Annotated in this window: 49 protein-coding genes and 1 pseudogene (2 of these 50 cut by a window edge); 27 read left to right on the forward strand and 23 right to left on the reverse strand. The window is 63.1% G+C overall.

Annotated elements, in window-relative coordinates; genetic code table 11:
* On the forward strand, nt 1–283 hold the 3' portion of the coding sequence (locus C3F42_RS26390; protein WP_023630235.1) for a hypothetical protein. The gene continues 56 nt to the left of window position 1, outside the view; only the last 283 of its 339 coding nucleotides appear in the window; its start codon lies beyond the left edge, outside the window; its stop codon occupies nt 281–283.
* Here C3F42_RS26390 and cynR read toward each other — a convergent pair.
* The gene (gene cynR, locus C3F42_RS26395; RefSeq protein ID WP_094012061.1) at nt 271–1,188 is read right to left on the reverse strand and encodes a transcriptional regulator CynR; all 918 of its coding nucleotides are present in this window, start codon (nt 1,186–1,188) and stop codon (nt 271–273) included. The genes C3F42_RS26390 and cynR overlap by 13 nt on opposite strands.
* Before the next feature lie 111 nt (nt 1,189–1,299).
* On the opposite strand from cynR, the gene C3F42_RS26400 reads away from it, so the two are divergent.
* From C3F42_RS26400 to C3F42_RS26410, 3 genes are all read left to right on the forward strand, one after another.
* Nucleotides 1,300–1,959, forward strand: coding sequence for a carbonic anhydrase (locus tag C3F42_RS26400; protein ID WP_023630237.1), 660 nt, complete (start codon nt 1,300–1,302; stop codon nt 1,957–1,959).
* 28 nt (nt 1,960–1,987) lie between these two features.
* Nucleotides 1,988–2,458 (forward strand): cyanase, encoded by a 471-nt coding sequence (cynS, locus tag C3F42_RS26405; protein WP_094012063.1) that lies wholly within the window; start codon nt 1,988–1,990, stop codon nt 2,456–2,458.
* Nucleotides 2,459–2,543: 85 nt separating this feature from the next.
* Nucleotides 2,544–3,767 (forward strand): amidohydrolase family protein, encoded by a 1,224-nt coding sequence (locus tag C3F42_RS26410; RefSeq protein ID WP_104445105.1) that lies wholly within the window; start codon nt 2,544–2,546, stop codon nt 3,765–3,767.
* Nucleotides 3,768–3,776: 9 nt separating this feature from the next.
* Here C3F42_RS26410 and C3F42_RS26415 read toward each other — a convergent pair whose 3' ends face one another.
* From C3F42_RS26415 to C3F42_RS26425, 3 genes are all read right to left on the reverse strand, one after another.
* Complete coding sequence (locus C3F42_RS26415; RefSeq protein ID WP_094012064.1) at nt 3,777–5,030, reverse strand: arsenic transporter; 1,254 nt, start codon at nt 5,028–5,030, stop codon at nt 3,777–3,779.
* Between the two features lie 8 nt (nt 5,031–5,038).
* The gene (locus C3F42_RS26420; protein ID WP_094012065.1) at nt 5,039–6,292 is read right to left on the reverse strand and encodes an MFS transporter; all 1,254 of its coding nucleotides are present in this window, start codon (nt 6,290–6,292) and stop codon (nt 5,039–5,041) included.
* A gap of 132 nt (nt 6,293–6,424) precedes the next feature.
* Nucleotides 6,425–7,318, reverse strand: a complete 894-nt coding sequence (locus C3F42_RS26425; protein WP_104445106.1) for a LysR family transcriptional regulator — start codon at nt 7,316–7,318, stop codon at nt 6,425–6,427.
* Between the two features lie 146 nt (nt 7,319–7,464).
* Between C3F42_RS26425 and C3F42_RS26430 the strand changes: the two genes are divergently transcribed.
* The 6 genes from C3F42_RS26430 (at nt 7,465) to C3F42_RS26455 (ending at nt 14,758) form a co-directional block, all read left to right on the forward strand.
* The gene (locus tag C3F42_RS26430; RefSeq protein WP_023629244.1) at nt 7,465–8,544 is read left to right on the forward strand and encodes a 4-oxalomesaconate tautomerase; all 1,080 of its coding nucleotides are present in this window, start codon (nt 7,465–7,467) and stop codon (nt 8,542–8,544) included.
* Nucleotides 8,545–8,618: 74 nt separating this feature from the next.
* Nucleotides 8,619–9,932, forward strand: a complete 1,314-nt coding sequence (locus C3F42_RS26435) for a dicarboxylate/amino acid:cation symporter (protein ID WP_094012066.1) — start codon at nt 8,619–8,621, stop codon at nt 9,930–9,932.
* Between the two features lie 123 nt (nt 9,933–10,055).
* Nucleotides 10,056–11,360 (forward strand): CitMHS family transporter, encoded by a 1,305-nt coding sequence (locus tag C3F42_RS26440; protein WP_023629242.1) that lies wholly within the window; start codon nt 10,056–10,058, stop codon nt 11,358–11,360.
* A 63-nt stretch (nt 11,361–11,423) separates the two neighbouring features.
* Nucleotides 11,424–12,677 carry an OprD family porin gene (locus C3F42_RS26445; RefSeq protein ID WP_094012067.1) on the forward strand — a complete coding sequence of 418 codons (1,254 nt, stop codon included), beginning with the start codon at nt 11,424–11,426 and terminating at the stop codon, nt 12,675–12,677.
* Nucleotides 12,678–12,856: 179 nt separating this feature from the next.
* The gene (locus tag C3F42_RS26450) at nt 12,857–14,209 is read left to right on the forward strand and encodes an MFS transporter (protein ID WP_094012068.1); all 1,353 of its coding nucleotides are present in this window, start codon (nt 12,857–12,859) and stop codon (nt 14,207–14,209) included.
* Nucleotides 14,210–14,308: 99 nt separating this feature from the next.
* Complete coding sequence (locus C3F42_RS26455) at nt 14,309–14,758, forward strand: hypothetical protein (protein ID WP_084942532.1); 450 nt, start codon at nt 14,309–14,311, stop codon at nt 14,756–14,758.
* Between the two features lie 85 nt (nt 14,759–14,843).
* On the opposite strand, the gene C3F42_RS26460 is transcribed toward C3F42_RS26455, so the two are convergent.
* Nucleotides 14,844–15,665 (reverse strand): helix-turn-helix domain-containing protein, encoded by an 822-nt coding sequence (locus tag C3F42_RS26460; RefSeq protein WP_232888256.1) that lies wholly within the window; start codon nt 15,663–15,665, stop codon nt 14,844–14,846.
* A 111-nt stretch (nt 15,666–15,776) separates the two neighbouring features.
* Here C3F42_RS26460 and C3F42_RS26465 point away from each other — a divergent pair, with 111 nt between their 5' ends.
* Both C3F42_RS26465 and C3F42_RS26470 read left to right on the forward strand, forming a co-directional pair.
* Nucleotides 15,777–16,091 (forward strand): DUF2834 domain-containing protein, encoded by a 315-nt coding sequence (locus C3F42_RS26465; RefSeq protein ID WP_094012070.1) that lies wholly within the window; start codon nt 15,777–15,779, stop codon nt 16,089–16,091.
* Nucleotides 16,088–16,519, forward strand: a complete 432-nt coding sequence (locus C3F42_RS26470; protein WP_094012071.1) for an MAPEG family protein — start codon at nt 16,088–16,090, stop codon at nt 16,517–16,519. The genes C3F42_RS26465 and C3F42_RS26470 overlap by 4 nt, the downstream gene beginning before the upstream one ends.
* A 47-nt stretch (nt 16,520–16,566) precedes the next feature.
* On the opposite strand, the gene C3F42_RS26475 is transcribed toward C3F42_RS26470, so the two are convergent.
* Nucleotides 16,567–17,358: a LuxR C-terminal-related transcriptional regulator gene (locus C3F42_RS26475; protein ID WP_094012072.1), complete on the reverse strand. Its 792-nt coding sequence runs from the start codon at nt 17,356–17,358 to the stop codon at nt 16,567–16,569.
* A gap of 138 nt (nt 17,359–17,496) precedes the next feature.
* Between C3F42_RS26475 and C3F42_RS26480 the strand changes: the two genes are divergently transcribed.
* The 3 genes from C3F42_RS26480 to C3F42_RS26490 all read left to right on the forward strand — a co-directional run bounded on the left by C3F42_RS26480 (nt 17,497) and on the right by C3F42_RS26490 (nt 20,320).
* Nucleotides 17,497–18,600 carry a polyamine ABC transporter substrate-binding protein gene (locus C3F42_RS26480; protein WP_094012073.1) on the forward strand — a complete coding sequence of 368 codons (1,104 nt, stop codon included), beginning with the start codon at nt 17,497–17,499 and terminating at the stop codon, nt 18,598–18,600.
* A gap of 185 nt (nt 18,601–18,785) precedes the next feature.
* Complete coding sequence (locus C3F42_RS26485) at nt 18,786–19,658, forward strand: contractile injection system protein, VgrG/Pvc8 family (RefSeq protein ID WP_094012074.1); 873 nt, start codon at nt 18,786–18,788, stop codon at nt 19,656–19,658.
* A gap of 119 nt (nt 19,659–19,777) precedes the next feature.
* Nucleotides 19,778–20,320: a hypothetical protein gene (locus C3F42_RS26490; RefSeq protein WP_028690511.1), complete on the forward strand. Its 543-nt coding sequence runs from the start codon at nt 19,778–19,780 to the stop codon at nt 20,318–20,320.
* A 13-nt stretch (nt 20,321–20,333) separates the two neighbouring features.
* Here C3F42_RS26490 and C3F42_RS26495 read toward each other — a convergent pair whose 3' ends face one another.
* From C3F42_RS26495 to C3F42_RS26505, 3 genes are all read right to left on the reverse strand, one after another.
* Nucleotides 20,334–20,720: a hypothetical protein gene (locus tag C3F42_RS26495; protein WP_028690512.1), complete on the reverse strand. Its 387-nt coding sequence runs from the start codon at nt 20,718–20,720 to the stop codon at nt 20,334–20,336.
* Nucleotides 20,710–21,369 carry a hypothetical protein gene (locus C3F42_RS26500; protein ID WP_104445107.1) on the reverse strand — a complete coding sequence of 220 codons (660 nt, stop codon included), beginning with the start codon at nt 21,367–21,369 and terminating at the stop codon, nt 20,710–20,712. The genes C3F42_RS26495 and C3F42_RS26500 overlap by 11 nt, the downstream gene beginning before the upstream one ends.
* 124 nt (nt 21,370–21,493) lie before the next feature.
* Complete coding sequence (locus C3F42_RS26505; protein ID WP_094012077.1) at nt 21,494–22,309, reverse strand: carbon-nitrogen hydrolase family protein; 816 nt, start codon at nt 22,307–22,309, stop codon at nt 21,494–21,496.
* A 123-nt stretch (nt 22,310–22,432) separates the two neighbouring features.
* Between C3F42_RS26505 and C3F42_RS26510 the strand changes: the two genes are divergently transcribed.
* Both C3F42_RS26510 and C3F42_RS26515 read left to right on the forward strand, forming a co-directional pair.
* Nucleotides 22,433–23,245: a LuxR C-terminal-related transcriptional regulator gene (locus tag C3F42_RS26510; RefSeq protein WP_038706483.1), complete on the forward strand. Its 813-nt coding sequence runs from the start codon at nt 22,433–22,435 to the stop codon at nt 23,243–23,245.
* A gap of 279 nt (nt 23,246–23,524) precedes the next feature.
* Entirely contained in the window at nt 23,525–24,841 is a 1,317-nt protein-coding gene (locus tag C3F42_RS26515) for an APC family permease (RefSeq protein WP_104445108.1), read from the forward strand.
* 357 nt (nt 24,842–25,198) lie between these two features.
* Here the strand turns inward: C3F42_RS26515 and C3F42_RS26520 are convergent.
* From C3F42_RS26520 to C3F42_RS26530, 3 genes and pseudogenes are all read right to left on the reverse strand, one after another.
* Nucleotides 25,199–25,639: pseudogene (locus C3F42_RS26520) on the reverse strand (GNAT family N-acetyltransferase); the annotation flags it as partial.
* Nucleotides 25,640–25,701: 62 nt separating this feature from the next.
* Entirely contained in the window at nt 25,702–25,971 is a 270-nt protein-coding gene (locus C3F42_RS26525; RefSeq protein WP_046854813.1) for a DUF3077 domain-containing protein, read from the reverse strand.
* A gap of 154 nt (nt 25,972–26,125) precedes the next feature.
* Nucleotides 26,126–26,371, reverse strand: coding sequence for a hypothetical protein (locus tag C3F42_RS26530; RefSeq protein ID WP_011534689.1), 246 nt, complete (start codon nt 26,369–26,371; stop codon nt 26,126–26,128).
* Nucleotides 26,372–26,776: 405 nt separating this feature from the next.
* On the opposite strand from C3F42_RS26530, the gene C3F42_RS26535 reads away from it, so the two are divergent.
* Nucleotides 26,777–27,805: an IS30 family transposase gene (locus tag C3F42_RS26535; RefSeq protein ID WP_100774681.1), complete on the forward strand. Its 1,029-nt coding sequence runs from the start codon at nt 26,777–26,779 to the stop codon at nt 27,803–27,805.
* A gap of 155 nt (nt 27,806–27,960) precedes the next feature.
* On the opposite strand, the gene C3F42_RS26540 is transcribed toward C3F42_RS26535, so the two are convergent.
* The 8 genes from C3F42_RS26540 to gloB form a co-directional block, all read right to left on the reverse strand.
* A complete protein-coding gene (locus tag C3F42_RS26540; RefSeq protein ID WP_094012080.1) occupies nt 27,961–28,344 on the reverse strand; it encodes a c-type cytochrome in 384 nt (127 codons plus the stop codon).
* Between the two features lie 192 nt (nt 28,345–28,536).
* The gene (locus C3F42_RS26545; RefSeq protein ID WP_094012081.1) at nt 28,537–30,147 is read right to left on the reverse strand and encodes an ABC transporter ATP-binding protein; all 1,611 of its coding nucleotides are present in this window, start codon (nt 30,145–30,147) and stop codon (nt 28,537–28,539) included.
* A 1-nt stretch (nt 30,148) separates the two neighbouring features.
* The gene (locus C3F42_RS26550; protein ID WP_104445109.1) at nt 30,149–31,168 is read right to left on the reverse strand and encodes an ABC transporter permease; all 1,020 of its coding nucleotides are present in this window, start codon (nt 31,166–31,168) and stop codon (nt 30,149–30,151) included.
* 1 nt (nt 31,169) lies between these two features.
* The gene (locus tag C3F42_RS26555) at nt 31,170–32,243 is read right to left on the reverse strand and encodes a microcin C ABC transporter permease YejB (RefSeq protein WP_038706480.1); all 1,074 of its coding nucleotides are present in this window, start codon (nt 32,241–32,243) and stop codon (nt 31,170–31,172) included.
* A gap of 1 nt (nt 32,244) precedes the next feature.
* Entirely contained in the window at nt 32,245–34,077 is a 1,833-nt protein-coding gene (locus C3F42_RS26560) for an extracellular solute-binding protein (RefSeq protein WP_038706479.1), read from the reverse strand.
* Complete coding sequence (locus tag C3F42_RS26565) at nt 34,074–35,849, reverse strand: extracellular solute-binding protein (RefSeq protein ID WP_104445343.1); 1,776 nt, start codon at nt 35,847–35,849, stop codon at nt 34,074–34,076. The genes C3F42_RS26560 and C3F42_RS26565 overlap by 4 nt, the downstream gene beginning before the upstream one ends.
* Before the next feature lie 234 nt (nt 35,850–36,083).
* Entirely contained in the window at nt 36,084–37,514 is a 1,431-nt protein-coding gene (locus C3F42_RS26570; protein ID WP_094012082.1) for a lytic transglycosylase domain-containing protein, read from the reverse strand.
* A gap of 100 nt (nt 37,515–37,614) precedes the next feature.
* Nucleotides 37,615–38,394 carry a hydroxyacylglutathione hydrolase gene (gene gloB, locus C3F42_RS26575; RefSeq protein WP_094012083.1) on the reverse strand — a complete coding sequence of 260 codons (780 nt, stop codon included), beginning with the start codon at nt 38,392–38,394 and terminating at the stop codon, nt 37,615–37,617.
* Between the two features lie 84 nt (nt 38,395–38,478).
* Between gloB and C3F42_RS26580 the strand changes: the two genes are divergently transcribed.
* The 4 genes from C3F42_RS26580 to C3F42_RS26595 all read left to right on the forward strand — a co-directional run bounded on the left by C3F42_RS26580 (nt 38,479) and on the right by C3F42_RS26595 (nt 43,019).
* Nucleotides 38,479–39,252, forward strand: a complete 774-nt coding sequence (locus tag C3F42_RS26580) for a methyltransferase domain-containing protein (protein WP_038706475.1) — start codon at nt 38,479–38,481, stop codon at nt 39,250–39,252.
* A 13-nt stretch (nt 39,253–39,265) separates the two neighbouring features.
* Nucleotides 39,266–39,712, forward strand: coding sequence for a ribonuclease HI (gene rnhA / locus C3F42_RS26585; protein ID WP_023629443.1), 447 nt, complete (start codon nt 39,266–39,268; stop codon nt 39,710–39,712).
* 165 nt (nt 39,713–39,877) lie between these two features.
* The gene (gene dnaQ / locus C3F42_RS26590; protein WP_023629444.1) at nt 39,878–40,633 is read left to right on the forward strand and encodes a DNA polymerase III subunit epsilon; all 756 of its coding nucleotides are present in this window, start codon (nt 39,878–39,880) and stop codon (nt 40,631–40,633) included.
* Nucleotides 40,634–40,775: 142 nt separating this feature from the next.
* Nucleotides 40,776–43,019, forward strand: coding sequence for an Orn/Lys/Arg decarboxylase N-terminal domain-containing protein (locus tag C3F42_RS26595; RefSeq protein ID WP_104445110.1), 2,244 nt, complete (start codon nt 40,776–40,778; stop codon nt 43,017–43,019).
* Here C3F42_RS26595 and C3F42_RS26600 read toward each other — a convergent pair.
* Nucleotides 43,003–43,221, reverse strand: a complete 219-nt coding sequence (locus C3F42_RS26600) for a hypothetical protein (protein WP_038706474.1) — start codon at nt 43,219–43,221, stop codon at nt 43,003–43,005. The genes C3F42_RS26595 and C3F42_RS26600 overlap by 17 nt on opposite strands.
* Nucleotides 43,222–43,379: 158 nt before the next feature.
* Here C3F42_RS26600 and C3F42_RS26605 point away from each other — a divergent pair, with 158 nt between their 5' ends.
* On the forward strand, nt 43,380–43,940 hold the full coding sequence (locus tag C3F42_RS26605; protein ID WP_023629446.1) for an NADPH-dependent FMN reductase: 561 nt from the start codon (nt 43,380–43,382) through the stop codon (nt 43,938–43,940).
* 70 nt (nt 43,941–44,010) lie between these two features.
* Here C3F42_RS26605 and phnX read toward each other — a convergent pair whose 3' ends face one another.
* The gene (gene phnX, locus C3F42_RS26610) at nt 44,011–44,838 is read right to left on the reverse strand and encodes a phosphonoacetaldehyde hydrolase (RefSeq protein WP_023629447.1); all 828 of its coding nucleotides are present in this window, start codon (nt 44,836–44,838) and stop codon (nt 44,011–44,013) included.
* 34 nt (nt 44,839–44,872) lie between these two features.
* Nucleotides 44,873–45,979, reverse strand: a complete 1,107-nt coding sequence (locus C3F42_RS26615) for a 2-aminoethylphosphonate--pyruvate transaminase (protein ID WP_023629448.1) — start codon at nt 45,977–45,979, stop codon at nt 44,873–44,875.
* Between the two features lie 112 nt (nt 45,980–46,091).
* Between C3F42_RS26615 and C3F42_RS26620 the strand changes: the two genes are divergently transcribed.
* The 4 genes from C3F42_RS26620 to C3F42_RS26635 all read left to right on the forward strand — a co-directional run.
* On the forward strand, nt 46,092–46,949 hold the full coding sequence (locus C3F42_RS26620) for a LysR substrate-binding domain-containing protein (RefSeq protein WP_023629449.1): 858 nt from the start codon (nt 46,092–46,094) through the stop codon (nt 46,947–46,949).
* A 97-nt stretch (nt 46,950–47,046) separates the two neighbouring features.
* Nucleotides 47,047–48,069 (forward strand): AraC family transcriptional regulator, encoded by a 1,023-nt coding sequence (locus C3F42_RS26625; RefSeq protein ID WP_094012087.1) that lies wholly within the window; start codon nt 47,047–47,049, stop codon nt 48,067–48,069.
* A 66-nt stretch (nt 48,070–48,135) separates the two neighbouring features.
* Complete coding sequence (locus C3F42_RS26630) at nt 48,136–52,602, forward strand: NEL-type E3 ubiquitin ligase domain-containing protein (protein WP_104445111.1); 4,467 nt, start codon at nt 48,136–48,138, stop codon at nt 52,600–52,602.
* A 432-nt stretch (nt 52,603–53,034) separates the two neighbouring features.
* Nucleotides 53,035–56,650, forward strand: the 5' portion of a protein-coding gene (locus tag C3F42_RS26635; RefSeq protein WP_158659596.1) for an NEL-type E3 ubiquitin ligase domain-containing protein. 656 nt of this gene lie beyond the right edge of the window; the window shows 3,616 of its 4,272 coding nt (coding positions 1–3,616); the start codon lies at nt 53,035–53,037; the stop codon falls past the right edge of the window.

A 56,650-nucleotide genomic window follows, 5' to 3' on the forward strand; every position in this document is an offset into this window, starting at 1 on the left:
CCCGGTGGGTGATATCCACTTCGACATCCAGGGCGTGAACCATCGCAAGTTGGAGCAGGCCGAGGAACACCTGCAACAGAGCCACGAGTCCGAGGCGATGGTGGATGTCGACATGGACAGCCTGAACCTGGTGCTGCCCGAGGGCTACGGCCCGCTGTCGGACTGCCGCCTGCGCGTCTACCTGAGCGACGACGAGCGTGGCCAGTTCCACCTGGTCGGGCATCGGGCCAGCGATGGCAGCCTGATCTACACCAATGCGGTGTTGATCGCTCAGCTGAGCTGAATACCGGCTGCGCTGTCGCCTGTTTCCAGGCTTGCCGCCACTGACGTCGCCACTTCGCTGAAAGCCCGCGCCGCCGCGCTCTGGTAGGCGCCCCTGCGCTGCATCAAGACTGCGGTGCGCTGCAGGCGCAGTGGGTCCAGGGCAATGGCGGTCAGGTCATCATGGGCCAGGGCAAGGTTGGCGGGCAGCAGGGTCGACAGTGTCGTGCGGCGCACCACTTCGATCACTGCGCCAATCGCGTTGGCCTCCATCCGCACCCGTGGGCGGATACCGTGCTGGCGGCAATAGCGCTCGATCTGCTCGCGCGTGGCGAACTCGGCGCTGAGCAAGATCAGCGACTCGTCGTTGAGCGCGTGTGGGCCAATACTGCGGGTAGTGGCCAGCGGATGCGCGCGGCCGACCACCAGCGCCAGGGTTTCCACCAACAGCGGGCGGCTGTCGATGTCCTGGTTGTGGACCTCATCGAAGGCGATGCCGACATCCAGCTCATCGGCCTGCAACAACTCCTCCATGCGCTCCTGGGCGATCTCTCGTAGGTTCAGGGTGATGTTCGGATAACGCGCATGGAAGGCCTCGACCAGCGGGCCGATCAGATAGGTGGTGAAGGTCGGCGTCACCGCCACCCGCAGCGATCCTCGGCTGAGGTCGCCCACGTCATGGATGGCGCGCCTGGCCTCCAGCAGCTCCTGTTCCGCCCGCTTGGCATAGCGCAGGTAGACCTCCCCGGCATCGGTCAGCCGCGTGCTGCGCCCGGAACGGTCGAACAACTGCGCGCCAAGGCTTTCCTCCAGTTGCCTGACCTGTTGTGACAGCGCCGGCTGGGAGACATGCAGTGCCGCCGCGGCGCGGGTAAAACTGTGATGTTGAGCCACTGCGAGGAAATACTGGATGTGCCGGGCTAGCATGCTTTTCTCATAAGATAATCTGATGTGCTTCATCATAAATGAGACTTTTACCTTATGTAAGGCGCTGCGTAACCTTTGCCTCAACACACCGCGACATTGAGGCAAACAGCCATGAAAGACATCATCGACGGTTTTCTGAAGTTCCAGCGCGACGCCTTCCCCGAACGGGTCAAGCTGTTCAAGGACCTGGCCACCCAGCAAAGCCCCCGGGCGCTGTTCATCTCCTGCTCCGACAGCCGCCTGGTGCCCGAGCTGGTCACCCAGCGCGAGCCAGGCGACCTGTTCGTCATCCGCAACGCCGGCAACATCGTGCCGTCCTACGGCCCTGAGCCTGGCGGCGTATCGGCTTCGGTCGAATATGCCGTCGCCGCCCTGCAGGTAGCCGACATCGTCATCTGCGGCCACTCCGACTGCGGCGCCATGACCGCCATCGCCACCTGCAAGTGCCTGGAGCACATGCCCGCCGTGGCCGGCTGGCTGCGCTACGCCGACTCCGCCCGGGTGGTCAACGAGGCGCGCCAGCACCACAGCCCGCAGGCCAAGGTCGAGGCCATGGTGCGCGAGAACGTGATCGCCCAGCTGGCCAATATCCAGACCCACCCCTCGGTGCGCCTGGCCCTGGAAGAGGGCCGCGTGCGCCTGCATGGCTGGATCTACGACATCGAAAGCGGCCGCATCGACGCCTTCGACGGACGCACCGGCCAGTTCGTCGCCCTGGCGCAGAACCCCGACGTCAACGCCGTTTCCCACCCTTCCAGGCACGTTGCCTGAACCCCTTTCAAACCCAAGGAGACACACCATGATCCAGTCGCAAATCAGCCAGAACGCCCGCCTTGTCCTGAGCGAAGTCATCCTCCTGGCCAAGGCCCGCAAGGACCTGTCGTTCGCCCAGATCACCGACGGCACCGGCCTCTCCGAAGCCTTCGTCACTGCCGCGCTGCTGGGCCAGCACCCGCTGCCGGCCAGCGCTGCCCAGGTGGTGGGCGACAAGCTCGGCCTGGACGCCGATGGCATCGCCCTGCTGCAGACCGTGCCACTGCGCGGCAGCATCCAAGGCGGCGTGCCGACCGACCCGACCATCTACCGCTTCTACGAGATGCTGCAGGTGTACGGCACCACCCTCAAGGCACTGGTCCACGAGAAGTTCGGCGACGGCATCATCAGCGCCATCAACTTCAAGCTGGACGTGAAGAAGGTCGACGATCCGGAAGGTGGCTCCCGCGCGGTGATCACCCTGGATGGCAAGTACCTGCCGACCAAGCCGTTCTGATTCGCCCCTAGGGAAATGGCTCGGGCGCCGCACGACGCCCGAGCCATTTCCACGCGCGCTATTGATCCCCGACAGGAGCGACGGCATGGACCTGATCTTCAGAAATGTCCGCATCGACGATGCAAACCCCTTGATGGATGTCGCCGTGCACAACGGCAAGATTACTCACATCGCCCAAGCGATCACTGCAACGGCGAGCCAGGAAATCCAGGGCAACGGCAATGTCCTGGTCCCCGGCTTCGTCGAAGCCCACCTGCACCTGGAAAAAGCCAATGTCATGCAGCGCAAGGCCAACCGCTCCGGCACCTTGGCCGAAGCGATCGCCGTCACTGCGGCGCTCAAGCCCACCCTGACCCGTGATGACATTCGCGAACGCTCTGTACAGGTGTTGCGCGCCCTGGTGCAGGCCGGCACCACCCATGTGCGTGCCCACGCCGAGTTCGATCCGGCCCAGGGTTTCACCGGCCTGGACGTGGTCCTGGAGCTGCGCGAGACCTTGCGTGATGTCATCGATATCCAGGTAGTGGCGTTTCCCCAGGAAGGCATCCTGAAACTGCCCGGCATGAAAGCGATGATGGTCGAGGCCATGGAGAGGGGCGTCGATGTGGTCGGTGGCATTCCCTACAACGACGTCTCGCCCCTGGAGCACATCGATTTCGTCTTCGACCTGGCCCAGCGCTATGGCAAGGACATCGACCTGCATCAGGACTTCGCCGACGACGCCGAGCACATGACCATCGAATACGTGGCCCGCCGGACCCTCGCCACGTGCTACCAAGGGCGCGTCAGCGTCGGCCACCTGACCAGCCTGGCGGCCGTGGAGCCAGAGCGCCAGGCGCGCATCATCGCGCTGCTGCGCGAAGCCGGCATCAGCGTGATATGTCTGCCCGCCACCGACCTGCACCTGGGCGCCCGTGGCGATAGACACAACGTGCGGCGCACCCTGACCCCGGTGCGGGCGTTGCGCGATGGCGGGGTGAACGTGTGCCTGGCCACCAACAACATCCGCAATGCCTTCACCCCCTACGGCACCGGCGACCTGCTGCACATCGCGCAGCTGGCCATCCCCGCCTGCCACCTGGGTGGGGCGGACGACCAGGCCACGGTGCTGCCGATGCTCACCAGCAACCCGGCCAAGGCCCTGGGGTTGCAGAGCCATGGCTTGGCGGTGGGCAACGACGCGGACCTGGTGCTGATGGACACCCACCGTATCAGCGACGTGATCCTCGACCTGCCCGCGCGGCTGATGGTGCTCAAGCGCGGCAGGGTGGTGGCGACAGCGGAGCAGCGGCGCTCGGTGGTGTTCTGAAGGCCGGGCTCAGACCGCCAGCAGCAACAGTGCCGCCACCAGTGCCGGGGGCATTACCAGCACGCCCAGACGCAAGAAACTCAATGCGCCGACATGCTCGCCCTCGCGGCGGATCGCCACCAGCCACAGCAGCGTGGCCAGGGAGCCTGTGATCGACAGGTTCGGCCCCAGGTCGACGCCGATAAGCAAGGCGGCGGTGGTCTGCCGGGGCAGCTCGACCAACTGGCCGATGGAGCCGGCGATCAGGCCGGTGGGCAGGTTGTTCATCAGGTTGCCGGCCATGGCCGAGATCACGCCCGCAGCCCAGCTCGCCGTGCCCGGGGACTGCTGCGCCAGGGCCGCCAGCATATGCGCGAGCCGTTCGATCACGCCGGTATGCGCCACCGCCTCCACCAGCACGAACAGGCCCGCCACCAGCGGCAGCACGCCCCAGGCCACATGGCGCAGCAACGGCGCCGGGCTGCGCCGTTGGCGCAGGTGGATCAGCCCGACCGTGGCCATGCCTGCGCAAAAGGTCGGCAGACCCAGCGGCACGTCCAGTGCCGATACCGTCAACAGCAGGGTGCCGGTGAACATCAGGCCCAGCGCGCAAAGCCGGGCGCCGGCCGACAAGGGGCGCATCTCGATGGCCACGGCCAGTGGTTGGTGGATGCGCTTGCGCATGGTCAGGCGCAGCACCAGGTAGGTCATGGCGATGGCGCCCAGCGAGGGCAGGGTGAACTGGCGCAGCCATTCCAGCAGCGGTGGCATCTGGCTGCCGAAGACCACCAGGTTGGCCGGGTTGGAGATCGGCAGCACGAAGCTGGCGGCATTGGCGATGAAGGCGCAGATGAACAGGTAGGGCAGCGGCTCGGCCTTGGCCGCCTTGCACGCCGCATACACGGCCGGCGTCAACACCACGGCGGTGGCGTCATTGGAGAGGAACACGGTGACCAGTGTACCGACCAGGAATACCAGGTCGAACAGGCGTTGGCCCGAGCCCCTGGCATGCTGCACCGCGTACCTGGCCAGCCAGTCGAACAAGCCTTCCTGGCGAGCCAGCTCGGCCAGCACCATCATGCCGGTGAGGAACAGGTAGACATCGCCTCCTTCGGCGATTGCCGCCAAGGCCAGGCGCCATGGGATCAGGCCGCAGGCCGTCAGCCCTAAGGCGGCGCCCATCGCCCAGACATATTCGGGCACGCGTCCCGGCCGAAGGATGACCAGGGCGGTGGCCGCGGCCGCAACCGACCAGATGATCAGGGATGACTCAGCGACAGGCATGCGAGGACTCAGTTCTCGGAAGGGGAGTGAAGGGGAGGGGCTTGCTCGGCGTTGGCATCGCTGGCAGGTCGGCGGGTCTCCGGCATGGCCAGCCAAAGCAGAAGCAACGCTGCAGTCGCAATGCCCGCCAATGTCAGGAATGCCGCGTCGTAGCCTGCGGACTGTACCACCAGCCCCGCGACACCGGGACTTAGCGCCGCGCCCAGGCCGAAGGCCGTGGACAATGCGCCAAGGCTGATATTGAAGCGCCCGCTGCCTTGGGTGAGGTCCCTGACCACTACCGGGAACAATGCCCCGAACAGTCCGGCGCCGACGCCATCGAGCAATTGCACGGCCACCAGCCAAAACGGATTGTCAGACATCACGTAGAGCACGCCACGCAGCGGCAGGATCAGGAAACCGACGAGCAACAGCGGTTTGCGTCCCCAGCGGTCGGCCCTGGCGCCGGCCAGCAGCGCCATGGGCACCATCACCAGCTGCGCCGCGACGATGCACGCCGAGGTCAGCGGCGTGGCCAACTGCAGGTTGGCCTGAGCCAGTTTCTGGCCCACCAGCGGAAGCATTGCCGCGTTGGCCAGATGGAACAACGCGCAGCACACGGCGAACAGTAGCAAGGGGCGATTGTGCAACAGGACGGCAAGGCCGGCGGGGTGGGCATGCTGGCCCGGCGGCCGCGGGTCAAGGCCACGCGCGAGGTCATGGTCGATGGCTGTCGCCGGCACTCGGCTAATGGCGATCAGGCTGGCTACGGTCATCGCCGCCATCAGATAGAACACCGCCACCGGTCCGAACAGGTAGGCCAGCCCCCCGGCGAGCACCGCCGAGCAGGCATTGCCGGCATGATTGAAGGTTTCGTTGCGGCCCATGCGCCGGGTGAATGCCCGGGGCCCGGCCAGGCCCAGTGAAATGGCAGCGATGGCCGGCGCGAACACGGAACCTGCGACCGCACTGATGGCTTGGGTCAAGGTCACCAACGCGCCGCTGCTGATCCAGGGCAGCACCAGGCAACTGCCGGTCACCAGCAGCGCGGCGATGGCCATTACTGCGCGCTTGGCCGTGGTCCTGTCGATCAACGCGCCAGCTGGCGTCTGGGTCAGCAATGCCGTGACGCTGGCCAAGGTCATGACCAGGCCGATGCTGCCGGGCTCCCAATGGTGCACCGCCAGCAGGTAGATCGCCAGGTAGGGCCCAAGCCCATCACGGACATCGGCCAGGAAAAAATTCAACCCATCGAGCGAACGTTCATGCGCAGGCGAGGCCAAGGAAAACTCCGCAGGGACAAGTGAACAGAGCGCCCTGGATTTCAAGGGCGGTCAATAGCCGCATACGTTAGCACTCCGCGGCGCAGGTGCTGATGAACTTTGCGCGGGTCCGGCATGCCATCGGCCCAGGGGTCAGCGATTGGGCCATTGCTGCAAGAGGATCGATACGAACTTTTCGGCCGCCGGCGACAGTGACGCGCCGCGACGAAACACCAAGCCCAGCGTGCGGCTGACCTGCGGCTCGCCCAGCGGCACGCTGACCAACGTCGGATGGTCGGCGCTGGGCATGGCCAGGCTAGGCATGGCCGAGACCCCCAGCCCGGCCTCGACCATGCCCAGCGAGGTCGACAGGTGCTGGACCTCGTAGAACCATTGAGGGCGCAGGTTCAGGCCGGCCAGCGCATGATCGAGCATCATGCGGTTGCCGCTCAGGCGACCGACCCCGATCAAGCGGTAGTCGGCCAGTTCGGCCCAGGTAACCGCGTCGCGCTTGGCTAACGGGTGGTCCCGGCGGCAGGCGAGCACGAAATGCTCCTGGACCAGCGAAACGAACTCAATGTCCGGATGCTGGCCACTCATCATGTTGATGCCAAAGTCGGCCTCTCCCCGCAGTACGGCTTCCAGCCCATCGTTGGCACTCAGGTCCAGCAGGCGGATGCGGATTTTCGGGTACTGCGCGTTGTAGTCGCGGATCACCGAGGGCAGAAAGTAGAACGCTGCAGTGGGAATGCAAGCGAGGGTGACTTGCCCGGTCTGGCGCTCGGCCAGTTCGCGGATGCTCAGGATCGAATCCTCGAAATCATCCAGCAGGCGCCTGGCCTTGGGCAGGAAATCCCGGCCCACGCTCGTCAGGCTGACCCGGCGGGTAGTGCGTTCGAGCAACGATGTACCGAGCCCCTCCTCGAGTTTCTTGATCCGTCGGCTCAGGGCGGGTTGGGACAGGTGCAATGCTTCTGCAGCCTCGTGAAAACTGCCAAGTTCGGCGATTTTTACGAAAGATCTAATATCTTGCAGTTCATATTCCATCAGGTATCGCTCAGTAGGTCGCTCGATTATTGATGTGTTTATCGCAATAATGACTACGATATTTGCATTGGATTGATTTATCCATCCCTGTCACTCTTTTGCTCACAACATCAATGATGTCCATTGATCAACAAGAGTGCGAAATCATGCAACGAATTCCTTGCGTACTCATGCGCGGCGGTACCTCCAAAGGGCCGTTCTTCCACGCCTGGGACCTGCCTGCAAACGTGGTCGAGCGCGACGAGTTGCTGATCAACCTGATGGGCTCCGGACATGAGCTGGAGATCGACGGCATCGGTGGCGGCAGCCCGCAGACCAGCAAGGTGGCGATCATCAGCCCGTCATTGCACGCCGATGCCGATGTCGACTACCTGTTCGTCCAGGTGATGGTCGCCCAGCGGCGCGTCGACACCGCGCCCAACTGCGGCAACATGCTGTGCGCTGTCGGGCCGTTCGCCATCGAGCAAGGGTTGGTCAAGGCCAACGACGGCAAGACCCTGGTACGTATCCGCAACCTCAATACCGGAACCTTCGTCGATTCACTGGTGCAGACGCCCGGCGGCGTTGTGCGCTACGAAGGGCGCACGGCGATCGACGGCGTCCCTGGTACAGCGGCCCCGGTGCACCTGACGTTCCTCGATGCGGTGGGCAGCAAGACCGGCAAGTTGTTCCCTACGGGCAAGCCTCAGGATGTGATCGGCGGCGTGCCGGTCACCTGCATCGACATGGCCATGCCCATGATGATCGTCGAGGCCCGGCAACTGGGCGTGACCGGCTCGGAAACCCCGGCCGAACTAGATGCCGACAATGCCTTGCTGCAACGCCTGGAAGCCTTGCGCCTGAAGGCCGGCAAGGCAATGGGTCTGGGCGATGTCAGCGGCATGGTGATCCCCAAGCCGGTGCTGGTCGCGCCACCCCGTCATGACGGTACGGTACAGGTGCGCTATTTCATGCCGCACAATTGCCACCGGGCCCTGGCGATCACCGGCGCAGTCGGGCTGGCCACGGCCTGCGTCAGCGCCGGTACGGTGGTCGCTGACTTGCTCGGCGAGGGCGCTCAACACCTGGAGCAGGTGCGCATCGAGCATCCCAGTGGCGGCATCGACGTGGCGCTGTCGCGCAGCGGCGTCGATGGCAAGACCCTGCAGGCATCGGTGGTGCGTACCGCCCGTCGGTTGTTCTCAGGGTTCGTCTATGCCCCGTCTTTGCGCAGACTGGCGGGATAGACCACAGGCCGCCGCTGTCAGGGCGGCTTCAGCAACAAGCGCATCCGCACAATTTCAACAATGGGTGATGCCTCATGAAACTTGCCAGATCCCTGTATTTCCAGATCCTCTGCGCCGTCCTGCTGGGCGTGGTGGTCGGCCACTTCTGGGCGCAACAGGCCGTTGCCCTCAAACCCCTGGGCGATGCCTTCATCAAGCTGATCAAGATGATGATCGCTCCCGTGGTGTTCTGCACCATCGTCACCGGCATCGCCGGCATGACCGACAAGCGCTCGCTGGGGCGCCTGATGAGCAAGACCTTGATGTTGTTCCTGCTGCTGACCGTGGTCAGCCTGGTGATCGGTCTGGCGGCGGTGTACCTGTTCCAGCCCGGGGCCGGCATGAACATCGATCCTGCCACCCTGAGCACAGCGGGCCTGGACCAGTACGCCGCCTCGGCGGCGAAGCTCGGCGTGGTCGACTTCTTCATGCACATCATCCCCGAGACGTTCATCGGCGCCTTCAACAAGGGTGAGGTGCTACCGGTATTGTTCATCGCCGTGCTCAGCGGTTTCGCCCTGTCGTCCATGGGCGACAAGGGGCGGCCCGTCCTCGCGGTGCTGGAGTCGGCCTCGACCATGGTGTTCCGTATCTTCGGCTACCTGATGCGATTCGCCCCTGTAGGCGCCTTCGGTGCGCTCGCCTTTACCGTTGGGCAATACGGCGTCACGTCCCTGGGCTCGCTGGCCAAGCTGGTGGGCACGCTGTACATCGCATGCGCCTTCTTCGTCCTGGTGGTGCTGGGCGGCATCTGTCGCGCCCATGGCTTCAGTCTGTGGAAGCTGCTGCGCTATTTCCGCGAGGAATTCCTGGTGGTGCTCGGTACTTCTTCCACCGAGCCTGTGCTGCCGCGCATGCTTGAAAAGCTCGAGCGCCTCGGTTGTCGCAAAGGCGTGGTAGGGCTGGTGCTGCCAACCGGGTATTCCTTCAACCTCGATGGCACCGCCATCTACCTGTCGCTGGCGGCAGTGTTCATCGCGCAGGCCTGCAACATCGAGCTGACCCTCGGGCAGACGGTGACCATGCTGGCAATCATGCTGCTGTCGTCCAAGGGGGCCGCCGGCGTGACCGGCAGCGGCTTCGTCGCGCTGGCCTCGACCCTCACGGTCATCCACGACATTCCGCTGGCCGGGCTCGCCTTGTTGATCGGCATCGACCGCTTCATGTCCGAGGCGCGGGCCCTGACCAGCCTGGCCAGCAACGCCGTGGCCACCGTGGTCATCTCGCTGTCGGAGCATGCCTGCGATCGCGAAACCTTGCTGCGCCGCCTCGACGGCGCGCCGTCGGCGTCCGACGAAGTCGTCGACGCTCAGCCAGAGTGGTCCGCGCAGCCTCCCCGGCACGGCTGACCAACCGGTTAACACTCCCATGTTGCAATAGACTTCACCCAGCGTCCTTGCGATGCCGGGTGGGGCAGGGGGCCGTCTGCGCGTCGGACGGCCACACACAGAATAAAAACAAGAGAAAATACCATGCTCGCACTCCTGGGCCTGATCATGGTGGTGACGTTCACCTACCTGATCATGAGCAAACGCCTGTCGCCGATCGTCGCGCTCACAGTGGTACCCATCGTTTTCGCCGTGATCGGCGGTTTCGCTCCCGAGCTCGGCAAGATGATGCTCGATGGTCTGAAGATGGTGGCGCCCTCGGCGGCATTGCTGCTGTTCGCCATCCTGTTCTTCGGCCTGATGATCGATGCCGGCCTGTTCGACCCCTTGATTCGCAAGATTCTCAAGCGGGTGAACGGCGATCCGATCAAGATCGCCATCGGCACCGCGCTGTTGTCGCTGCTGGTGGCACTCGATGGCGACGGCACCACCACCTACATGATCACCTGCGCGGCGATGTTGCCGCTGTACAAGCGCATCGGCATGAACCCGATGATCCTGGCCACTGTGTCGATGCTGTCGCTGAGCATCATGAGTGGCATGAGCCCCTGGGGCGGGCCGGCCACCCGGGCCATTGCCGCCCTGGGGCTGGATGCGACCGAATACTTCATCCCGATGCTGCCCACCGTGATCGGTGGCGCGGCCTGGGTGGTGTTCACCGCCTATTTGTTGGGGCGCGCCGAGCGTCGGCGCATCGGCAATGTCACCCTGGCGTCAGGGGGCGGCAACTGCTACATCAAGGAAATCCTCGGCGACAACCCGCACAAGCGCCCGCGCCTGGCCTATGTGAATCTGCTGCTGGTGATCGCCGTGATGACCGCGCTGGTGATGGGCGTGATGCATTCCGCGCTGCTGTTCATGATCGGTTTCGTCGCCGCGTTGATGATCAACTATCCGCAGCTGGAGCTGCAGAAGGAGCGCATCCTCGCCCACTCGGGCAATGCCATGACCGTCGTGCTGCTGGTGTTCGCCGCCGGCATATTCGCCGGCATCTTCTCCGGCACCAAAATGGTCGACGCCCTCGCCCAGACCTTGGTGGACTGGATTCCCGACGCCTGGAGCCACTGGTTCCCGCTGGTGGTGGCGCTGACCAGCATGCCGCTGACCTTCGTGCTGTCCAATGACGCCTACTATTTCGGGGTGGTGCCGATCCTGGCCAACGCGGCCGCGGCCTATGGCATCGACCCGGTGGAAATCGCCCGGGCCTCGGTACTGGGGCAGCCGGTGCACCTGATGAGCCCGTTGGTAGCCTCGACCCTGTTGCTGGTGGGGATGGTCGACCGCGATATCGGCGACTTCCAGAAAGCCACCGTCAAGTGGGCGGTGCTTACCTCGCTGGTGATCACCGCGCTGGCGCTGCTCACAGGCGCCTTGTCCTTCTTCGTGTGAATCACCGGGCGCCGCGCGGCGCCCGCCCACCGCTCATCCAAGAACAACAACAGAGTACCGATCATGTCCCGAAGTGTTTTCCGTGGGGCCACCTGTGGCCTGCTCTGCGGCTGGTTGCCCGTTGCCGGCGCTGGCGGATTCGTCGACGACGGCAAGCTCAAGCTGCAGCTGCGCAACGTCTATTTCAACGAGAACTTCCGTGACGAGCAGGGCCTGACGCCGCGCGCGGCGGCCTCCGCCAAGCATGAGCGGACCGAGTGGGCGCAGGGCTTTTTGCTCGACTACCAGTCCGGTTTCACCCAGGGTACCTTGGGCGTTGGGCTCGATGCCCTGGCCCTGGTGGGCGTGCGGTTGGACTCCGGACGCGGTCGCAGCGGTAGCGGTCTGTTGCCGGTGCACGACGACGGTCGGGCCGCGGACGAATTCAGCAGCGCCGGCCTGACTGCCAAGGCGCGCCTGGGCCAGACCGTGATCAAGCACGGTACCTTGCTGCCCAAGACTCCGGTGCTGGTCTACAACGACGCGCGGCTGTTGCCGCAGACTTACCAGGGCACGCAGCTGACCAGCACCGACATCGATGGGTTGAGCCTCACCGCCGGTCACCTGGACAAGTTCAAGTTGCGCGACTCCTCGGACAGCACCGGCTTGTACCTGGATGGCTACAGCGGCAACGCGTCCGGTGATTTCTCCTACGTCGGTGCCGATTATGCGGTGGGCAAGCCGCTGCGCCTGAGCTACTTCCACGCCCGGCTCGACGGCTTCTATCGCCAGGACTTCGCAGGCCTGGTGCATGACCTGCCGCTGGCCGGCGGGGTGCTGACCACCGACCTGCGCTACTTCAGGAGCCGCGACAGCGGTGCCGCCCATGGCGGCGCCATCGACAACGATCTGTACAGCGGGCAACTGGCGTATGCGCATTCTGGGCATACGGTCGGTGCCGGCTACCAGGTGCTTGATGGCGAGGCGGGGCTGCCCTATATCAGCGGCGCAACGGTGTATTCGTTCAGCAACGTCGGTATCGGCAAGTTCATCGAGGAGCAGGAAAAAACCTGGATGGCCAGCTATGCCTACAACTTCGCCGCCGCAGGGGTGCCCGGGCTGACCTTCATGACGCGTTACCTCAGCGGCGACAACGGTCGCGCCGGGGAAGCGGGTATCAAGGAATGGGAGCGTGACGCCGAGCTGGCCTACGTGGTCCAGGGTGGCCCGCTCAAAGGCCTGGGGGTGAGGTTGCGCAACTATGTCTATCGTTCCGACTTCGCCCGCGGTCGCGACAGCAACCGTGTGTACCTGACCTACGACATCGCGCTTTGGTGAGTGTCCATCCTGGGTGGACGGTGCGCGTCCAGGCGGCGGTTGTGGGCATTGATGGCGGGCTTGCGGCGTCCCATCGGCTGGTATCAACGCGATCAATGTTGGCAGACGATGACCTGATGTCCCTCTAGATTGCAAAGGCGTGCTGGAAGCCCCGAACAACAATAACGAGGGACCCGACTATGCCCACCGCCACCCAAGCCTCCAACGCCTGGCGCATCCTGTTCCTGCTGTTCCTGGCCAACCTGTTCAACTTCTTCGACCGCACCATCCCCGCCATCGTCATCGAGCCGATCCGCCTGGAGTGGCACCTGAGCGACTTCCAGATCGGCATCATCGGCACCGCCTTCACCCTGGTCTACGCCATCGCCGGCCTGCCGCTGGCACGTATCGCCGACACGGGTTCACGCAGCAAGCTCATGGGTTGGGGCCTGCTGGCCTGGAGCGGGCTGACGGCGGTCAACGGCATGGTCGGCAGCTTCTGGAGCTTCCTGCTGGTGCGCATGGGCGTGGGCATCGGCGAGGCCAGCTATGCGCCTGCCGCCAACTCGCTGATCGGCGACCTGTTCCCTGCCGGGCGGCGGGCAAGGGCGATGGGTATCTTCATGCTTGGCCTGCCGTTGGGCCTGTTGCTGGCGTTCTTCACCATCGGTGCGATGGTCGAGGCCTTCGGTACCTGGCGCGCACCGTTCTTCATTGCCGCCGTGCCTGGCGTGTTGCTGGCGCTGTTCATCTTCATGATCCGCGAACCCGCGCGCGGTGCGGCGGAGACTGTGGCCATCACTCAGACCCCGCTCGACCGTCCGCTGCGTCGGGTACTGAGCGTGCCCACCTTCGCCTGGCTGGTGCTGGCGGGGCTGACCTTCAATTTCGCCACCTATGCCTGCAACTCGTTCATGGTGCCGATGCTGCAGCGCTACTTTGCGCTAACGCTGCACGACGCTGCGGTGGCCACCGGGATGATCGTCGGCCTGAGCGGCCTGGTGGGCCTGACCCTTGGCGGCTGGATGGCCGACAAGGTGCACCAGCGCTTCGCCAACGGCCGTCTGGTGTTCGCCGCGCTGAGCATGCTGGTGGCCACCTTGTGTACCGCCTGGGCGCTGCATGCCGGGCGCATCGAACTGGGGGGGTTCGTGGCGGTGTTCGGGGTCGGCTGGCTGTTCTCCTACAACTTCTACACCTGCGTGTACACCGCCATCCAGGACGTGGTGCAACCGCGCCTGCGGGCCACGGCCATGGCGCTTTTCTTCGCTGGGCTGTACCTGCTGGGTGGTGGCCTGGGGCCGGTGGTGGTCGGTGGACTGTCGGATCATTTTGCCGTGTCGGCCATGGCGGCGGCGGGCGAGGTGGCGATGAGCGAAGCGTTCAAGGCCCAGGGGCTGCATGACGCGATGTACCTGATCCCCGTGGCCCTGTTGCTGACCATGGTGTTCCTGCTGGCGGCCTCGCGGTGTTTCAGCCGGGATGCGCAGCGGATGCGCGAGGGCATGGTGCTGGATGGCGCAGCGGTGGCGGGGCAAGCCGCGCAGGCTTGAGTCCAAGTGTATCGGCCTGGTCGCCAGCACTTGCTGGCATGTCCCTTGGTTTTCTCGCAGACTACCCATCTTTGCGCAAGAGCAGGAGAGCAACAGTCAATGCGCGTGGTGATGGATACCCGGACAGACGAAATACTTCGACTGGAGCATTTGTTGGATGGGATGAACTATACGCTCTGGTTGAACGCGTATGGTCCCTTTGCACTGGACAGACCACTCGAAGCGCAGTTGCGTCATTCGGTGGGCAAAGGTTGTACCGTGGGTGGTGATTCACCGATCTGTGCAAGCGATGCTCGCGGCGAAATCATCGAACACCTGCTGCACCCAGGGGACGGCGGCTACGGGCCGTTGGACCTGCCGGCCAAACGTCCCGAAGTGCTCAGGTTGGTAGAGGTGCTGCTCGGCCAGGTCCGTCTTGACCGGGCCGACATCATCCGCAGGTTCTGGCTTGCCGAAGGGCACCCTGCGTATCCCGTGTGGTGGGATTTTGCCTTCGACATTCAAACCCAGGGGCAGCGGTGGATACTGATGAGCAGCGCGAGTGATTGAGCGGATAGCTTGGTTTCTCAGTACTTGCTTGTCGTCGTGAAGGTTGGCACTGAGGTTCATCGAGACCTGACGCCGCGCCGGTTACTCAAGTCTTGGCGTTGCGGATTCCCCGTTGATAGGCTGCCGTCATGGTTTGCCATGTTTCATCGTCGGCCGGCACCAGATGTTCAATACGTAGCGATGCCACCGTGATGTCCTGCGGCATGCCGAAGGTGGTGAAGGTGGACAGGAACCTAAGTTCGCCCTCGGCAGCACGCACCCGGGTCAGCACCAGCGGTGACGGCGGTGTGTCCGGCGCCAGTGCGGGTGGCACGGGCAAGCTTTGCAGCCGCCGAGCCAATTCTGGATTGCCCACCGCCTCCCTGGCCGCCCGCTGCCAGGCGATCGCCCGTATCTCATCGGCATTGACCAGATGATCACCCAGTCCGCCCGGGCGCAGCAGTGTGTCCAGCAGGTTCAGGCCCGAGGTGCTGCTCGTCGGTACGCCAACCATGGTGAACAACAGCCCGGCACTGGCATTGGCCGCCGTGATGTCCCAGTTGCTGGCGATGACGATGGCCGGTGCGGGGTTGTTGGCCTGCAGGATGTGCTCCACTGCGTCATGCACCATCTTCATGGCTGGGGCGTCCGGTGCCGAGGCCGTATAGCGTGGTGCGTAACCTGCCGCGAGGAACACCTCGTTGCAGTGTTCGAGCGGCACTTGCAGGGCGCTGAGCAGGGCATGCAGGGTGCTTGGGCTGGCCTTGGCACGGCCGGTTTCGACGCAGCTCAGGTGGCGTTGCGACAGGCCCGCCAACAGCGCCAGGTCGAGCTGGCTGAGGCCGGCATGACGGCGCAGGCGGCGCAGGTGCTTGCCGGCGTCGGTGACTGCTGGTGTTTGCGTGGGGTGAAAGGGAGAAAGGCTCATGCGTCGACTCTGGCTGTCCTTGGCTGAAGCATCCATGACCTGTGAGGTCATTGAGGCGGGGACGACTCTATCACTACCGTGACGGCAACATCGCCCTGAAGGAGTCGACCAATGAACGCACGATGGATCGCGTTGCCAGTGTTGCTGCTGTTCACCCTGTACACCGGTTGGACGTTGATGATTGCCGAGCAATCACTTCTTGCCTTTGGCCTTGATCTGCTGTCCCGACCCGATACGGCCCAGGTCGTTATCGACCTGTATGTGATGGCCGGTCTGGGCTGTATCTGGATGGCAAACGACCAGTGCCAGCGGGGCGGGTCGTTGCTTGGCGTCTTGCCCTATCTGGTGCTGACGGCGCTCTTTGTCTCCCTGGGGCCGCTGCTGTACATCGTGGTCAAGGGCTTGGCGCAGAGGCCAGGGGCATGAGCGGCGCCCTGGCGGTCTACGCCTGCTGCGTAGTGGTGCTGTTCTTCAAGATGCTGGCGATTTCCTGCTGCCAGGGCTACTTCCGCCTGCGTTTCCTGACCTTCACCAACAGCGAGGATGCGGCAGTGTTCAAGCGTTCGGCTTGCCCTGAGGAATTGCCGCAGGTAACGCGGGCCATGCAGGCCTGGCGCAACGATCTGGAGAACATCCCGATGTTCCTCGCGCTGGGCGGCCTGGCGGTCGTGCTGGAGGCGCCGGTTGCCATGACGGCTTGGCTGAGCGGGGTATTCACCGTGGCCAGGGTGTCGCATACGGTGACTTACCTGGCGGGTATCCAGCCGTGGCGGACGGTGAGTTATGGCGTGGGGGTAATCTGTTTGATCGGGTTGGCGACCTTGGTCATCGAGGCGCTGGCATCGACGCCTTGAAGGTTTGCCAGGCGTGCAGCAGCCGGCGGCAGGCAAGATGCCTGAATTCAACTGGTACAGAAAGCATCCGACTTCGGCACAAAGAAGCGAGCAAACAATTCCGACTGCGACTTGATGTTCAACTTGGCGTAAATGTTCCGGCGGTGCACTTTCACCGTTTCCGCCGATAGTGAAAGCTTTCCGGCAATCTCTTTGTTGGAGAAACCGCTCAGCAGCAGTCTCAGTACATCGCTTTCACGGGTGGTGATCTGCGCGCCCAGCTGCGTCAGTGTTTCCTGCCAGGGCGGTACCTCGGCAAGGTCCTTCTCGACATCCACCTCGAAGGCCATGCGCTGGTGCATCAAGGCCGTCACCCAGGGCTTGATGAGGTCGAGGATGGTGATCTGTTCCTGGCTGAAGCGCGCCTTGCTGCCAATGGAGATGCACAGCGTGCGGTCAGCGTCGAGCTGAACGTTGTACTGCGCTTCATCGGCCGAGATGTAGTGCGCGAAGTACTGGTGGTAGTACTCGGTTTCCACAAAGTACTCCGGCGCGATATCCAGCAGGTGGAAGAAGCCGCTCTGCGGGTTTTCCCGGTTGGCGATGTAGAACGGGTCCAGCAGGTAGAGCCCCTTCACATAGCGATGGATGAACGCGTTGACCTCTTCGGCATCCGCCACCTCGGGCAGGCTTACCACTTCCACTTGCTGACTGGCGAAGATCAATACCACCCAGTTGTCGATCTGCACGTACTCGTTCAATACCCGAACCAGCGAACTCCAGAACGCCGGACGGTCCAGCTGCATGATCAGCTTGCCGATCGATCGGTGCCAGGCCAGGCTTTGCAGGTCGAACGGCATTATCTACCCCTTTTGGGTTAGGAACTCGCATGTCAGAGGTAAGTATTCCGAGGTATTTACTATCCGGTCCTGCCCGGTATAGTCGCTCACTGGGCCTAGGATGGCCGTGAAGTTACATCGATTCGATAAGGATGTTGCATGAGAAGGTCACGTTTGCGAACCCTTTTTTCGGCCTCGCTGCTCTGCGCAGGGATCAGCACCTCGGTGCTGGCCGCCGAACCCGGGATGCACCTGTACAACTGGTTCGGGCTGCTCGCGCCGGAGACGCCGAAGGCGTTCGAGCAGGAAACCGGCACCCGCGTGCACATGGACGCGTTCGACAGCGCCGACATCATGCAGAGCAAGGTCATGGCCGGGCGCACCGGGTATGACGTGGTGGTGGCGACCTCCAACGTGCTGCCCAGCCTGATCGCGGCGGGCGTGCTGCAACCGCTGGACCGTGCGCAACTGGGGAACCTGTCGCACATCGACCCCGATATCCTCGCCCAGTTGGCGGTCAACGACCCCGGCAATCGCTACGCGGTGCCCTACCTGTGGGGCACCACCGGCATCGGCTACGACGTCAACAAGGTCAAGGCCGCGTTGGGCGACCAGGCGCCGGTGGACAGCTGGGACCTGATCTTCAAGGAAGAGAACATCAGCAAGCTCAAGTCCTGTGGCGTGGCGATGCTCGACTCGCCCAGCGAGATCATCTCGATTGCCCTGAACTACCTGGGCCTGCCCAGCAACAGCAGCAATCCTGCGGATTACCAGAAGGCGCAAGACCTGCTGATGAAGATCCGCCCCTACGTGCTGTATTTCGATTCCTCGCGCATCGACACCGACATGGCCGACGGCAATATCTGCGCGGTGGTCGGCTGGGCCAACGGCGCCTTGGCCGCCCAGGCCCTCAACGAGAAGAACAACACCGGGCGCAGGATCAACTACAGCCTGCCGCGCGAAGGCGCGCTGGTGTGGTCGGAAAACCTGGTGCTGCTCAAGGATGCGCCCCATCCCAAGGCAGGCATGGCGTTCATCAACTACATGATGCGCCCGGAAGTGATCGCCAAGACCTCGAACCACACCCTGTACCCCAACGCCAACAAGGACGCCACCCAGTTCGTCGAACAGGCGCTGCGGGACAACCCGTGGATCTACCCCGACAAGAAGACGATTGCCACGTTGATCCCGCTCGAGCCGCTGCCGTTGAAACTGGAGCGGATCCGCACGCGGGTCTGGACCAAGGTGAAGAGTGGCGTCTGACTTGAGTTGACGTGTCGCCCGCTGCCCGGTGCAAGGGAGTACCGGACAGCGCGTTGACCAAGGTTGCCTGCGGCCTATTGCTTCAAGCACCAGCGAACACCATCGTCTCGCGGTATCCGGCTGCCCAGCCGAGGCGGGCGGGTCTTGCGTACCTGATTTCATCTTGAGCCGGAGGAGAACAGCGGATGTTCAGCCCAGCCCAGAAGACACACTTGAACTTGACGATCGAAGGCGTGGAGCACGATTTCCAGGTGCTCGGCTACACCGGGGAAGCGGTGGCCAACAGGCCTTTCTTTTTCAACGTGGAACTGGCCAGCGAATGGCCCGACCTGGACCTTGAACGCTTCCTCGACCTCGAGGCGTTCTTCAGCTTCGACATGAACGGCAATGGCATCCATGGGCGGATCTACCACATCGCGCCGATGAGGCAGGCTCCGTGTTCAGCGCGTTACAGGTTGACCCTGGTGCCGCACTTGTCCTACCTGCGTCACCGCATCAACCAGCGGATCTTTCAACAGTTCTCGGTGCCCAGGATCGTTGCCCTGATCCTGGAAGAGCATGGGATCGTGGGCGACGCTTACCGCTTCGAGCTGAGTGCGAGCTACCCCGAGCGCGACTACTGCACCCAGTATGGCGAAACGGACCTGCACTTCGTCCAGCGCTTGTGTGAAGAGGAGGGCATCCGTTTTCACTTCCAGCACAGTGCCCAGGGGCATGTGCTGGTGTTTGCCGATGGCCAGGCGGTGCTGCCGTGGGGCGTGCTTTATCGTCCGCCCCTGGTTCATGCCAAGCCACGGGTGGTGGAGAACCAGACCGCCGTGGTCATTGCCGTGGAGGATGACGAGAGCCGGTGTGATCAGAGGCTTGCCCGGATTCAGGTGAAGTTTCCCTGGGATCCTGAGGACAGGTTTGATGACAAGAGTTGTTGTTGGCTATCGGTGGCTTCCGATTGGTGTTGTGCTGTCACGCCTCCGCGAACGGGGATGGAGGTGATGGTCTCGTTTCTCGGAAACGATCCCGATCAGCCACGGGTCAGTGGGTGCCTGTGCTGCCGATAGCCTCATTCTGGCCACGGCAGCTTTATCCGAAATTATTCCAGGTTGATAATTATTGGCATCCCATAATTGCCAATAAACTCATGGTTGACGATTCCCTGCCCCCCCGGTGGTGCGCACCGATGAATATCGACTCTCGATATGGTGTGATTGCCGTCGTTGACGAGCCGACCTACACGTTCGACTCCACAGACAATATCCGGTGTTATGCGCGGGAAATCATCCTGGGCGACGATGGCGTGTCATCGGTTCATGGCGTAATGCTGGACGACTTCGGCCTGCTGGTGGTCGGTGCCGGCGGAGGCGGGACAGGAGTACATGCACAGTCGGCGCTGGTGATCGACGACAAGCTGCTATTGGCCGTGGGCAACCAGATTGCCTGCGTGTCGCTGACCGCTCCCCATGACCTGCTTTGGTCGCGCAAGGTGGATCTGGCGACGTGTTTCGGTCTCTATTGGGCTGCGCGGCAGCGTGCACTGATTTCGCACGGCGAGCTGGAAATCACAGGTTTGTCCCTTGAGGGCGACGTTATCTGGAAGGCCATGGGTGCCGACATCTTCACCGGGCGCTTTCAGCTGGCGCCTGACCATGTGGAAGTCGTGGATTTCTACGACACCGTCTACCGTTTTGATGTGGTGACGGGGGAGGCGTTGAAATGCAGTTGATGCACGTAGCCGGTTAAACGTCGCGATGCAATCCTTCTGCGTCCTGCCAATACAAAGTTCGCTCGAATTGAAAGCTGATCACGAAGCGTGAGCCTGTCCGCGCAATGGCATTGGCAATCTTGTCCAGATCCGCCATCGGTGAATGCTCCTGCGGCCCAGGCCCTTTGATCCTGATGCTGGCGCGCGTGGCGACACTGAAGTCGAGCTGTTTGGTGTCCTCTGCATAGAGGGTGTGGTCGGTGATGACGAGGTCGGCGGTCAGCGTCAGCCATGACGGGAAGTAGGCTTCCAGGCTGTCGCTTGTACGCGTGACTTCAATCGCGCCAGCTGCTTGCAGGGCGTTTGCCAGTGCTGCTGCGTCAAGCGATGCGTCAGCTTCCAGGAACAGATCAAGGCTCAATGACGTTACCCTCGGTCGACGCTTCGAAGCGCTGGGCGACCCAGCATTCTTCCCCCAGGTGCAGAAAGGCTCCACCCAGCCGCCATAGCTCGAAGTAGGCGGTAAAGTCGATGTCCAGTGCAATGAGCGGGGCGGCGATGTACCAAGCCAGCCCATAGTCCGCCGCGATGCCGTACCAGGCCTCGAACAATGCGTAGTCGGCGGCGGTATGGCAGTCGGCGGCTTCGCGAACCGCATCCCCTAATGCTTCGCTGGCCCAGGTGCCCGGTATATCGAAGTTGTCGATAGCCTTGAGGTCGGCCATGGGCTTGCAGATCACCCGCGCATTGCGGGTCAGGGTCATCAGCTCTGAATCGCCCGTCCGCTCGAAAAAGTCGGCCTGCACATCCAACCATCGCCGGGTAGCGGCTGCCAGTTGTTCTGGCGTGCCTCGTTGCGTGGGGAGCAGGTACAGGTAGGGAAGCGTGCCGGCAGCCAGCACTTCCAACGTGCGCCTGGCCAGTTCGGGGGCGTGCTTGTAGCCTTCGAGGATGGTGGCCACCTCGTGGGGCTGGCCATGCTCCTTGAACAGCGCGATGAACTGGGATTTATCGATATCGCTGTGGCCTTCGACCAAGGCGCGCCAATCATCCAGCAGGGAGGTGTCCATTCGGCTTCCTTGGTTATGGGCGCGGGCATTGTGCATCGCGCTTCGGTTGTTGCGCCAGGGAACGAGCGCCGGGTTCGGGCCTCGTTGAATGGACCACTCCTGTCGGTTACGGGAGTGTCCTCCTTTAATCGATAACCAGCTCCCATACGCCACTGGCATGCTCGATCCGCTCACCCGGCAACCGGATGCGCTGGTTGGCGCTGTAGTCATGGAAGGCGCGGGCCTTGCCGATCAGCGACAGGTCCAGGGTCACGCTATGCCGCGACTCGCCACGCCCGGCCTCGAACAGCGTCTGGCCATACGGGTCCACCGCCAGGCTCGCCCCGACGAACACGCAGCCATCCGGCCCTGACCCCATGCGGTTGGCGACCACGGCGAACACCTGGTTCTCCATTGCTCGCGCCATTACCGACACTCTATGCACATGGACCTCCGGCTCGGACAGGCCGTCGGTGATCAATATCAGCTGTGCGCCCAGGGCCTTCAGCGCTCGCGCCGTCTCGGGGAACTCGCTGTCGTAGCAGATCAACAGGCCCAGGCGCACACCGCGCCATTCGACGGTGGCGAAGCGGTCGCCCGGCACCACGATGCCGTGCTCCGGCACCCACAGGTGGGTCTTGCGGTAGGTGAGCAGGATGCCTTCGGGGGCGATGAACAATGTGGTGTTGTAGAACGTGCCGCCGTCGTTCTCGTACAGCCCCAGCACCACCGCGATATCATGCCGGCGCGCTGCCGCGACCACCGCCTGCACGGCATCGCCGTCGATGGCTTCGGACAGCATGCCGACGTCGTCCGCAGTGAGAAAACCGGTCAGGTGCGACTCGGGGAACAGCAGGATATCGGTGTCCGGCGCGCACTGGGCCAAGGCCTCGAGGATGCCGCGCAGGTTGTGGGCGGTGTCGCCGTCGCGGGTTGTCGTCTGTACCACTTCGATCTTCATGGGCAATCCGTCTCGCTGGGCCCGACCCTTCCGCGGGCGAGTGACATTTGCGAAGGGTGGTGCAAGTATGAAAACAATCACTGGCAAAACAATCACTTCGACGGGTTAACCCGGGGGTAGGGCATGAGCTTGAGCCTGCAGGATCTTTCGTGGCACCAGGGTGTGGGCCAATGCATCGAGCACCTCGACCGGCCGAGCTTCTGGCGCATCCTGGCGACGCTGCTCGGCGATTTCGTCGAGGTCGATACTTGGGTGGCGCTGCTGTTCAGCCACGACAAGCCGTTGATTTTCGACCAGAGCCCTTACGAGCGCGAGGGCATTGATCCGCTGGTGAGCGAGTACGCCAATGGCCTGTACCTGCTCGACCCGTTCTACATCAGCAGCCGCGAGCGGCCGCTGACCGGCTTGGTGCGCCTGGCCGACGTGGCCCCGGAGCAGTTCCAGCAGACCGATTACTACCGCCTGTACTTCACCCACAACGTGGTCGCCGACGAGGTGCAGTTCAACCTGGCCCTGGGCGATGGGCGCACGCTGTGCCTGTCGCTGGGCGGGCGCTCACGTTTCGACGCCCAGGCCATCGCCCAACTGGAGCTGGTGCGTCCCTGGCTGATCGGCCTGCTGCGCCAGCGCCTGCACTTCGAGCAACTGCCCGAGCGCGCACCGGCCAAGCCCGCGCTGGGCCTGGCCCAGGGGCGCGACGAAGCACGGCGGCAGCTGGAGTCGGTGCTCACGGCGCGGGAGCTGGACGTGGTGCGGCTGATCCTGTCGGGGCATTCGAACAAGGAGACGGCCATCAAGCTCAAGCTGTCGGCCGAGACGGTGAAGGTCCATAGACGCAATGTGTACCGCAAGCTGGACGTGAACTCCCAGAGCGAGCTGTTCTCACTGCTGTTTTTGGCCGGCGAAGACCTCGCCAGCCTGCAACCGGCGCCGTGATTCCCCCGCGCCATTACCCCCAGGTTAATCCTTCGACGTTATAGAAATCCGCACCGGGATCCGCATACTGGCCCTGCACCTTGTAGGCGCGGGCATGCCCCGCGATCACCGGCAAAGCCGGTGCCATCCCCGAGTTACTTGCTGTGCACGCCGTCCCTGCGCCCCGTGCAGCCAGACCGGCTGGGCAATTTCCTAGAACAATCACAAGAGGATGACCCATGGCTCATTTCGCTCACGGCCCGGCCCGTGGCATCGCCCCTGCGCGCCAGGAGGCCACCCATGCCTGACGCCACCCCCGCAAAACTCTCCCTCACCTCCCTGACGGTCTTCGGCCTGGCCTACATGTGCCCGAGCCTGGCCATGGTGATCTTCGGCGTGATCTCCGAACGCAGCGACGGCATCGCCCCCAGCGCCTTCCTGCTGGCCACAGGCGCCATGCTGCTGTCGGCCCTGAGCTATGCCAAGCTGTCGCGCCTGTTCCCGGTGTCCGGCTCGGCCTACTACTACGCCAAGCGCCTGCTCGGCCCCGGCTGCGGCTTCGTGGTCGGCTGGGCGGTGCTGCTGGCTTACCTGTTCATGCCCATGGTCGCCTGGCTGCTGCAGTCGGTGTTCCTCAACGCCCAGTTCCCGCAGGTGCCCACCTGGGGCTGGTTGCTGATCAACATCGGCCTGACCACGGCGGTGACCGTCAGCGGCATGGCCCTGACCGATCGCCTGAACAAAGTGCTCACGGTCCTGAGCGTGGCCCTGGTGCTGTTGTTCATTGGCTACTGCCTGCGCTATGTGGCCGGCCAGCCCCAGGTCGGCTTCACCCACCCCGTATGGAATGAACACAGCACCTTGACCGGCCTCACCGCCGCCGCCGCCATCGCCGCCTATTCGTTTCTCGGGTTCGACGCCGTGACCACCCTGGCCGAGGAGGCCGAGCAGCCCAAGCGCGACATCCCCCGGGCGGTGCTGCTGGTGATCAGCCTGGGCGGGCTGCTGTTCACGGCGGTGGCCTACCTGATGCAACTGAGCCACCCCGGCGGCCAGTTCGCCGACCCGCAAACGGCGACCTACGCGCTGTCGATCGAGGTGGGCGGGCAGTTCTTCGCCGACTTCGTCAACCTCGGCGGCATCGTCGCCGGCTTCGCCTCGTGCCTGGCGGTGCAGGTCAGCGCCAGCCGCTTGCTTTACTTCATGGGCCGCGAAGGCGTGCTGCCGCCGCGTTGTTTCGCTAAGCTGCAGGGCAAGGCGCGCACGCCGGTGTTCAACCTGTTGCTGATTGCCGGGCTGGGATTGGTCGGGATCGGCGCGGATGTGAGCTCGGCCGCTTCGCTGATCAACTTCGGCGCGTTCCTGGCGTTTGCGGCGGTGAATGTGTGCGTGATTGCGTACTACCTGCGTGAGCGGCGCAAGCAGCGGTTGAGCGGGGTGGGGTTCGTGGTGTTTCCGCTGCTGGCGATTGGGGTGAACCTGTATCTGCTGTCGCTGCTGAGCACGGTGGTGATACTGGCCGGGGTGGCTTGGCTGGTGTGTGGCGGGTTGTACCTGATGTGGCTGACGGCGGGGTTCAGCAAGCCCACGCCGGGGCTCATGGAGGTCGAGACCTGAAAGCGCAGGGTTTCCAGGTCAGGTATCTGGTGGGAGCGGGCTTGCCCCGCGATCATCGGCAGTGCCGGTGCCAAGCACTGCGACGCTCGAATGAACACCCTGCTGGGTTAGGCCGAGCGCATGTGAGTGGACTCACTCATAACCCATTTTCAGGTCTTGGGCTTGGGCTGCCAGCTCATTCATCACCACACGACTGCCCTTGTCTCGGTTGTCCTTGTAGGCAATCAGCTCGGAGAACGCGATAGCCCGCTCGCCTTCAGCGCTGGCATGGGGGATTGTTCCCTCATCCAGCAGCTTCGCCAGATGCTCGCAAGAAACGTTAATCGCGAGGGCCGCCTCCGTCATGGTCAGCGTGGACTTTTCCAGGACAATGGTGCGTTCCACACCATGGAATTCATCACGAAGCTTCCGATACCCCAAGCGCGCGTAGAACCCTTGGGCGGTGATGGATGAAGGAACGCTCAGTGCCGTGACACCTGCCCTGATCGCTGCAGCATGAACGGCCTCCATCAACCGTTTGCCGACACCTGTCCGATGATGGATTGGAGCGACGAACACTGTCCTGACAACCTCGCCATCCAGGCTTGCCGTCCCCAGCAATTCGTTTTGGTTGACTGCTACGAATACCATTCGGCTATCGAGCAATGCACTGACCGCCGCAGGTGAAAAGCTCTGCTCGACCTGGGCGATCACCTCTGCCGGGTAATCCCGCGAGTTGGATTCGCGCAATGCCGTGATCACGATGCGGCTGATGGCTTCTGCGTCTTCGCGCTGAGCGCGGCGGATATGACATTCCATGGAGACATCCCGAATTTATGCCCAAAGCTTAGTCGGTGTAGGAGCGGCGTTTACCTGTGAAGTCAGTGCTTCATCCCCAGCTCCGCATCATCCATCAGCGCCTTGGCCAGCGCGCTCAGGTAATACGATGCCCAGATCAGCTGAGGTTTTTCCTCCATGATCCCGGTGATGGTCAGGTCGCACACGCAGCCCATCAACTCCGAAGCCTGTTCCCGTGCGTGCTGGCAAGGGATGCCGGGTTCGATGCAGAACAGCGGGTCGGTATGCCCTTCACCCTGGTAGAACCGGGTCTTGCCCACCGTGGTGTGGGGCGTGGTGTCGTCTGTGCTCATTGCTCAATCTCCCTGAAATGATCGGTGCCTGGGCGAGCTCTCGCAGTTAGATCCGCTATCAGCTACACACCATCTGCCGCGCAGCCACGCCGATCCTCTGTGGGAGCCGGCTTGCCGGCGATGAGGCCAGCCCAGGCAACCCATGGCTAACGGCCTAGTGCAGTGTGCGAGGCTCCACCTGCGGCATCTGCACCTGAATCAACGCCGATTCGAGCAGCACCCGCAGCGCCTCCATTTCATGCATCGCGGCCATGACCAGAATCGACACGGGCGACTTGGGATGCAGCAGAACAGCCTGATGCGCCACGGTCTGCGCGCAGAGGGCGTACTCCGTGGCCTGGATGATGGTGTCTTCGAGAGAGTGGTGGTTGTGGGGTGGATCGGGGACGATCTTTAACATAACAATTTCCCTTTGGTGGTGCCGCCACCTGCCTGCTGTCAAACAGTAGGGTGGCAGCTGTACGTGGGTTGACAGACCGGCGGAAATTGCAAAGTTCCGGCGCACGCAAGCGTGCCCGCACGTACAGCTGCCATAAAGGTTGAGCTGCATGCAATTTGCCGTCACAGCCTGTCAAAGCTGTATCGTTGATGTGCAACGATAGGCCGAGACTAGAGCCCCACCAGGGAGACCGCAACGGAAAAAAGGCGGCAGAAGTATGTTTGGGAAATGGACTACAAGGAAGGGGTAGATTCTGATTTTTCAGCTTGATGAGTACCCACCTTCAAAAAAGCCTTCGCATCTAGGGGAAGGGCGGCGGCAAAAACTGAGTGCAACACCTGACCTTTCCGGTACGGTGCTGCCACTATGTCTTATACCGAACTCAGCGTTGAAGAGCGCGCCACCATTCAAATCGGTCGTACTCAAGGCTTCAGCCTGCGTAGGATTGCCTGCTTGATCAACCGATCCCCTTCGACCATCAGCCGGGAGCTGCGCCGCAATCGAGATGTCTGTGGCGGCTACTCGGCCCACGCGGCCCAGCAGCAGATGCAGGCTCGCCGCCAGGTGTGTCGACCGAAGCGAAAGCTGTTGCCGGGTGGTGAGCGCTTCGAGTTGGTGGCGCATATGCTCCGTGAGCGTTTGTCTCCCGAGCAGATTGCCGGCAAGCTGCGCAGCATGAACATTCCCAGCCTCAGAGATGCCTACGTCTGTCGCGAGACGATCTATAACGCGATCTATGCCCTGCCGGTCGGTGAACTGCGCAAGGAGCTGATCATCTGCCTGCGGCAAAGCAAGACGACACGCCGACCGCGCTCTGGTGGTGTGGATCGGCGCGGCCAGATCCCCGAGATGGTCAGTATTCATGTGCGCCCGCCGGAGATTGAAGACAGGCAGATGCCGGGGCATTGGGAAGGCGACCTCATCAAGGGTAAGGCCAACGCCTCGTCCGTCGGTACGCTGGTGGAACGCACCAGTGGCTACCTGATGCTGGTAAAGATGAACGACGCGACGGCGACTTCGGCGCTGGAAGGCTTCAGCGCCGCGCTCAATGGCATGCCGCTGGAGATGCGAAAGAGCATGACTTACGACCAGGGCCGGGAGATGGCGCGACACGCCGAGATCACCCAAAGAACCGGCGTGGCGATCTACTTCTGCGACCCGCACAGCCCTTGGCAGCGCGGTAGCAACGAAAACATCAATGGCCTGATCCGCCAGTACCTGCCCAAAGGCACAGACCTGTCGGTACACAGCCAGGAAGAACTGAATGCCATCGCACTGCAACTGAACATGCGTCCGCGTAAGCGCTTCGACTTCAAATGCCCAATCGAAGTTATGGGCGAGGTGATGCAGAAGGCCATGGCTATGCGGCATGATGCTCCAGTTTCAATTCAATGACCGTGTTGCACTCAGCTCCTGCAACCGCCAAGGCTTTTGTGGGCAGAGAGAGATAGGATAACAGTTTCATGGTCGATTTCGGGTCAGCCAGTATAAGCTTAAAGCTCAGGGTAAGTTTTCCTTGTCAGGCGCTATGCGGCGCATCCAGCTGAGGGTTATTGAGTGACATTTCTCAAGTATTCGATAAGGTCCGCGCGTTCTTGAGGCTTTTTAAGTCCTGCGAAAGCCATTTTTGTTCCGGGTATGTAATGCCTGGGGTTAAGTAGGTATTCAAAAAGTGTGGCGGTTTCCCACGTTATACCCCTGTATTTGTTTCCATCGGTGTAGATATAGTTTTTCGCGAATCCCGTAGTGCTGCCAAACAGGCCGTGGAGATTAGGGCCTTCCATATTAGGGCCATCCTTTTCGGTCGTATGGCATTGTGAACATCGGATAGCAAAAATTCTCTTTCCGCTTTCAATATTGCCTTGAGGTAATGGGTCCGAGGCCGCTGCTTGTGTGCTTAAAATCGTAAATATGATCCAAGTTAATCGTTTCATACCTGTTCTCCGCTTATCAGGTCACAGGTAGGTTGTACACCTTGGACATCTCGTCAGATACTGGTAAAAATGTCAGGTCAGGCGTTGTGGTTGATGGTTCGGGTTATGTGTCGTGAAGGGTGATGGCCTATCACCCGCTCGCCCGGCAATCCTCTTAACGACATAAATGCGGTGGCTTGGAGGTATATGAGTTCATGTACCTTTGTCGCTGCTCACCAGCGCCGCATCCAACAACTGCCTCGTATACCCATGCCGCGGCTCATGAAAAATAACCCCCGTATCCCCCTGTTCCACCACCTGCCCATGCTTGATCACCATCAACTGATGACTCAACGCCTTGACCACCGCCAGGTCATGGCTGATAAACAGATAAGTCAGGTTGTATTTGACCTGCAAATTCCGCAGCAGCTCAACCACCTGCCGCTGCACCGTCCGGTCCAGCGCCGAGGTCGGCTCATCCAGCAGAATCAACGCAGGCTTCAACACCAACGCCCGCGCAATCGCAATCCGCTGCCGCTGCCCGCCGGAAAACTCATGGGGATACCGATGCCGCGTCCGAGGATCCAGCCCCACTTCCTCCAACGCAGCAATAATCGCCGCTTCCTGCTCAGCCGGTGTGCCGATCTTGTGAATCCGTAACCCCTCGCCAACGATATCCGCCACGCACATGCGCGGGCTCAGGCTGCCAAAGGGATCCTGGAACACTACCTGCATCTCCCGCCGCAGCGGCCGCACTTCCTTCTGGTTCAGCCCCTCAAGATTCTGCCCATGGAAGCGAATCCCGCCCTGGCTGGATATCAACCGCAAGATGGCCAGCCCCAAGGTGGACTTGCCCGAGCCACTCTCGCCAACGATGCCCAGCGTCTGCCCCTGGGGCAGGCTGAAATTGACCCCGTCCACGGCCTTCACATGGTCCACGGTGCGGCGCAACAGCCCCTTCTTGATCGGGAACCACACCTTCAAGTCCTTCACCTCCAGCAACGGCGCCCCTTCGGCATTCGCGGCGGGTGCGCCGCTGGGCTCGGCGTTGATCAGCATCTGCGTATACGGATGCTGCGGCTTGCTGAACAGCGTGGCGCAATCGGCCTGCTCGACGATCTTGCCGCACTGCATCACGCACACGCGGTGGGCGATGCGGCGTACCAGGTTGAGGTCGTGGCTGATCAGCAGCAGGGCCATGCCCAAGCGCGCCTGCAACGACTTGAGCAGGTCGAGGATCTTCAACTGCACGGTCACGTCGAGCGCCGTGGTGGGCTCGTCGGCAATCAGCAGTTCGGGCTCGTTGGCCAGGGCCATGGCGATCATCACCCGCTGGCGCTGGCCACCGGACAGCTCGTGGGGCAGGGCTTTCAGGCGCTTGTGCGGCTCGGGAATGCCTACCAGCTCCAGCAGCTCCAGGGTGCGAGCGGTGGCGGCCTTGCCGGTGAGGCCCTTGTGCAACAAGAGGATCTCGTTGATCTGCTTCTCGATGCTGTGCAGCGGGTTCAGCGAGGTCATCGGCTCCTGGAAGATCATCGCGATGCGGTTGCCGCGAATGCGCTGCATGGGCTTTTCGCCCAGGTGCAGCAGGTCCTTGCCTTCATAATGGATGGTGCCAGAAGGATGCCGCGCCAGCGGGTAGGGCAGCAGGCGCAGGATCGAGTGGGCGGTCACCGACTTGCCCGAGCCGCTTTCGCCGACCAGGGCCAGGGTCTCTCCCTTGCGGATGTCGAAGCTGATGCCGTCGACCACGCGGTTGACCTGCTCGCCAGTGACGAACTCCACCGCCAGGTCGCGGACTTCGATCAGGGTGTCTTGGCTCATGTCATTTCCTCGGGTCGAAGGCGTCGCGGGCGGATTCGCCGATGAATACCAGCAGGCTCAGCATCACCGCCAGCACGGCGAAGGCGCTGATACCCAGCCACGGGGCTTGCAGGTTGGACTTGCCCTGGGCCACCAGCTCGCCCAGCGACGGCGAACCGGCGGGCAGGCCGAAGCCTAAGAAGTCCAGGGCGGTAAGGGTGCCGATGGCGCCGGTGAGGATGAACGGCATGAAGGTCATGGTCGAGATCATCGCGTTGGGCAGGATATGCCGGTACATGATCGGGCCGTTGCGCATCCCTAAGGCGCGGGCGGCGCGCACATATTCCAGGTTGCGCCCGCGCAGGAACTCGGCGCGCACCACGTCCACCAGGCTCATCCACGAGAACAGCAGCATGATGCCCAGCAACCACCAGAAGTTGGGCTGCACGAAGCTGGCAAGGATGATCAGCAGGTACAGCACCGGCAGGCCGGACCAGATCTCCAGGAAGCGCTGGCCGGCCAGGTCCACCCAGCCGCCGTAGAAGCCCTGCAAGGCGCCGGCGATCACGCCGATGATGGAGCTGGCGATGGTCAGCGTCAGGGCGAACAGCACCGAGATGCGGAAGCCGTAGATCACCCGGGCCAGCACATCGCGGCCCTGGTCGTCGGTGCCCAGCAGGTTGTCGGTGGAGGGCGGCGCGGGGGCGGGTACTTTCAGGTCGTAGTTGATGCTCTGGTAGCTGTAGGGGATCGGCGCCCACAGCACGAAGGCGTCTTTCTTGACCAGCAAATCGCGGATATACGGGCTCTTGTAGTTGGCCTCCAGCGGGAACTCGCCGCCGAAGGTGGTCTCCGGGTAGCGCTTGAAGGCGGGGAAGTACCACTCGCCGTCGTAGCGCACGGCAATCGGCTTGTCGTTGGCGATGAACTCGGCGCCCAGGCTGAGCACGAACAGCACCAGGAAGATCCACAGCGACCACCAGCCGCGGCGGTTGGCCTTGAAGCGCTCGAAGCGCCGGCGATTGAGGGGAGAGAGGGCCATGTCAGTGCTCCCGGCTGGCGAAGTCGATGCGCGGATCGACCAGGGTGTAGGTGAGGTCGCCGATCAGCTTCACCACCAGACCAAGCAGGGTGAAGATGAACAAGGTGCCGAACACCACCGGGTAGTCGCGGTTGATCGCCGCTTCGAAACTCATCAGGCCCAGGCCGTCGAGGCTGAAGATCACCTCGATCAGCAGGGACCCTGTGAAGAAGATGCCGATGAACGCCGAGGGGAAGCCGGCGATCACCAGCAGCATGGCGTTGCGGAACACATGGCCGTAGAGCACGCGGGTGCGGCTCAGGCCCTTGGCCTTGGCGGTGACCACGTACTGCTTGTTGATCTCGTCGAGGAAGCTGTTCTTGGTCAGCAGGGTCATGGTGGCGAAGTTGCCGATCACCAGGGCGGTGATGGGCAGCACCAGGTGCCAGAAGTAGTCGAGGACCTTGCCGGTGGTGCTCAGCTCGTCGAAGTTGTTGGAGGTCAGCCCGCGCAGCGGGAACCAATCGAAATAGCTGCCACCGGCGAACAGCACGATCAGCAGGATGGCGAACAGGAACGCCGGGATGGCGTAGCCGACGATGATCGCCGAGCTGGTCCACACGTCGAAGTGGCTGCCGTGGCGCACGGCCTTGGCGATCCCCAGCGGGATCGACACCAGGTACATGATCAGCGTGCTCCATAGCCCGAGGGAAATGGACACGGGCATCTTCTCGGCGATCAGGTCGATGACCTTGGCGTCGCGGAAGAAGCTGTTGCCGAAGTCCAGCTGGGCATAGTTCTTGACCATGATCCACAGCCGCTCGGGCGCCGACTTGTCGAAGCCGTACATGCGCTCGATCTCGGCGATCAGCGCCGGGTCCAGGCCTTGCGCGCCACGGTAGTTGGAGCCGGCCACCGAGACTTCGGCGCCGCCACCGGCGATGCGGCTGGTGGCGCCGTCGAAGCCTTCGAGCTTGGCGATCATCTGCTCCACCGGGCCGCCGGGGGCGGCCTGGACGATGATGAAGTTGATGATGAGGATGCCGAACAGGGTGGGGATGATCAGCAGCAGGCGCCGCAGGATATAGGCCAGCATCTCAGTTGGCCTCATCCGGTGCGGCGGCTTCGCTTACCGCGGGCGTGACGTCGGGCTTGATCCACCAGGTGTCGATGCCGATGTCGTACTTGGGCGATACGGCGGGGTGGCCGATATGGTTCCAGTAGGCCACGCGCCAGGTCTTGATGTGCCAGTTGGGGATCACGTAGTAACCCCATTGCAGCACGCGGTCCAGGGCGCGGCAGTGCTCGATCAGGCTCTGTCGGGAGTCGGCGTTGATCAACTGCTCCACCAGCTGGTCGATGCCAGGGTCGCGCAGGCCGATGAAGTTGCGGCTGCCGGGGTTGTCGGCGGCGGCGCTGTTCCAGTATTCACGTTGCTCGTTACCGGGCGAGTTGGATTGCGCGAAGCCGCCGACGATCATGTCGTAGTCACGCGAGCGCAGGCGGGTGATGTACTGCGAAACGTCCACGCGGCGGATCTCGAGGTTGATGCCGAGGTCCGCGAGGTTGCGCTTGAACGGCAGCAGCACGCGCTCGAACTGGGTCTGGGCCAGGAGGAACTCGATGGTCATCGGCTTGCCGTCTTTATCGACCATCTTGTCGTCGACGACCTTCCAGCCGGCCTCCTGCAGCAGCTTGTATGCCTGGCGCTGCTGGTCGCGGATCATGCCGCTGCCGTCGGTGACCGGGTTGTGGAAGGCGCCGTTGAACACCTCGTCCGGCACCTTGCCGCGCAGCGGCTCGAGGATCTTCAGCTCGGCGGGGCTGGGCAGGCCGCTGGCGGCCATTTCGGAGTTCTCGAAGTAGCTGCCGGTGCGGGTGTAGGCGCCGTTGAACAGCTGCTTGTTGGTCCACTCGAAGTCCAGCAGCAGGCTGATGGCGTGGCGCACGCGGATGTCCTGGAACATCGGCTTGCGCAGGTTGAAGATGAAACCCTGCATGCCGACGGGGTTGCCATTGGGCAGTTCTTCCTTGATCAGCCGGCCGTCGCGCACGGCGGGCACGTCGTAGGCGGTGGCCCAGTTCTTTGCGCTCACCTCCAGGCCGTAGTCGAACTGGCCGGCCTTGAGCGCTTCGAGGGCGACGGTGTTGTCGCGGTAGGAGTCGAAGGTCATCACGTCGAAATTGTAGAAGCCGCGGTTGATCGGCAGGTCCTTGGCCCAGTAGTCCTTGACCCGCTCGTAGCGGATCGAGCGGCCGGCCTTCACCTCGGCGACCTTGTATGGGCCGCTGCCGAGCGGGATCTCCAGGTTGCCGCGGTCGAAGTCGCGGCCTTGGTACCAGTGCTTGGGCAGCACCGGCAGTTGGCCGAGGATCAGCGGCAGCTCGCGGTTGTTGTTGTGCTTGAACTTGAACAGCACCTTGAGCGGGTCTTCGGCGACCACTTCAGCGACGTCGCCGTAGTACTGGCGGTACAGCGGCGCGCCGTCCTTGATCAGGGCGTTGAAGGTGAACACCACGTCCTCGGCGCGCATCGGGTGGCCGTCGTGGAAGCGTGCTTCGGGGCGCAGGTAGAAGCGCACCCAGCTGTTGTCGGGGGCCTTTTCGATCTTGCCGGCCACCAGGCCGTACTCGGTGAAGGGTTCGTCCAGGCTCTGGCGCATCAGGGTGTCGTAGATGGCGCCGACGTTGTCGGCGGGCACGCCCTTGTTGATGAACGGGTTGAGGCTGTCGAAGCCGCCGAAGCTGGACTGGCGGAAGGTGCCGCCCTTCGGTGCGTCAGGATTGACGTACTCGAAGTGCTTGAAGTTGGCCGGGTATTTCGGCGCCTCGCCGTACAGGGTCAGGGCGTGTTGCGGGGCGGCCACGGCCGGGAGCGTGAGGCAGGTCAGCAGCAGGCTAGCGGCCAGGCGGCGCAGGGTCGGCGTCATTTGGCTTTCTCCGAAGTCTTCTTGATCCACCAGCTGTTCAGCCCGAGGGTGTAGGGCGGTGTGGTGACGAAGGCGAACCGGTTGCGGTAGGCCAGGCGGTGATTGTCGAGGTACCAGTTGGGGATCATGTAGTACTGCCATGAGAGCACGCGGTCCAGGGCGCGCGCGGCGGCGATCTGGTCATCGCGGCTGCGGGCGGCGAGCAAGGTGTCGAGCAGGTGGTCGACCACCGGGTCCTTCACGCCAGCATAGTTCTTGCTGCCCTTGGTGGCGGCCTGGCTTGAGTGGAAATACAGCCACTGCTCGAGGCCCGGGCTCAGGGTCTGGTTCAGGGTCATCAGGATCATGTCGAAATCGAACTGGTCGAGCCGTTGTTTGTACTGGGCGCGGTCCACGGTGCGCAAGCGCGCATCGATGCCGATGCTGGCCAGATTTTCGACATAAGGTTGCAGGATGCGTTCGAGGTTGGGGTTCACCAGCAGCAACTCCAGCCTGAACGGCTGGCCTTTGCCGTCGACCAGGCGCTGGCCGCTGAGCTTCCAGCCGGCCTGGGCGAATAGGCCCAGGGCCTGGCGCAGGGCGGGGCGGCTGATGCCGCTGCCGTGGGTGTGGCTGACCTGGTAGGGCTCGGTGAACAGCTTGTCCGGCAGCTGGTCGCGGAATGGCTTGAGCAGCAGCCATTCCTTGCCGGTGGGCAGGCCGCTGGCGGTGAAGTCGCTGTTAGGGTAGTAGCTGGTCGAGCGGCGGTAGGCGCTGCTGAACAGGGCGCGGTTGGTCCACTCGAAGTCGAGCATCAGGCCCAGCGCCTGGCGCACCCGAGGGTCGCTGAACGCGGCGCGGCGGCTGTTCATGAACAGGCCTTGGGTTTGCGTGGGGATCTTGTGCGGGATCTGCGCCTTGATCACCTCGCCACGGCGCACGGCAGGGAAGTTGTAGCCGTTGGCCCAGTTCTTCGCCTGGTGCTCGATGTAGATATCGAATTCACCGGCCTTGAACGCCTCGAAGGCCACGGTGGCGTCGCGGTAGAACTCGTACTCGACGCGCTTGAAATTGTACTTGCCGCGGTTGACCGCCAGGTCCTTGCCCCAGTAGTCCTTCACCCGTTCGAACACCAGCCGGCGACCGGGTTGCACTTCGCTGATGCGGTAGGGGCCGCTGCCCAGCGGCGGCTCGAAGGTGGTGGCCTTGAAGTCGCGTTTGGCCCAGTAGTGCTTGGGCAGCACCGGCATTTCGCCCAGGCGCAGGATCAGCAGCGGGTTGCCGGCGCGCTTGAATACGAAGCGGATGCGCAGCGGCCCGAGGATATCGACCCGGGCCACTTCCTGCAGGTTGGTGCGGTAGATCGGGTGGCCGTCCTTGAGCAGGGTGCGGTAGGAAAACGCCACGTCCTGCGCGGTGATCGGCACGCCATCGTGGAAGCGCGCCTCGGGGCGCAGATTGAACACCACCCAGCTGCGGTCCTCGCTGTACTCGACCGAGCGGGCGATCAGGCCGTAGCTGGAGGTGGGTTCGTCGCCGGACGGGTCGTACATGCCGGTGCCGACCATCAGCGGCTCGTTGAGCTCGTTGATGCCGTACTGCAGGAAGTTGGGCGTGGTGACCGGGCTCGAGCCCTTGAAGGTGTAGGGGTTGAGCGTGTCGAAGGTGCCGAAGGCCATGGCCCGCAACGTGCCGCCTTTAGGGGCTTGCGGGTTGACCCAGTCGAAGTGGGTGAAACTGGCCGGGTACTTGAGCGTGCCGAACTGCGCGTATCCGTGGCTTTCGCTCACCATCGCGACGGCGGGGAAGCTCAAGGCCAGGCTGAGTGACAGCAGGAGGGGACGTATCAAGTCGGCATCCGATCCAGAGGGCGTTGGGCTTGGTTCGGGGTACAGTAACAGCTTGTCTGGAATGGAAAAAGGGTAGGGCGCGGGGCTTTGCTTCAGCCTTCAAAGCATCGCGGGGCCAGCCCACTCCACGCCGATCGCGACTGGCGTGGGAGGAGGACAGGCCCCGCGAGCGAGATATCAGCGTGCCAGGTAGACGGTCAGGGTCTGGCCCGGCTTGAGCGCGTGCCCGGTGCGTGGGTTCCAGCGCTTGAGGTGCTTCATCTCGACGTTGAAACGCTTGGCCACCAGGTAGTACGAATCGCCCTTGCGCACCTTGTACTGGGTGGAGCGCTGCTTGGAGTCTGCCACGCGGTTGGCTGCCGCGCTCGGCGCGCTGCCGCCACGCAGGGCCAGGACCTGGCCGACCTTGAGGTTGTTGCCACGGATGCGGTTCCAGCTTTGCAGCTGCTTGACCGACACCCGGTTGGCCTTGGCGATGCTGCCCAGGTTGTCGCCACGCTTGACCCGGTAGCTGCGCGCTGCGGGGGCCTTGGCCTCGGCCAGGGCGGCCTGGAACACGGCCTTGTTCGGTTGCAGGCTGACCAGTTCCTCGGGCTTGAGGTTGGACATGCGGTCGCTGAGCAGTTGCGCCTTGGCAGTCGGCACCAGCAGTTGCTGCGGACCGTCCACGGTCATGCGCTTCTTGAAGGCGGGGTTGAGCTGGATCAGTTCGTCTTCGTCGATGTCGGCGAAGGCGGCCACGCGGGACAGATCGAGGCGGTCGTTGATGGCGATAGCTTCGAAGTACGGCTCGTTTGCAATCGGGTTCAGGTTGACCCCGTAGGCGGCCGGGGTGTTGACCACCTGCGACAGGGCCAGCAGCTTGGGCACGTAGTCGCGGGTTTCCTGCGGCAGCGGCAGGTTCCAGTAGTCGGTCGGCAGGCCCAGGCGCTCGTTGCGCTCGATGGCGCGGCTGACCGTGCCCTCACCGGCGTTGTAGGCCGCCAGGGCCAGCAGCCAGTCGCCGTTGAACATGTCGTGCAGGCGGTTCAGGTAGTCCAGCGCGGCGTTGGTCGAGGCGGTGACGTCGCGCCGACCATCGTAGAAGTTGGTCTGGCGCAGGTTGAAGTGGCGCCCGGTGGACGGGATGAACTGCCACATGCCGGCGGCGTGCGCCCGGGAGTAGGCCATCGGGTTGTAGGCGCTCTCGATGGCCGGCAGCAGGGCCAGCTCCAGCGGCATGTCGCGCTCTTCGAGGCGCTCGACGATGTAGTGCAGGTAGAGGCTGCCTCGCTCGCCGGCGTTCTCGAGGAACGACGGGTTGCTGGCGAACCACAGGCGCTGCTGTTCGATGCGCGGGTTGACGTCCATGCCGTCCTGCAGGGCGAAGCCCTGGCGCATGCGCTCCCAGACGTCCTGTGGCGGTGCCTGTTCCTTGGGCTTGGCCACCAGCGGCGCCGGTTTGTGCTTGATCCGCGCCTGGTAATTGTGCGCGCGAACGCTGTCGGCTTCGTCGAGCTGACGGGTGCTCTGGCAGCCGACCAGGGTGGCGGCCAGCGCCAGTGCACTGATCTGGGCCAGTCGCGTCAGGGCGACCGAATGAGAGGTTCTGCGGCTACGGGAAGACATCGGCTGGGACGGTTATCCGGGCAAAAAAGTTGGGCGATTCTAGAAACCGCTCCCGGCCGGGTCAACCATAGAGCCTATGATGCGATATATCTTCGGGTTATCAGAACACGTCCTTCCAAGACCTCAAGGCAGCAAAAACAGTGGCTTGGCTAGGGTTGGAATGTCCCTTCCATTCGTCTGCTTTTTGTTTAACGGATGTTTCAGCGGTACGTAAAAACGGATTAGTCAGGCACTCGAGGCCGATGCTCGAGGGCAAGGTGATGCGATTGTCCGCGCGCAACCGGGTAACGTCCTCGAACCGTTGGCGAACGTGTTCGTTGTCGGGTTCCACGGCACGGGCGAAGCGCAGGTTGCTCAGGGTGTATTCGTGGGCGCAGTACACTTCGGTTTCGGCGGGCAGCGCCGCCAGGCGTTGCAGCGAATGGTGCATTTGCTCGGGCGTGCCTTCGAACAAGCGGCCGCAGCCGGCGGCGAACAGGGTGTCGCCACTGAACAGTAGCGGTGTGGGCGATTGCGCAGTGTAATAGGCGATATGCCCCAGGGTGTGGCCGGGCATGGCCAGGACGTCGAAGGCAAGGCCCAGCACCTCGATGCGGGCGCCGTCTGCCAGGGCGATATCGCGGCCCGGGATACGTTCGCTGGCCGGGCCGTACACCTGGGCGCCGGTGGTCTCTTTCAAGGCTTCGACGCCGCCGACGTGGTCATGGTGGTGGTGGGTGACGAGGATTGCCTCCAATGCCCAGTCCGGGTGCTGCTCCATCCACGCGCGCACCGGCGCAGCGTCACCGGGGTCGACCACTGCGCAGCGGCGATTGGCAGTATCCTGTAACAACCAGATGTAGTTGTCGTTGAAAGCGGGTAGGGCATCGATCTGTATCATGTGCGGATCCGTATCGCCAAGCCTGGACATTGAGGGCATCTTAGCCGCGATGGCGCGAGCGGAGAACCTTCGAGGGAGAACGCAATGACCGACCAAGCCTTCGCCCAGGCCGACCCCGACTGGGTCGAGCTGATCCGCCTGGCCCGCGACTGGTTCGATGGGCCTCTTGGGCAGTTGATGCTCAAGGAGGAGGAAAAGTTGCTCGAAGAAGAGCTGCGGCGCTTCTTCGGTGGCTACCTTGTGCACTACGGCCCCTGCGCCGAACCTCCGCCCAACGCCCCGCAGGTGCAGCGCAACGTGCGCCTGGGCGCGCCGCTGCCGGGGGTGGAAATCGTCTGCGAGGAGCAGGCCTGGCCGTTGTCGGAGCACGCCGCCGACGTGGTGGTGCTGCAGCATGGCCTGGACTTCAGCCTGTCCCCTCACGGGCTGCTGCGCGAGGCGGCCAGTTCCGTGCGCCCGGGGGGCCACCTGCTGATCATCGGGATCAACCCCTGGAGCAGTTGGGGCGTGCGCCATTTCTTTAGCCACGGGGCCTTGCGCAAGGCCCGTTGCATCTCGCCGTCGCGGGTCGGCGACTGGCTCAACCTGCTGGGCTTCGCGCTGGAGAAACGCCGCTTCGGGTGTTATCGTCCGCCGCTTGCCTCGCCGGCCTGGCAGCAGCGCCTGGCTGGCTGGGAGCGCGTGGCCGGTGGCTGGCAGACTGCCGGTGGCGGTGTCTACCTGCTGGTGGCGCGCAAGATGGTGGTGGGCCTGCGGCCGCTGCGCCTGGAGCGCCGTGAGCCGATGGGCAAGCTGCTGCCGCTGCCGCTGGCCAAGGTCAACCGCAGCGCCACCCATCCCGAATCCGAAAAGCACTGAACATGAGTGGTACATGAGCGATAGCGTCGAGATCTACACCGATGGTGCCTGCAAGGGCAACCCTGGCCCGGGCGGCTGGGGCGTGCTGATTGTCTACAAGGGCGTCGAGAAGGAGCTGTGGGGCGGCGAGCGCGAGACCACCAACAACCGCATGGAACTGATGGCGGCGATCGAGGGCCTCAAGGCGCTCAAGCGCGAGTGCGAGGTGCTGCTGACCACCGACTCGCAGTACGTCATGAAGGGCATCAACGAGTGGATGGTCAACTGGAAGAAGCGTGGCTGGAAGACCGCCGCGAAAGAGCCGGTGAAGAACGCCGACCTGTGGGTGCAGCTCGATGAACAGGTCAACCGGCACAAGGTGACCTGGAAGTGGGTCCGTGGGCATATCGGCCATCCGGGCAACGAGCGTGCCGACCAGTTGGCCAATCGTGGGGTTGATGAGGTTCGCGCGCAACGTTGATCGTGTTGCGGGCCATCGCGGGGCAAGTCGGGTCGCCGCATCGCCGCTCCCACGAGATGACTGCTGGCTGCGTGGGAGCGGGCTTGCCCCGCGATGACCGCAAAACGGCCCCGATTTCGTTATACTCCCACCCCGAATTCAAGCACCGCCAGTTGGAGTCCCCGCGTGGAGCAGCAGCAAGACAAACGGTTCGTCATCCTCGACACCGAGACCACCGGCATGCCAGTGGCCGAAGGCCACCGCATCATCGAGATCGGTTGTGTCGAGGTCGTGGGCCGGCGCCTGACCGGGCGGCATTTCCACGTTTACCTGCAGCCCGACCGTGAGAGTGACGAGGGCGCGATCAACGTCCACGGCATCACCGACGCCTTCCTGGTCGGCAAACCGCGTTTCGGCGATGTGGCCGAGGAGTTTTTCGAGTTCATCCAGGGCGCCACCCTGGTCATCCACAACGCCGCGTTTGACGTTGGCTTCATCAACAACGAGTTCGCCCTGATCGGCCAGCAGGATCGTGCCGATATTTCGCAGCATTGCCCGATCCTCGACACCCTGATGATGGCGCGCTCGCGCCACCCGGGGCAGCGCAACAGCCTCGATGCCCTGTGCAAACGCTACGGCATCGACAACTCCGGCCGTGAGCTGCACGGCGCACTGCTCGACTCGGAACTGCTGGCCGACGTCTACCTGGCGATGACCGGTGGCCAGACCAGCCTGTCGCTGGCGGGCGAAGGGGCGGGTGACGAGGATGGGCAAGGGGCAACCGGTAGCGAGATTCGCCGTATTGTCGGGCGTGCGCCGGGGCGGGTGATCCTGGCCAGCGAGGAAGAACTCGAGGCCCATGCCGAACGCTTGGCGGCCATTGCCAAGTCGGCGGGTGGGCCGTCGATGTGGCAGGCATTGACCGAGCCAGCCGCCAGCTGACTCGAAGGCAGGCCCGGCCCATCGCTGGCAAGCCAGCTCCCACAGGGACCGCATCCAGCGCTGCACCTTGTGAGCCGGCCTGGCGATGACAGCATCACACTCGACTACCCTGAGGGAAATTACCCGCAGAGGTAGCCGCCCGATGTACAAGGACCTGCAGTTCCCGATCCTCATCGTCCACCGGGCCATCAAGGCCGACACCGTCGCCGGCGAGCGAGTGCGCGGCATCGCCGATGAACTGGCCCGTGACGGCTTCGCCATCCTCGCCGTCGCCGATCAGGCCGAAGCACGGCTGGTGGCCGCCACCCATCACGGCCTGGCCTGCATGCTGATTGCCGCCGAGGGTGTCGGCGACGACAGCCGCCTGTTGCAGAATATGGCGGAACTGATCCGCCTGGCCCGGCTGCGGGCACCCAACCTGCCGATTTTTGCCTTGGGCGAGCAGGTCACTCTGGAGAATGCACCCGCCGAGGCCATGGGCGAGCTGAATCAGTTGCGCGGCATTCTCTATCTATTCGAAGACACAGTGCCGTTTCTCGCCCGCCAGGTGGCGCGGGCCGCGCACAATTACCTCGATGGCCTGCTGCCACCGTTCTTCAAGGCCTTGGTACAGCACACCGCGCAATCTAACTACTCCTGGCACACGCCGGGCCACGGCGGTGGCGTCGCCTACCGCAAGAGCCCGGTGGGGCAGGCCTTCCATCAGTTCTTCGGTGAAAACACCCTGCGCTCGGACCTGTCGGTCTCGGTGCCGGAGCTGGGCTCGCTGCTCGACCACACTGGCCCGCTGGCCGCCGCCGAGGCACGGGCGGCACGCAACTTCGGTGCCGACCATACCTTCTTCGTCATCAATGGCACCTCAACCGCCAACAAGATCGTCTGGCATGCCATGGTCGGGCGCGGGGACCTGGTGCTGGTGGACCGCAACTGCCACAAGTCGGTGGTGCACGCGATCATCATGACCGGCGCCATCCCCATCTACCTGTGCCCGGAGCGCAATGAGCTGGGCATCATCGGGCCGATCCCGCTCAGCGAGTTCAGCCCGGCGTCTATCCAAGCGAAGGTCCAGGCCCATCCGCTGGCCCAGGGAAAGCCTGCGAAGATCAAGCTCGCCGTGGTCACCAACTCCACCTATGACGGCCTGTGCTACCACGCCGGGATGATCAAGCAGGCCCTGGGTGCCAGTGTCGAGGTGCTGCACTTCGACGAGGCCTGGTTCGCCTATGCCGCCTTCCATGAATTCTTCGTCGACCGCTATGCCATGGGTACGCCACGTGGCGACGACGGGCCGCTGCTGTTCAGTACCCATTCCACCCACAAGCTGCTGGCGGCCTTCAGCCAGGCCTCGATGATCCATGTGCAGGACGGTGCCAGCCGCCAGTTGGACCGCGACCGTTTCAACGAAGCATTCATGATGCATATCTCCACCTCGCCGCAGTACAGCATCCTCGCCTCGCTGGACGTGGCCTCGGCGATGATGGAAGGCCCGGCGGGGCGTTCGCTGTTGCAGGAGATGTTCGACGAGGCCCTGAGCTTTCGCCGGGCGCTGGCCAATCTGCGCGAGCACCTCGCCGTCGATGACTGGTGGTTCAGTATCTGGCAGCCGCCAGCGACGCACGTCGACGAGGGTCAGGCGGCGGTGGACTGGCTGCTTCAGCCGGGCGCCGAGTGGCACGGTTTCGGTGGGCTTGGCGAGAACTATGTATTGCTCGACCCGCTCAAGGTCACCCTGGTGATGCCAGGCGCTGCTGGGGCGACGGATGGCCATGGGATTCCTGCGGCGGTGGTGGGCAAGTTTCTCTGGGAGCGCGGGCTGGTAGTGGAGAAGACCGGTTTGTACAGCTTTTTGGTGCTGTTCTCGATGGGGATCACCAAGGGCAAGTGGAGCACACTACTCACCGAGCTGCTGGAGTTCAAACGCCACTACGACGCCAATACCGCGCTGGCCGACTGCCTGCCAAGTGTGGTGGTGGAGCAACCATCACGGTACCTGGGGTTAGGGCTGCGCGATTTGTGCCAGCAACTGCATGGTTTCTATCGTGGCAATGCCACTTCAAAACAGCTCAAGCTGCTGTTCACCCGTTTGCCAGAGGTGGCGATGACACCCGCCGATGCCTATGACCGGATGGTGCGTGGGTCAGTCGAGGCAGTGCCGATCGAGCAACTGTTGGGTCGGGTGGCGGCGGTGATGTTGGTGCCCTATCCACCCGGGATCCCGTTGATCATGCCCGGCGAGCGCTTCACTGAGGTGACCCGCTCGATCCTGGTCTACCTGGACTGCGCCCGAGCCTTTGACCAGGGTTTCCCTGGCTTCGTCGCCGATGTGCATGGCCTGCAGCGCGAGGGAACGCTGTACACCGTCGACTGCGTCAAGGAATACGAATGATCTCGACGCCAGTCTGGGCCAGTTCGAAACGGTCGTCGCCCAGATGGTTGACGCGATCGCCGATGGCCAGGCGATAGCTGGTGACCGGGGCCCCGAGGATACTGCCGTCGGCCTGGAGGGTGGACTCCTGGAACTCGTGGACGGGGTAGATGCGGCCTTCGGCGTCACGGGCGTGGAACTGGCCGACCATTACTGCTGCCATTTAGGTGGAAACCTCTGAATCGTGTAGGAAATGTCTGTAGGCATAGACCAGTGAAATGCTTGGGAAGTTTTCAGCCGAATGGAAAAAAACCGTGAAGCCGAGGAACGGTCATCTATAACTAACTGGTCCCATTCCCAGAGCAGAGGTTGCAAAACGCCATGAGCCAGGTTTATTCGGTAGCGGTTGTCGTCGGCAGCTTGCGCAAGGACTCCTTCAACCGCAAGGTGGCCCGCGCGCTTTCTGAGCTGGCGCCGTCCAGCCTTGCCCTGAGGATCGTCGAGATCGGCGATTTGCCGTTGTACAACGAGGACGTCGAGGCCGAGGGCGCTCCCGAGGCGTGGAAGCATTTTCGCGACGAGATCCGTCGCAGTGACGCGGTGTTGTTCGTCACCCCGGAGTACAACCGTTCGGTGCCGGGCGGGTTGAAGAACGCCATCGACGTCGGATCGCGGCCTTACGGGCAGAGCGTATGGGGTGGCAAACCGGCGGCGGTGGCCAGTGTGTCGCCCGGGGCGATCGGCGGGTTTGGTGCCAATCATGCCGTGCGTCAGTCGCTGGTGTTCCTCGACATGCCGTGCATGCAAATGCCCGAGGCCTACATCGGCGGTGCTGCAACATTGTTCGATGACAGTGGCAAGTTGAGTGACAAGACTCGGCCGTTCCTGCAGGGGTTCATCGACAAGTTTGCCTCGTGGGTGAAGCTGAACCGGGCGGTCTGAAGATGCCTCATCGCCGGCAAGCCGGCTCCTGTGGGAGCCGGCTTGCCGGCGATGGCCATCACGCGGACGATCAGCAAGCCTGCGGCATCTCCCCCTTGGCCAACCGCCGGTTGATATCGGCGATCACCTCGGGCAGCTCGTTGATGGTGTCGATCAGGTAGTGCGGGCGCGACCCTGCAAACATCGCGTGAATACGCTTGCGCTCGCTCTCCAGTTTTTCCGCGCTCAAGGCCTGGTAACCTTCCCAGGTCAGACCCAGGGCATTGCCCGAGCACACCAGCGCGACAGTCCACATTCCGGCGCGGCGGCCTTCGAGGATACCCGGCACGGTGTCGTCGACTTTCACACAGGCCGCCACATCGTCGATCCCCAGCGCGATCACGTTGGCCAGGGCCTGAGCTGGCCAGGGGCGGCCGTTCGGGGTCTCGTCGGTGGCCACCACATGGTCGGCCACGTAGCCGTTCTGCGCGGCCAGCTCGACCACCTTGTCCATCACCACTTTCGGGTAGCCCGAGCAGGAACCGATCTTCAGGCCGCCCTTGCGCAGGCCAGTGAGGGTGTCCAGCGCACCCGGGATCAGCGCCGAGTGCACAGCGATCTTCTCGATCTGCAGCGGCATGAAGCGTTCGTAGATGGCGGTCACGTCATCATCGGTCGGTGTGCGGCCGAACGCCTTGCGGTAGCGCTCGGCGATCTCGGGTACATCGCACAGGGTGCGGATATGGTCCCACTTGCCCATGCCCATGGGGCCTCGGGCTTCCTCGATGGACACTTGCACGTCGAATTCGGCGAAGGCCTCGACGAAAATCTGCGTAGGGGCGAAGGAGCCGAAGTCGACCACGGTACCGGCCCAGTCGAGGATGGCGGCTTGCAGCTGGGTGGGATTGCTGTAGTTCATGTGCGCGTTTTCCTTGAGATCGATGGGCAAAGTGTCAGATGTCCAGCACTTCCATTTCCCGCAGCACCTCGGCCACGGCATTGACGGCGGCCTGCATGCCATCGGCGCCGACCACGCCGATGCAGCCGACGCGGAAGGTCTCGACCTGGGTCAATTTGCCCGGATAGAGGATGAAGCCCTTGGCCTTGACCCGTTCGTAGAATGCCTTGAACTGGTAGCGGGCATCGTTCGGCGCGTGGAAGGTGACGATGATCGGCGCCTGGATTGCGGCCGGCAGGAAGCTGCGCAGGCCTATGGCGGCCATACCGTCGAGCAGGGTCTTGCAGTTGTCGGCGTAACGCTGGTGGCGCGCTGGCAGGCCACCTTCCTCGTTGTACTGCTGCAGGGCTTCGTGCAGGGCGGCTACCACATGGGTCGGTGGGGTGAAGCGCCACTGGCCGGTCTTGGCCATGTAAACGTGCTGGTCGTGCAGGTCCATGGCCAGCGAATGGGCGTTGCCCTCGGCAGCGGCCAGGGCGGCTTTCTCGGCAAAGACGAAGCCCATGCCAGGCACGCCTTCCAGGCACTTGCCCGAGGCGGCGATCAGCGCTTCGAAAGGCACCTGGCTGGCGTCGATCGGCAGCGCGCCGAACGAACTCATGGCATCGATGATCAGGCGCTTGCCGTGGCGCTGGACAACCTGGGCAATCTCAGCCAGTGGGTTGAGAATGCCGGTGCTGGTCTCGCAGTGAATCAGTGCCACGTGGGTGACGGCAGGGTCGGCGGCCAGCAGCTGGTCGACATCGGCGGCGGTGGTTGGTTGGTCTTCGGCGGTTTCGAAGGTGCTGTAGGGACGGCCCAGCACTTTGCAGATCTTCGCCAGGCGCTGGCCATAGGCACCGTTGATCAGGACCAGCACTTTGCCGTCACGCGGGACCAGGGTGCCGATGGCCGCTTCCACGGCGAAGGTCCCGCTGCCTTGGAGGGGCACGCAGTGGTGGCTGGCGCTGCCATTGATGATTGCCAGCAGTTGCTCGCACACACTGGCGGTCAGCTGGTTGAAGTCGCGGTCCCAGGAGCCCCAGTCCACCAGCATGGCTTGGCGGGTGCGGGACGAGGTCGTCAGGGGGCCGGGGGTCAGCAGGATCGGGGCGTTGCTCATTCCGTTATTCCTCACAAGCGGTGGTCTGGAACTACGGGGCTTAGGTTGCAATTCGGGCTTTCATCAATCAAATTGTTTGTTGTTATCCGAGCTATAACTAAGGCCGATACTAATGAACCTGTTCCAGCTACGTGCCTTCGATGCTGTCGCCCGTGAAGGCAGTTTCACCCGTGCCGCTGCGCGTCTGTTCATCAGCCAGCCGGCGGTGACGGGGCACGTCAAGGCGCTGGAGGAGCACTACCAGATCACCTTGCTGCGGCGTACTGCGCGGCGGGTGGAACTGACCGAGGAGGGTACCCGCCTGGCCGCGATCACCCGTGCCATGTTCGGCATGGCTGAAGAGGCGCAGGCCATGCTCGAAGCCAATCGCCAACTGCTCACCGGGCGCTTGGAGGTGGCCGCTGACGGGCCGCACCGGGTGATGCCAATGCTGGCCCAGCTGCGTGCCCGCTTCCCAGGCATTACCGTCAACCTGCGTTTGGGCAATGCTCAGGAAACCCTGGCCGCGTTGTTGTCCGAGCACGCCGACGTGGCGCTACTGACCGAGGTTGAGCCGCGCAAGGGGCTCTACCTGCAAAGCCTGGGAGACTCGCGCCTGTGTGCCTTGCTGCCGGTTGACCATCCTTTGGCTGGGGCCGCAGACGACTTGGCCATCGACGCGCTGGACCGACAGATTATGGTGCTGCGTGAACCGAATTCGATTACCCGCCGCACCTTCGACCAGGCCTGCGCCCTGGTGCAGGTGCAGCCGCGTGTGCTGCTGGAGCTCGACAGTCGGGAGGCCGTGACCGAAGCGGTGGCGGCACGGTTGGGCATCGGTATCGTATCGTCGGTGGAGTTGGCTCATGATCCGCGGGTAGTGGCCAGGCCCCTGGCTGGCGAGGGGCTGCTCAACCGGCACATGATCGGCTGCCTTGAGCGGCGCCGCGAATTGCGCCTGATCCAGGCTTTCCTAGGGCTGGCGGCATGATCGTGTGTTGCGCTGGTCGTACCTGGTGCGAGGGCCTGAGGCTGGCATTTTCGGTCCAGCGGCCTAAGATGGCCGTTGGATCGCCCCGGATCAACCGATGAGCACGAAAGACACGATTTCCATGCAACTGGTGCGCGAGGCCCTGTTGCAGACCTGCCGTGGCGACGAAGCGGATGCTGCTTTGCTGGCACGTGCCGGTATCGATGCTGGCGCCCTGTACCTGCCCGAGGCGCGTGTTGCCGCGCAATCCTATGCGCGCCTCTGGCGCTTGCTGGCCCGCCGTTGCGACGACGAGTTTTTCGCCATGGATGCTCGCGGGCTGCGTACCGGCAGCCTGGCGTTCATGTGCCGTGCGAGCATGGCGCAGCAAACTCTGGGCGACGGTCTCGAGATGGCGCTGAAGTTTCTTGCACTGATGCTCGAAGATCTGCAGCCGTGCCTGGTGCGGCAACAGGGGTTGGCGCAACTGGTCATTGATGAACCGCGCGCCGAGCCGCGTCGAGCCTTCACCTATTTCACCTTCTGGATGATCGTGCACGGCGTGGCCTGCTGGCTGGCCGGGCGGCGCATCCCTATCCTGGGCATCGAATTGCGCTGCGCCGAACCGCCGTTTTGTGATGATTACCGGGTCATGTTCTCCGAGAACCTGCAGTTCGACCGTCCGCGGACACGCATGATCATCCCAGCAGATTGTCTCGGCCTACCGTTGCGGCGCAGCGAGCAGGAGTTGCAGCGCTTTCTCGCTCAAGCACCGGGTAATATCCTGGTGCGTTATCGCGACCCGACCAGCTTGGCACGGCGTATTCGCACCGACCTGCTGCGCCAGGCCCCCGCGCAGTGGCCGGCGTTGGATAGCCTGGCGCAAAGCCTGTGCCTGTCTGCTTCGACCCTGCGCAGGCGTCTTGCCGAAGAGGGGCAGACCTACCAAAGGCTGAAGGACAGTGTGCGGCGTGAGCTCGCCACTACCTGGCTGGTGGGCGCGGAACCGGCGATGGGCGAGATCGCCGAACGTTTGGGGTTTGCCGATGCCAGCTCGTTCTACAAGGCCTTTCGCAAGTGGTTCGGGTGCAACCCGGGGCAGTACCGCGCTGTGATCCAGGCGCGCCACGCTGGCAATTGATTCCGTCTGCAGTGGAGCGGGCAGATACTTCAGCGTTGAGGGTTTCCAGCCACAGGATCGACCCTCATGCAACAGGCGCCACTGCACCCAAAGCTCGAACACCCGACTGATGACTTTCTCAGTGAGGTATTGCCGGACTGGTTGAGGCGGGCCAGTGCCGCCCAAGTGATGGCGTTGCGCGATGCCTATAAGGCCCACCTCAGAAGCCAGGCTGAAGTGTCGGCTGTATTCAGGCGGTTGGAACCCGTGGATACGTTTGCCCGGCGCTTGCTGGCGGAGGCGTTCTACCAGGAGCAATCTGTGCTCTTGGACCTCGACAGCGCGAACTGGCGGGAGCAGCGTCGCAGGTTCAAGGTGGAAACGGGAAAACTCCCCACGGATGAGTCGTACTTCGTGAAGGTGCCCGCTTTGCAGAGGTTGATGCAGAATTTTGCAAAAGGTGAATCTTTCTACATGGAAACGGCACTGGTTTATCCGCCAATTCCGGGCACCGACGTGCCGGAACGGATTGCCCTCGGTGACGCTGCACAGATTGTCAGTGTCTGCCGCAGGACTGATGTGGGCGCACGTTACCAGGAGCATCTGGCCCAGTTGTTCACTCCTGCATTCCAGCAATCCCTGGCCAACAGCCTTCGCCAAGCCCTTGCCCTGCAGCTCGAGATAGCCGCCACCCGGGGCCTTTTGCCGCCAGCCGAAGCCCAGATTGTGCGCGATGTGGTGGCGGGGCGGGCAGGCACGCTTCAGAACGGCCGGACAGTGCGGTGTGGCCCGTTGCAAGTATTGGGTTGCACTTTGCATGCGGCGCTGGTTGTGGAGCTCGGTAGCGACGACCAGCGGCATGCAGGCAGCGTGCTGCTGGTGCTGTCGGACGATGCCCACGCTGCCCTCCGACATCTGGTTTCCTGGCGTGTGATCAACTTCCAGCTGGTTGAAATGTTCAAGGATCCTGCTCGGTGTGCGGCGCTTGTACAACGGATCTCGCTGCGCGAGCGGGCCGGATTTCTCACCACGCTGGCTAAGCGGCTGGCCGATGAGGACCCTGATCTTGAGCCGACGTTCGCCAACCTGCCGCAGGGGCAGTTCGAGGGCCTGGCTTTACAGCAGTTGGAGCGGATACGCGAAGATGCGCGCTTCCTGGCTGTGCCGACAGCTGATGCGGACTCCAGGCAAGCGCTGGAACGTGAGCAATCTCTGGCGTCGGCAGGGTTGGCCCTGCTCAACCTGGCCGGGTTGTTCGTGCCGGCGATTGGCGCGTTGCTGTTGGCGGACATGGTGACGCACACACTGTCGGAAGTTTACGAAGGAGTCAGGCACTGGACCTTGGGCCATCAGCATGAAGCCCTCGAGCATCTGCTAGGGGTTGCCGAGAACCTGGCGGTAACTGCCGCGGTGGCCGCGGGGGGAGCGCTGGTGGCGCGTGGCTTTGTCCGGAGCACCTTCGTCGATGGGCTGGAGCCCATCAACAACGTCGCGGGCCGTCAACGGCTTTGGTCAAATGACCTGTCGCGTTATCAGGGCGAGCGGCCGAGCGCGACGCTTTACGAACTGGACAATGGTTTGCACACCGATGGCGTGCGGCATTGGTGGCTCCACGGTGGTAAGTACTGGCGGGTGCGTGCCCTGGGTGAGCATGGCCCCTGGCGCTTGCAGGACCCCACGGATGAGACCGCGTTTGGTCCTTCTCTGGAGCGTAACAATGAAGTTTCCTGGCAATTGTTTAGCGAGCGGCCGCTTGAGTGGCAGGGGGCCCAGATGCTGCTGCAACGCCTCTGGCCAGCCTCCTCGGCGTTAGGGAGCGAGCGAGTCGCCCAGGTGCTCAAGGTGGCGGACGTGAGCCAGGAGCATTTACGCGGCTTGCTGGTGGAGAAGCGCCCGTTGCCAGTGGCGTTACGCGACACCTTGGAGCGCTTTAGCGCAGATGATCGGATAGAGCGATTCTTTGCCCATCTCGGCAGGTCTGACAGTGAGTTGTGGCAATGGTGCCTGGACGATCTGGGGCTGCAAACCCTGTCGCGAGATGAACAGGTGGAGCAGGTTGCCGAGCGTGCCGCCAGCCTGCGGCCCCGGTTGCTCGATTACCTGGCTGGTCGCTATCTGAAGTCAGACTCCCTTGGCTGGCTTATCCAGCGCGATTTCCCGGGTTTGCCTGATGCGTATGCATTGCATGTTCTACAACACATCACGGCTGGGCAACGTGTCGCCCTGCGCACTCAGGCGCGGCTGCCGTTGGCGGTGGCACAGCATGCGCGCCAGCTGCTGCAGGTGGCCAGGCTGACCCGCATGCGTGAAGGGCTGTACCTGGCTGGCAGCCATCACCCAGGTCTGGATGAGTTGGTCTTCTGCCTCTTGCGCGAGCACGCCGGTTGGCCGGCTGCAACAAAAGTGGAACTGCGCGAGGGCTCAACTGACGGTCGCCGGCTGGCGTGTTTGCCTGAACCGGAACAGGCTGGCGTGAATGTGGTGATGGTCCGGCACAACGGTCGCTACCGCCTGTATGACGTGACCGGCACCGAGTCGCAAGCGAGGGCGCCAGGGCCACTTGAGCTAGACGAAGCGTTGCTGGCCTGCCTGCCAGTCGCGGACCGACGACGCCTCGGTTGGCATGGCGACGAGGCGTTGACTCAAATGCGCCTGACGCTGCAGCGCTGGCTGCCGCAAGGGCGTGAGGCCTTGCTTGAATTGTTGGGTGCCCGTGACGTTGGCGCGCCTCAAAACCCCATTCGGCGCCTGCCCGATGGCCGCGTTGGCTACTTGCTCAGCGGCAGGGGCGCAGGGGGCAATGCCGGCCAGCAGCTGATGCGTGCACGCATTCGAAGCCTGTATCCAGGCTTCAATGACCAGGAAGTGCAAACGTTTCTGGGCATCTTGCTGGAGCAGCCGGGATCGGCGTTGGGCAATCTGTTGCGGCAGGAACAGCAGTATCACAGGTTCAGTGAAGCATTGACGCGTTGGGTGGAAGGCACGCGCACCACTGCCAGCCAGTCTGCCCGCCTGTTGGTCGCAGACGAGCTGCGACGCAGCTGGCGCCTGATCGGCGAGCATATCGTCGACCAGCACGGAGCATCTCAGGGCATGCGCCTGAGCCTGACAGGCGTACCTTTACGCAGTCTTCCCGAGCTCCCGGTCGACACCGACTTCGCCCACGTGGCTGAACTGGTACTCAGTGACCTGGCGTTGGAACATGTTCCCGCCACCTTCTTGCGCTGTTTTTCTCAGCTGCGCTGGTTGAACCTGAGTGACAATCGCCTGACCGAGGTGCCTGCCGAATTGATGCATCTGTCTCATCTGACCAACCTCCGGCTGGCTGGCAACCAGATCCGCATGACCGCAGCGGGGGTTGCCGCCCTTGGCAATCTCACACGCTTGCGCATCCTCGATCTGAACCACAACCCCTTGGGAGCAATTGCTCTGCAGTTGGATGCGCTGGGCCGCTTGCGCGAACTGCACATGCGAGGCGCGAATTTGCAGACGGTGCCTGCGCAACTGCACCGTTGCCGTTTGCTGGAGCTTGTCGACTTGCGTGATAACCATATTGGCGCACTACCCGAGATGCTGCTCGAAGCCCCCGAGGCTTTGCGAATGGCCGTCAGGTTGTCCGGCAATCCGTTATCCAATGCTGTCAGGCAGCGCATGCTGGCTGCGGGCGCAGTGGGGGCCGCCGTGGACGCGCAACTGCCGGCGGTGGCCACAGCACGTGAGCAATGGTTGGCGTTGGTCGAGGCGCCGCGGCGTGGTATCAGCGAAGCACATTGGGATGGCCTTCAGGGCGAGGGGGGCAGCGACGAGTTTTTCGGGTTGCTGAAGGAGCTGACCAGCACCCGTGATTATCAACTCATTCCTGCTGATCTGGGGCGGCGGGTCTGGACCATGCTGGAGGCGATGCACAGCGATACGGTGTTACGTGAAGAACTGTTCAACCTGGCTGCTGACTCGCGAACCTGTGCCGATAGTGTGGCGGCCTGTTTCAGTGCCCTGGAGGTACGATTGTACCTGCGCCAGGCGCTTCAACAGGATGAGCCTGTGGCCGCACGGCTGACTCGCTTGCGCGTAGCCAGGCAGTTGTTCCGTCTTGAACAGGTTGAGCGTTTGGCCCGGGAGGATGTGCAGGCTCGCGTGGCGCAAGGGCAGACTGTCGACGAAATCGAGGTCAGCCTGGCCTACCGGACTGGTTTGGCTGTCGAACTGGAGCTTCCAGGCCAGCCAAGGACGATGCAGTTCAGCACCATTGCAGATGTCAGCCAGCAGCAATTGGCCGTGGCCGCTGCTGCGGTACGTGAAGCGGAAGGCAGTGACCAATTGGTGCGTTTCGTGACCCAGCGCGATTTTTGGCGAGAGTATCTGCAACGCGAGCAGCCGGCGACATTCAGCGCAGTTGAGGAACCATTCTCGGAACGTCTGGAAGCATTGAGCGGACTCGCCGCTGGTGGCGAAGGCGCTTATCTGGTCGAGGTCGACAGGCTGACGGCCGAGCGCAGGGCCGCGATCGAGGCGCTCGTGTTGCGGCTGACCCAGGAAGCAATGGGAGTGACATGAGCGCGGATATCGACGCTGCTTATGAAGGCGTGCCGCGATACCGTGGGCGGTAACCTGGGACGCGTGGCGAGGGGGCGTTTTACACCCTGCGTCAGGAGCGCAGGGTGACTGGCGCTCCTCGCCCCGTCGCATGATGGGGCAGCTCGGCGCCGTTCGCGTGACGTGAAGCAAAAAGAGGTGCAGTTCCTTCTGCGTTTAGCGTCGGCGGTCGGGGAGCATTGACGGGTCGCTACCGTCAACCAAGGAGACTCCATGACCACAACCGCGGAACGTACGACTGAACAGAAAATCACCAGTGCTACGCATGACTTCATACGCGCCAGGCTACCCGACTGGCTGAGCCGGGCTTCGCTGGCCCAGATCAGAGATCTACGGGCGCGCTTCAAGGAACATCGGGCAAGCCAGGCGCGGCTGCGGGCTGTTACTGCCCAATTGCAATCGCTGCAGGTGTTCGCCGAACGGCACTTCAGCGGGTTGCTCAGGCAACCACTGCCCGAAGGTACGACCTTTGCCGAACTTGAATGGCGGGTCGTGACGCCCCGCTTCGACACGCTTGCAGGCCAGGCGTTACCCAGTTACGGCTATAGCGAGAGCCGGCGTAACGGGCTGCAGCAACTGATGAGCAACTTCCCGGCGCACAGCACTTATTACAAAGGTACAGGCCTGGTGCTTGCAGGCACGGACGCTGTCCTTTCGGGCGAGTCCGGCGAACTGGTCGCAGGCTGTCGGGAGCTGGATGCAGGTAGCCGCTATCAGGACTTGCTGGCGCAGGTTTTTTCGCCCGCGACCGAGGAGCTGCTGGCCGATCACAAACGTTCAGGTTTGCGGCTTGCCACCAAGATCGCTGTGTTGCAAGGCGAAATAGACGCTTTCGGCGAAAGCGCCTTGCGTGGGGTACTCGATGAGGAAATAGGTCTGCTGCACATCGGGCTGAGGGCTTACCCAGGTTTGTTGCAGGTGCTGGAGCAGCCTGTTGCTGACGGCATGCTGATCGAATTGAAAGATCAGCACGGTCAGTCTCAGGGGATCGTGCTTTATCTGCCGACAGATCCGGTGAAGGCCCTGCGCTATTTTCGCGACGCGGCCGTGCTGGAGCAGGCCCTTGCCATGTTGCTGCAAGCGCCGGCTTACCGGCAGCATTTCAGCCAGTTGATCAGCTTGCGGCACAGGGCAGGTTTCCTGCGTACGCTTGAACTGCGGCTGCAGGATCAGGTTCCCGACCTGCGGGTGCAGGCGAGGACTGTTCAAGGGAGCGTGTTTGCCAGGATGGCCGCAGAGCAGGTGCTACGGGTGAAAGATGATGCACGCCTGTTGCTCGTGCCAACGGCGCAAGCCGATGCCCAGGCCGCACGCGAGCGCTTTGAACAGTGGACGTCGGCCGGCATGAGCCTGGTCAATCTGGCCGGGTTATTCATCCCGGTGGTCGGCGCGATCTTGCTGGGGCAATTGTTGGTCCAGACGCTGTCCGACATCTATGAAGGCGTTGCCGACTTGAGCGAAGGGCACCAGCATGAAGCCTTGGAGCACCTGTTCAATGTGCTTGAAACGGTGGCGGTGGGCAGCGCCGTGGTGGCAGGGGTTGCACTGTTGCAAGGTGGCCTGCTCGATACCCTGCAACCGGTGAGCCTCGGCGCGAGGGGACAGCGCCTATGGTCTGGGGACCTCGATCCCTACCAGTCCCGCCCAGAAGGCGCGAGCCTGGGCGCGGATGGCCTGTATCGTCAAGGCACGCAATGCTGGATGCGCTCAGGGACGCGTTACTTCGAGGTGCACCGGCAGGAGCCAAATGGCTTTTATCGTCTGCGTCACCCTCTGCGTGCTGATGCCTATGGCCCGATAGTGCTGCATAACGGTGAGCGCTGCTGGCAACTGATGTGCGAGCAACCACTGGACTGGCAGGACAGCGCCCGCATGCTTGATACCCTCTGGCCGCAACATCCTGCCATTGACTCGGCCAGGGCCCGGCAGATCCTGCAGGTGGCAGGCGTCGACCAGGATGAACTGCGCGGTATCCTGGTCGAGAACCGTGTCGTGCCGGTGAACCTCAGGGAGACCCTGCGGCGTTTCGAGCAGGATTCGCGCGTTGACCGGTTCTTTGCCCACGTTCGCAGCGGCCAACTGCCGCAAGGGGATATTCCCTTGCTCCGCTGGTGCGAAGCGCAAGAGCAGGTCGGTAGCGGAATGAGCAACGTGCTTGCCCATGAACATGCCCTGCGTGGCCCCTTGCTGGAGCACCTGACAGCGTGGCCTGCCAGCGACGATGAGCTGGTACGCGTGCTCGTGCGGGACTTTCCTGGCCTGCCGGTGGCTTATGCCCGTGAGTTGGCGGCAGAGGCAGATGCGACACAGCGCAGCCAATCGCTTGCCACTGGCAGGCTGCACCTGGAACTTGCCAGCCGAGCCGCTGCGTTGCTGCGTGTGGTGCGCCTGAGCCGTGCGCTGGAAGGCCTGTACCTGACCTGCGCCTACAGTGATGAAACCGGTGCGTTGGTGATGGCGTTACTGGCTCAGGGTGATCCCATCTCGGTGAGCCTGGAGTTGCGTGAGGGGACGGTGAACGGGCGTCTGATTGGCAGCATCGTCGCCGCTGATGATGCGGTGGCCTGCAAGGTGATGGTGCGCAGCCAGGGACGTTTCCTGGTTTACGGCAGCGATGGTCGACCATTGGCGCTGGCGCATGACAGGTCAGCAGATATCTTTTCTGTCATATGCGAGACGCTCACCGCCCGGCAATTAGCCGAGTTGGGTGTGGACAGTGGCGACCGGGCAGTGCAACTGCGTGCTCAGATCGTCGGTCAAGTGCCTGCAACGGGTGACGGTATTTCGCGTTTGCTGGGCTGGCCAGCACAACCACGCTGGTTCAACCCCGGCAGGCGGCTGGAGGATGGCCGTGTGGGGTATCTGCTCAGCGGCCGCGAACCGGGGCGAGGGAGTGCGCGGGAGGTGCTACGGCGCGGCCTGCAACGGTATTTCCCCGGCTTGCAGGATGCTCAGCTGGATGCCGAAATAGAACGCCTGCTCCGGGGCAGGGGCACTGCGTACCAAATACTGGCCGACCTCCAGGATGACCATGAGGCTTTGGACCAGGCGCTCAATCGCTGGGTTTCGGCGGCGTTGAGCGACGCCGTGCGCCGATCGCGCATGCGCGTTGCCGCTGACTTGCGCCGAGCCTGGAGAGCGCAAGGTGAGCTGGTGCGGGATGCTCAAGGCGCAGTGATTGGCCAGCGCCTGCACCTTCTGGGCCCGCGTATCAGCAGTCTTCCCGAGCTCCCAGCCACGTTGGAGTTCGCTCACCTGACAGTGCTGGCCATCAATGAAACCGCGATCACTCACGTGCCTGCGCAGTTCATGCAGGGGCTGATTGCACTGCGGGTATTGAACATGAACAACAATCGGTTGTTGCGCCTTCCAGAGGGTATCGGTTACCTCAGCGCGCTGCGGGAATTGCACTTGCGCCACAATGACATACGTCCGGATTTAGCCTCCCTCACACGGTTGCAGAGCCTGGGCCGGCTGACCCACCTCGATCTCAGCCACAATCCCCTCGGGGAAACGACCATGAGTTTTAGCCGGCTACCGCATCTCGTACAACTGCGCCTGCAAAACTGTCGCCTCGAGCAGTGGCCGAGAGATATCGGGCTTTGTGGCTTCCTTGAGCAGGTGGACTTGAGGAGCAACCAACTGGTTGGCGTGCCGGGCGAGGTATTGGCGATGCCGTACGAGTTTCGCCGCTCCTTGTTGGTAGACGGCAACCGTTTGAGCTCCCTGGACCTTTTGCGATTGCAGGCGTTGGATGCCATCGTCGAGGAAAATGAGCTATTGAGCTCCCCAGTGGACGATCCGGTGCTCGTCCGGGCCTGGTGGGTCGACGGCGATGCGGCGGCCCAGCCGGCACGAGACCGGCGCTGGCAGCGCCTGCAGGCAACAGCCGAAGGGGGTGAGCTGATCGGCCTGTTGCAACGGCTGATACCCCTTGCCGATTATGCCTGGCCTCGCGCAGAGCTCCTGGAAAACGCCTGGCTCTTGCTGATGGCCATCGACACCGACG

The organism is Pseudomonas sp. PONIH3 (assembly GCF_002934345.1).
Lineage (GTDB): Bacteria > Pseudomonadota > Gammaproteobacteria > Pseudomonadales > Pseudomonadaceae > Aquipseudomonas > Aquipseudomonas soli.

What these genes read in the sequence shown, in the direction of transcription:
- cynR (WP_094012061.1), bottom strand. Translation starts at nt 1,188, where the DNA reads ATGCTAGCCCGGCACATCCAGTATTTCCTCGCAGTGGCTCAACATCAC.
- C3F42_RS26400 (WP_023630237.1), top strand. Translation starts at nt 1,300, where the DNA reads ATGAAAGACATCATCGACGGTTTTCTGAAGTTCCAGCGCGACGCCTTC.
- cynS (WP_094012063.1), top strand. Translation starts at nt 1,988, where the DNA reads ATGATCCAGTCGCAAATCAGCCAGAACGCCCGCCTTGTCCTGAGCGAA.
- C3F42_RS26410 (WP_104445105.1), top strand. Translation starts at nt 2,544, where the DNA reads ATGGACCTGATCTTCAGAAATGTCCGCATCGACGATGCAAACCCCTTG.
- C3F42_RS26415 (WP_094012064.1), bottom strand. Translation starts at nt 5,030, where the DNA reads ATGCCTGTCGCTGAGTCATCCCTGATCATCTGGTCGGTTGCGGCCGCG.
- C3F42_RS26425 (WP_104445106.1), bottom strand. Translation starts at nt 7,318, where the DNA reads ATGGAATATGAACTGCAAGATATTAGATCTTTCGTAAAAATCGCCGAA.
- C3F42_RS26430 (WP_023629244.1), top strand. Translation starts at nt 7,465, where the DNA reads ATGCAACGAATTCCTTGCGTACTCATGCGCGGCGGTACCTCCAAAGGG.
- C3F42_RS26435 (WP_094012066.1), top strand. Translation starts at nt 8,619, where the DNA reads ATGAAACTTGCCAGATCCCTGTATTTCCAGATCCTCTGCGCCGTCCTG.
- C3F42_RS26440 (WP_023629242.1), top strand. Translation starts at nt 10,056, where the DNA reads ATGCTCGCACTCCTGGGCCTGATCATGGTGGTGACGTTCACCTACCTG.
- C3F42_RS26445 (WP_094012067.1), top strand. Translation starts at nt 11,424, where the DNA reads ATGTCCCGAAGTGTTTTCCGTGGGGCCACCTGTGGCCTGCTCTGCGGC.
- C3F42_RS26450 (WP_094012068.1), top strand. Translation starts at nt 12,857, where the DNA reads ATGCCCACCGCCACCCAAGCCTCCAACGCCTGGCGCATCCTGTTCCTG.
- C3F42_RS26455 (WP_084942532.1), top strand. Translation starts at nt 14,309, where the DNA reads ATGCGCGTGGTGATGGATACCCGGACAGACGAAATACTTCGACTGGAG.
- C3F42_RS26460 (WP_232888256.1), bottom strand. Translation starts at nt 15,665, where the DNA reads ATGAGCCTTTCTCCCTTTCACCCCACGCAAACACCAGCAGTCACCGAC.
- C3F42_RS26465 (WP_094012070.1), top strand. Translation starts at nt 15,777, where the DNA reads ATGAACGCACGATGGATCGCGTTGCCAGTGTTGCTGCTGTTCACCCTG.
- C3F42_RS26470 (WP_094012071.1), top strand. Translation starts at nt 16,088, where the DNA reads ATGAGCGGCGCCCTGGCGGTCTACGCCTGCTGCGTAGTGGTGCTGTTC.
- C3F42_RS26475 (WP_094012072.1), bottom strand. Translation starts at nt 17,358, where the DNA reads ATGCCGTTCGACCTGCAAAGCCTGGCCTGGCACCGATCGATCGGCAAG.
- C3F42_RS26480 (WP_094012073.1), top strand. Translation starts at nt 17,497, where the DNA reads ATGAGAAGGTCACGTTTGCGAACCCTTTTTTCGGCCTCGCTGCTCTGC.
- C3F42_RS26485 (WP_094012074.1), top strand. Translation starts at nt 18,786, where the DNA reads ATGTTCAGCCCAGCCCAGAAGACACACTTGAACTTGACGATCGAAGGC.
- C3F42_RS26490 (WP_028690511.1), top strand. Translation starts at nt 19,778, where the DNA reads ATGAATATCGACTCTCGATATGGTGTGATTGCCGTCGTTGACGAGCCG.
- C3F42_RS26500 (WP_104445107.1), bottom strand. Translation starts at nt 21,369, where the DNA reads ATGGACACCTCCCTGCTGGATGATTGGCGCGCCTTGGTCGAAGGCCAC.
- C3F42_RS26505 (WP_094012077.1), bottom strand. Translation starts at nt 22,309, where the DNA reads ATGAAGATCGAAGTGGTACAGACGACAACCCGCGACGGCGACACCGCC.
- C3F42_RS26510 (WP_038706483.1), top strand. Translation starts at nt 22,433, where the DNA reads ATGAGCTTGAGCCTGCAGGATCTTTCGTGGCACCAGGGTGTGGGCCAA.
- C3F42_RS26515 (WP_104445108.1), top strand. Translation starts at nt 23,525, where the DNA reads ATGCCTGACGCCACCCCCGCAAAACTCTCCCTCACCTCCCTGACGGTC.
- C3F42_RS26525 (WP_046854813.1), bottom strand. Translation starts at nt 25,971, where the DNA reads ATGAGCACAGACGACACCACGCCCCACACCACGGTGGGCAAGACCCGG.
- C3F42_RS26530 (WP_011534689.1), bottom strand. Translation starts at nt 26,371, where the DNA reads ATGTTAAAGATCGTCCCCGATCCACCCCACAACCACCACTCTCTCGAA.
- C3F42_RS26535 (WP_100774681.1), top strand. Translation starts at nt 26,777, where the DNA reads ATGTCTTATACCGAACTCAGCGTTGAAGAGCGCGCCACCATTCAAATC.
- C3F42_RS26540 (WP_094012080.1), bottom strand. Translation starts at nt 28,344, where the DNA reads ATGAAACGATTAACTTGGATCATATTTACGATTTTAAGCACACAAGCA.
- C3F42_RS26545 (WP_094012081.1), bottom strand. Translation starts at nt 30,147, where the DNA reads ATGAGCCAAGACACCCTGATCGAAGTCCGCGACCTGGCGGTGGAGTTC.
- C3F42_RS26550 (WP_104445109.1), bottom strand. Translation starts at nt 31,168, where the DNA reads ATGGCCCTCTCTCCCCTCAATCGCCGGCGCTTCGAGCGCTTCAAGGCC.
- C3F42_RS26555 (WP_038706480.1), bottom strand. Translation starts at nt 32,243, where the DNA reads ATGCTGGCCTATATCCTGCGGCGCCTGCTGCTGATCATCCCCACCCTG.
- C3F42_RS26560 (WP_038706479.1), bottom strand. Translation starts at nt 34,077, where the DNA reads ATGACGCCGACCCTGCGCCGCCTGGCCGCTAGCCTGCTGCTGACCTGC.
- C3F42_RS26565 (WP_104445343.1), bottom strand. Translation starts at nt 35,849, where the DNA reads ATGGTGAGCGAAAGCCACGGATACGCGCAGTTCGGCACGCTCAAGTAC.
- C3F42_RS26570 (WP_094012082.1), bottom strand. Translation starts at nt 37,514, where the DNA reads ATGTCTTCCCGTAGCCGCAGAACCTCTCATTCGGTCGCCCTGACGCGA.
- gloB (WP_094012083.1), bottom strand. Translation starts at nt 38,394, where the DNA reads ATGATACAGATCGATGCCCTACCCGCTTTCAACGACAACTACATCTGG.
- C3F42_RS26580 (WP_038706475.1), top strand. Translation starts at nt 38,479, where the DNA reads ATGACCGACCAAGCCTTCGCCCAGGCCGACCCCGACTGGGTCGAGCTG.
- rnhA (WP_023629443.1), top strand. Translation starts at nt 39,266, where the DNA reads ATGAGCGATAGCGTCGAGATCTACACCGATGGTGCCTGCAAGGGCAAC.
- C3F42_RS26595 (WP_104445110.1), top strand. Translation starts at nt 40,776, where the DNA reads ATGTACAAGGACCTGCAGTTCCCGATCCTCATCGTCCACCGGGCCATC.
- C3F42_RS26600 (WP_038706474.1), bottom strand. Translation starts at nt 43,221, where the DNA reads ATGGCAGCAGTAATGGTCGGCCAGTTCCACGCCCGTGACGCCGAAGGC.
- C3F42_RS26605 (WP_023629446.1), top strand. Translation starts at nt 43,380, where the DNA reads ATGAGCCAGGTTTATTCGGTAGCGGTTGTCGTCGGCAGCTTGCGCAAG.
- phnX (WP_023629447.1), bottom strand. Translation starts at nt 44,838, where the DNA reads ATGAACTACAGCAATCCCACCCAGCTGCAAGCCGCCATCCTCGACTGG.
- C3F42_RS26615 (WP_023629448.1), bottom strand. Translation starts at nt 45,979, where the DNA reads ATGAGCAACGCCCCGATCCTGCTGACCCCCGGCCCCCTGACGACCTCG.
- C3F42_RS26620 (WP_023629449.1), top strand. Translation starts at nt 46,092, where the DNA reads ATGAACCTGTTCCAGCTACGTGCCTTCGATGCTGTCGCCCGTGAAGGC.
- C3F42_RS26625 (WP_094012087.1), top strand. Translation starts at nt 47,047, where the DNA reads ATGAGCACGAAAGACACGATTTCCATGCAACTGGTGCGCGAGGCCCTG.
- C3F42_RS26630 (WP_104445111.1), top strand. Translation starts at nt 48,136, where the DNA reads ATGCAACAGGCGCCACTGCACCCAAAGCTCGAACACCCGACTGATGAC.